This is a genomic window from Aliikangiella coralliicola, from assembly GCF_007004725.1.
Lineage (GTDB): Bacteria > Pseudomonadota > Gammaproteobacteria > Enterobacterales > Kangiellaceae > Aliikangiella > Aliikangiella coralliicola.
The window spans coordinates 57,672-115,342 of sequence record NZ_ML660170.1 but is presented as its reverse complement, the minus strand read 5'-3'; the positions used below and the strand labels follow the sequence as shown (position 1 = coordinate 115,342).

The window sequence follows — 57,671 nt, the reverse complement described above, 5'->3', positions numbered from 1 at the left end:
AGGTAGAACGCCCGCTGGAAAGGTCATCGGACGCGCCAATTCGAGTATAAATGGCATCGAGAATGCCAAGACTTGCGCTCTCTGCAGGAACAAAGCAGCCGCAGTGGCCGAGCAGGGCGATAATGGCCGTCATTCTCATGTAGGTCGATTTACCACCCATATTCGGGCCGGTAATGATTAGCGCTTTTTCCCGTTGTTTGATAACCACATCATTTGGAATAAATGGTTCTGCTTGAAACGCTTCAACCACAGGGTGACGACCGCCTTTAATTTCAATATCGTGGTTCGTGTTCAAGCTGGGTCTGACAAAATTAAGCTGGCAGGCAACTTCAGCATAACTCTGGATAACGTCTAAGGTAGCAATTTGCCCGGCAGTGAATTGCAAATCGTTGATCTGTGGTTCTAAAGATTCGATTAGCTGTTGATAAAGCTGTTTTTCGAGTGCCAGGGCTTTGGCCTGACTGGAAAGCACCTTTTCCTCTAACTCCTTTAATTCGGGCGTAATAAATCGCTCGGCATTTTTAAGGGTTTGCCGCCGAGTATAACTAATGGGGGCCGAGTCAGATTGTGCTTTGGAAATTTCGATGTAAAAACCATGAACTCGATTGTAGCCGACCTTCAGGGTAGAAATGCCAGTCGCTTCTTTTTCGCGCTCTTCCATATCTGCGAGTAAATCGCTCGCGTTGGTGGAAAGATAGCGCAGATCATCGAGTTCTTTACTAAATCCATCTCGAATGACATTGCCGTCGCGCAGCACAACTGGCGGATTATCAAAAATGGCCTGTGTGAGTAAATCATGAATGTCTGAGTGAGCGCATAGTGCTTCGCCTTGTTCACGCAAAAGCGGGGTGTCCTGTTGTTTTAACCAATTGATCAGGTCGGGCATGACTGCCAGGCTTTCGCGTAAACCAGTGAGATCCCTCGGACGACAAGTTTGTAATGCAATTCGAGTGAGAATTCGTTGCATGTCGCGCACGGGGGTAAGGATTTGGCGTAATGTGTCGAGATCGCCGCTAGCGATAAGAGCGTCAGTTTGATCAAATCGCGCTTCAATCAGCTTTGCGTCGATCAGTGGCGCGTGTAACCAGTTACTTAATAAACGGCAACCCATCGCAGTCTTAGTCCGATTAATCACGTTAAACAGCGATTTATCCTGCTCACCGTAAAGATTTTCTGTAATTTCAAGATGTTTACGAGTATGAGAATTCAGGTAGAGTATTTGTTGATTATCAAAGGGCTTGAGCTGGTTTAAGTGATTGAGCAAACTTTGCTGGGTCAATTTGGCGTAGTTCAGCGCGGCACCTGCAGCACAAATTGCCGCATGCAACTTGTCACAACCAAACCCGTCGAGGTTTTTGACCGCAAAATGTTGTAGTAGCGCGGAATAGTTTTGCTGAAAATCAAATTGCCAATCTTCTTGCAACTTAATCGTCATTCCGAGCTTCTCAAGGCTATCGGCATAGGCTTCATCAGTGAGAATTTCTGCTGGCTTTAGACGCGCCAGCTCACTGAACAGTTGTGATTCTTCTGCAAACTGGTTGCAGAAAAACTGACCACCTGCCAAGTCTATCCATGCCAGGCCGTAAGGTTTGTCTTGCTTACTTTTTTTAAAATGATAAATAGCAGCGAGTAAGTTTTCTTTATCAGCCTCAAGTAAACTATCTTCACTCAACGTACCGGGCGTGATGACCCTCACGACTTTTCGTTCTACCGGGCCTTTACTTGTCGCCGGGTCTCCGACCTGTTCGCAAATAGCAACAGATTTTCCCTGTTTAACCAGGCGAGCCAGGTAGTTATCTACGGCATGGAAGGGGACACCGGCCATCGGTATGGGTTCACCGTTGGATTTTCCACGGTGGGTTAGTGTAATGCCTAACCAATCGGCAGCTTTGTGAGCATCGTCAAAGAAGAGCTCATAAAAATCCCCCATTCTATAGAACAATAGAATATCTGGATGTTGTTGTTTTATTTCCAGGTATTGCCGCATCATTGGCGTGTTTTGGCTAGCCTGATTTTTGGCCGGTTGATTATTTTTCAATGATAAATTCGCCTGAGGTTTCATAAGCGTGGATTTTACAAGAAATATGGGCTAAACCAAATAGAATTATCAATGTTAATAACTGACTATCTGTCGAGCAAAATCGTATTGAGATCATTGAGTGATTTCTATTCAGTTATAAGCTGGTTGCGAGCTCAAGTATAAAATCAGGTATAGTTCACACTATTGAAATGGCACGTAAATAAGGCGAGCAAACTCATGCAAAAATTGGTATCACAATTATCTGTCAGGCTGATTTTTAAACAATTAAAAGTGGCGACGGTTGAATCCTGCACCGGCGGCTGGATTGGGAAAATACTTACCGACCAGGCAGGAAGTTCCGAGTGGTTTGCCGGCGGATTAATTACCTACACCAACGAAAGCAAATCACAGCTGGCTGATGTCCCGACTGCCTTGTTAGATAAGTATGGCGCTGTTTCGGTTGAGGTGGCCGAAGCCATGGCAGCTGGCGCGCAAAAGCATTTTCCTGATTGTGTTTCGGTTGCGGTAAGCGGCGTTGCCGGACCAGGGGGAGGGAGCAAGGATAAACCTGTTGGAACTGTTTGCATCGCAACCAGCTTGAACGGTGTTAACAACGCCAGACGTTATCAGTTTGATGGCGATCGAAATCAGGTGAGAAGAGAGACGGTTAAGCAAGCACTGCAAATGGTGTTAGATGCACTTAACTAATTGGAAGTTCTAGTGCTGCAAAGTAACTAATTATTAATTAGGGGAGAAGCTTTATGCAAAGATTACTAATATTCATGGTTGTGCTGGTTTCGCTGGTTTTATCCGGCTGCACAACCATGTCTGGAGATACGCCAGCACAAAAACGTCAGTCGGTTCTTAACATGAAAAACGAAGTGCTTACTGAATTGTTTAAATTAAAGCCGGATACTCGCACCCAGGTCAGTAGCGCACCTGGCTATGCCGTGTTCAGCAATGTAAATGTGAATATTATTTTCGCCAGTTTTGGTGGTGGTTATGGCGTGGCTAAAAATAACGCCACCGGCAAGCAAACCTACATGAAAATGGGAGAAGTTGGTCTTGGTTTGGGCGCCGGCGTTAAAGACTTTAGAGCGGTATTTGTGTTTCACACCAAAGAAGCCTATAACCGATTTATTGAACATGGGTGGTCTTTTGGCGGACAGGCTGATGCAGCCGCGAAGGCCAGTGATAAAGGTGGAGCCGTTGGTGGCGAAGCCGTCATTGATAATGTGACTGTCTACCAATTAACACAAAGTGGATTAGCGCTTCAGGCAACATTAAAAGGGACTAAGTATTGGTTGGACGGTGAGTTAAATTAATTAACTTTATTAGCGTGACGGCGATGGCAGGTATTTTTATCGCTAACAAGCCTCAATAATCTAAGGAAGTTGAGGTTTGTTAGCGACAAAAGAGTGATAATTCAGAGCTTATAATTCGCCGATTAAGACTTCGCGTTAGCAATTCGCTTACGTGCCAGTTCATCAGCAACCACATTAGTAGTTTTGCTTTCTTTTTCCGCAGCTTCAAAAATTTCCAGTAACGTACCGTAAATTTCGTCAACTTTGTCTAAAGCATTTTGTTTGTTATAAGTCGCGCCATTTTGTTCAAAAGATACGTTGATGATACCACCAGCATTTATCACGTAATCTGGCGTGTAGAGAATGCCTTTTTGCTTGAGGATATCGCCGTGACGATCTTCAGCAAGCTGGTTGTTAGCCGCGCCGGCAACAACAGAGCATTGTAGTTGTGGCAGTGTCACGTCGTTGATGGTTGCACCTAATGCACAAGGTGCGTAAACATCTACTTCTTGCGAGTAAATTTCATCTTTATCTACTGCGGTTGCGCCAAGATTACTGACAACCCGGTCAATGGATTCTTTGTTAATGTCGGTGACAAAAAGTTGCGCACCTTCACTTTTTAAGTGCTCACACAGGTAATAACCAACATGGCCAAGACCTTGTACCGCAACTTTTACACCATCAAGGCTATCACGACCCAGACGATGTTTAACCGCTGCTTTCATGCCCTTATAAACACCGTAAGCAGTCACTGGTGAAGGATCACCACTGCGGCCTTCAAGACCTAAAACATAGTCAGTTTTGCGGTGAACAATTGCCATGTCAGCCGGCGTGATACCGACATCTTCGGCAGTGAAATACTGACCATTCAAGTTGTTTACAAAAGTACCAAATGCTTCAAACAAAGCTTCTGATTTTTGTGTTTTTGAATTACCGATAATTACTGACTTACCGCCACCCATCTTCAGGCCGGCAAGGGCGTTTTTGTAGCTCATTCCTCGGGATAGTCGTAAAGCATCAATTAGCGCGCCTTCGTCTGAGTTGTATTCCCACATACGACAACCGCCAACCGCCGGTCCAAGTGCCGTTGAGTGAACACAAATAATAGCACTTAGGCCAGACTCCTTGTCACGACAAAAAACGACCTGTTCATGATCGTCATATGCACGTAGATTAAATACAGCCATACTTTTCTCCTGATGAGATTAAATTGGAACACGCAATCCAATCTGAAAAAATTGGATTGCGTTATATTGGACATTTCCAGAACGGAATTGCTCAAAGGAATTCAATGGGTTATTAACCAATGTTAAAGGTGATTCCCTGAGCCAAAGTTGGGGTGTCACCCCAGAAAATAGTATTGGTTTGACGTCGCATGTAAGCTTTCCAAGAATCAGAACCAGCTTCACGGCCACCACCGGTATCTTTCTCACCGCCAAATGCACCGCCGATTTCTGCACCGGAAGTACCGATGTTAACGTTGGCGATACCGCAGTCACTACCGGCATAGGACAAGAATTTCTCTGCATTACTCAGGTTTTGAGTAAACATAGCAGAAGAAAGTCCCTGACGCACGCCGTTGTTGAGTTCGATGGCTTCTTCAATTGTTTTGAAAGTCATAATGTACAAAATTGGTGCGAATGTTTCATTTTGCACGACTTCCCAGTGATTTTCTGCGCGAATAATGGTTGGCTCAACGTAGTGGCCAGGGCGGCCAATTCGAGAGCCGCCAAACAAAATTTCACCGCCTTGTTCTTTCGCTTTAGCAATCGTGGTTTCAAAGTTGGCAACAGCCGTTTCATCGATTAACGGACCCATTAAGTTATTAGTGTCAAGTGGATCACCAATAGTGACTTGCTTATAAGCGTTAATCAAAACTTCTGTTACTTTATCGACGATAGACTCATGGACAAACAAGCGACGGGTCGTAGTACAGCGCTGACCAGCAGTACCAACTGCGCCGAAAGCAACAGCAGGGATAGCATGTTCCAGGTTAGCGGTTTCATCAATGATAAGAGCGTTGTTACCGGCAAGTTCAAGTAAACATTTACCCATACGCTCTGCCACTTTAACGCCAACCATTTTTCCAACGACTGAAGAGCCGGTGAAAGACATTTTTTTCACTCGCTTATCACCGATGAAGCGTTGTGCAAGTTCATTGCTTTCGCCGTCAACAAACATATAGAAAATCGGCTTATAGCCTGACTCGGCTAATACTTCATTACAGATATTTTGTACTGCAACTGCTGTTAATGGTGTCTTAGGACTTGGTTTCCAGATGGTCACGTTGCCACATATGGCAGCGATAAATGCGTTCCATGACCAAACTGCAACCGGAAAGTTAAATGCCGAGATAACGCCAACCAGACCGAGTGGCTGCCATTGCTCGTACATGCGATGTTGTGGACGCTCTGAGTGCATCATTTTGCCGTAAAGCATACGCGATTGACCAACAGCAAAATCGGCCATATCGATCATTTCTTGTACTTCACCGTCACCTTCGGCTTTGCTTTTTCCCATCTCTAAAGAAACCAGGCTACCTAGTGCATCTTTTTTCGCTCTTAATGCGTCGCCCATTTTACGGACTAGCTCACCGCGAATAGGGGCTGGAATTGTGCGCCATTCGGTGAATGCTTGCTCAGCATTCTCGACGATAGTTTCATAGTCGCTTTCAGAAGCCGCGTAAACCTTGGCGATTTCTTCGCCGTTGGCCGGGCTATAAGAGGTAATTACTTCAGATTGAGATTCAGACCATTGATCAACGCCCCAGCAGGCACCTGGGTTAGTGGGGTTAATTCCTAGTTCGGCTAAAATATTCATTGGATTCCTCTAATTGTGTTCGTTACTCGAAGCATCGTTTAGTGGCGGTGACTTATTCACCAAAGATTTACAGGCCCTGGTTTAGCGAACATATTCCTCAGAAATGATGAATATCAGTCGGATACCAATGTGTAACCAGGGAGCTCGTGTTCGCCATAACGAGTAGCAGCTGGAAAATGTGGCGCAAAGATACCACCGCTCCCCGAGAATAGCCAGTTTTAATCGATACAAATGCCTTGGATATTAACTCAAAAGCCTTCACAATCGGCGCATTTAGAGGCTTTAAGGCACATCCGACCAGTTACGTTGTCGTAAACGTAATGCAAAACACAGGACACCCTGTTTTCTCTGATTTTGATCAAAACCGCATTTTTAATTTATATATCAAAAGGTTACATGCTGATGACTAGTCTGTTTCGGTTAATTTTGTCGACCAGAAACACTTTCTTATCGATTTTACCTTGAACTAATGGAGCAAATATTTTAGGTTATGCCGCAGATTGATGCCGTGTTCTGGAGATTTATAACTGGCATCTGTAGTAACTTACTCTAAGCGAAAGCTTGCTGGTCGATTTTATTGTCGATGGCATTTTCAAGCGGCAGCTTAATAATAGGAAGGTTAAAATATGTCTCAACAAGCCCAAGCAGAGGCGCTATCTCAAGAAGAAGCCGAAGCTAAAATTAAACGCTGGAATCAGGAAGAATTCGTCAAGATCCAAAAGTTTTGCCAATCTCAGGGTGTTCAGATAAAAGGACTCAAACAGAATATGTGCCAATGTTTGCCACCTGTCATAGGGGTTTGGTACATTCAGTCCGCTACTAAAGGGGAAGATTACTGGGTGATTAGTGGCGATTTCCCCACCGATTTAGCGAATGCTTCTGTGGCGAAAAACGCGAGAGAGGCGCTACGTTACTTTTCAATGAGCTGGCAGATTAAAGCAGCAAATCTTGAAGATGCATTAGCAGAAGGAAAGATTCAATTAAACGATAAAGAGACCCAGCAAAAGTTTGCTAAAGATTTGGTTGAAAAGGCTGAGAAACTCTATGTAATTTCTCACGATGAAAAACTATGGGCACAAGTTGGATTGAAGTTAAGCTAGTGACTTTTGCTGATAGGCTGAGGTAACTTGGTAAAAGTTATTTTATTCATAAAAAAACCTGCTTTTAAAAGCAGGTTTTTTTTCGCAGCGACAAAATCTTAAATTGATTTGAGCGCCAAATAATTCGTAGCTAGTATTCCCACCAACAAGTTTGCCACCAACCGATAAACTCTTCGAAATCGATATGTCCATCGTTATTTTCGTCAATAAAAGCAAAGCCTTTTTCCGCTTGTTCCCGGGTGGCTTGAGGAGAAATCACTTTTAATAGTTTTGCGAATTCGTCAATATCGATTTCATTATTATCGTCGCGATCGAAAAAAGCGAAGCTCTCTTTAATTTCTGCCAATTTTTCTTGCGAAATTTCTCGTATTTCTGTCATAACAAAAGCCTTTTTATAATTTAAAATCTGCCAATATTTTTTTTCTAGTTAAGCGTAAATTCTTCAATTCGATAATCGACGTTGCGGTCTTTAAGGTACTTAAGAATATATTGATAAGCTTCTTTTTGCACGCCTAATGTTTCTGGCGCAAAAACGCCCGATTCAGGTTTGTGTTGAAGCAGGTAGTTGGCAATCGCCGTTGCGGTGTAACCGGTAGTGCGTGCCATTGAGGTCGTCTTAGTATTCTCACAGCCTTTATCCAGCAGCCGATAAATATAGCGGCGAGACTTACCATTTTCATCGCCTTCAATACTAATTCGCATCACAGTGAACTCTTCATCAGAATTTTTTAGCCGCCAATTATCGCGCAAAATACGTGCTGTCACGTCTATAGGGCGAAATGCGATACCGTCAACTTCCATCTCGGTTTCTGAGAAAAAACCAGACTTTTGCAACACCTGGACATATTCCGCGTGTCCTGGGTAACGCAAGGTTTTTTCTTTCATATTCGGAATATGATCCATGGTATAAATCAATGTTCGTAAGCCATCGGTATTAAAAGCTTCCAGGGTTCCCACTCGCTGAATGTCCATTAGCTCGCAATCGGAAAGTGCTTCGCGAATAACAACCTCTCCATTTTCGACATAACGGGCAGGGCGTGTATATTCTTCGATCACATCAATGGGTGAAAAGGGTGCTTTGTAGTTAAAAGGCCATTCGCGTTTAGAGGGTAATCCGCCGACTAAACATTCATAATCTTTAACTTCCATTTTGCTGTCGAGATAGCCAAGAATGACATTTGACATTCCCGGTGCGACGCCGCAGTCAGTGATGGCCCATACGTCGTTCTTTTTCGCAAGGTAATCCAGATCAAAACAATTTTCAGGGAAAAAAGAAATATCCACCACATTTTTTTTAGCTTGCAGAATTTTCTTAAGTGTCTCAAAGCCCATAAAACCGGGTACTGCACAAATCACCAGATCATAAGGCGCCAGTAGTTCGGTGAGATCTTCGGTCTCTTTTAAGTCTGCAACGGTGGTTTTTATTTTTTCATTTTGTTTTGACAGGCGCGATAAAGCTCTCTTATCGATATCGATCGCGGTTATATCATGGTCATTTGCCAGATCTAACGCCATCGCATTACCAATCATGCCAGCACCTAAAACAACAAGTTTAGCCATTAGGCTCTCCGTTTTTCTATATATTTAAATTGAAGGCGGTAATCCAAGAGCGTCTGGAGGCTGCTGCTCTTCCATTTCATAAGGCCTTATGATGACCAGCATTCCAATCAACGGGTGGTCAAAATAGTGGAGTTCTCCACTACGCACTCGACGAGATTGCTTCAGCCGATAATTAAACAGTCTTTCTATATACATTTTTTCAGACTCGGCCTCAAGAAAATTATCATCAATTTCCCATGAGAATTGATGATCGTCTGGCTGTGAGAAGTTAAATGGGTCACTTGCATTTGATTCTGATTGTGGATTCGTTGGAAAACCCGCCACATGGTTTTTGCCAGAAGAATCTTCACTTTTAAGAATATCTGAATCGATAAAACCACTGTTTGCAGACTGCGAAGCGTCGCTTATCTCACTACTATTAATGATTGAATTGCCCAATTCAGATTGGCCTAATAATTCTGTCGAATTTTTCAGCGTTGATAATCGATCTAAATCAAATACATCGAGATCGATTGCTTCTATTTCTTCCTTATCAGGACGGCGTAAAAATAAATTGGTTTTAATATGCAGATAACGCCCCAGGTAAATTTTAATATCCCCATCGAGCTCAGGAACCCAGATTGTCGGTACAATCTGATCAATATGGCCCATTTTATTTTGATCATCTGCCGCTGAATCTTCCGACATTTTTTGCTCGTGTAAAACACCCGGCTGATTAATCGCATAGGTTTCTACTTGTTGCGTTGTTGTTGGGGCATTTGGCTGGTAATCGTCACCACTGTTTATCCCTTGAAAGCCGTCTTGCATTCCCGGTTGCGAATCATCTCCAAAATTAGGATTGGTCATGAGCTTGTTACCTTGGTAATCATACTCCAAACCGAAATCCTGACCGGCGGCAATGCGAATGTGGGGGGCTTCTCTCTGACCTAGCACGGGTTGTCGCCACGCCAGATGAGTCAACAGTTTATAGTCAGGGTGACGCTTTAAACTAGCGGCTTCATTTTTCAGTTGAAGAAGCTCATCTGCTAACAACTGAAATGGTTTTTCTTCAGGTTTGGCATCGGCCGTCAATTCAATATCCAGCCCTTGCTGAATGCCATCGACCAAATTGTTAACCAGTGTCGTATCTGTTTCCTGAGGAGTGTTATTGGTTGTTTCCTGAGTGATTTCTTCTTCAACTGGCGGCAGTGCATCATCGGGTAAATTTTGAATATCGCCGGGAATTAATCTGTGGGGTTGTAAGAAGTCGATCAGATTTTCTGATTTGGTTAAATCGACTTTACTGTTCCAGGATTCTTCCAGTAATCCCTGAGTGCTGGTGGGCTTAAACAATATAATCTCTACCTCAAACCAGCGTGGTTCTTCTTCTGTAATACTTGCAAGGTGTTTTTTACTTAAATTTTTCGTCGAACTGGTTTCCGCAGCTAAGTTTAAGCCGCTGTAGCTAATTAGAAAAGCAACAATAAATTGCGATAGTTTTTTAATATAAATCATAATTTTGCGATATCTGTCATTTCAATGTTTCTGTCGGCTGATAGTCGGCGCCATCAATTTTTCAACAGGCTTCTTTTCAAAATACTTCACAGGCGTTTTAATTTTCGCCCTGACGCCTGATTTGGTGCCTATGATAAGTGGTAACAGGGGCGCCGCGCTGTGTCTGTTTTCACCAAAATTATTAATGTGTCGCACAAACCGGTGACATTGGGTCCGATAGTTGGAATACTAACCTTTAGCCGCCCAGCGTTGCAATCAAAGAATCTATCTGTTGCTTACGTTGTTCTACCGATTCGTTTGGACTGCTCACTTTTAACACTGTTCCCTGAATAAGCTTATATTTAGTCGGATTAGTCTGAATAAGCTGGATCAATTTGGCCGTATCAATATTGGGCTCTGCGGTAAATTCCAGGGTTATGCTGGATTGATTCGCGTCTAACTTAGTAATGCCGAGTTTAGACAGTCGTTGTTTCAGTTCGGTGGCGTGGAATAACGCTTTTGTTGCATCAGGCAGCAAGCCAAATCGGTCAATCAACTCAACTTGCAGCTGGCGTAGCGCCTCAGCGTCTTTTGCGCTGGCGATTCGTTTATACAAAGACAGGCGTAAACCAACATCCGGTACGAAAGATTCCGGTAACAATGCCGACTCGCCCAGACTAATTTCTGTCTGGTTGTCCTGCGTCATTTTCAGCGAAGGTTCCAGGCCACTCTTCAAAGCGTTAACCGCGCGGTCGAGTAAATCCATATACAGCGTAAAACCGATGGTTTGCATGTGTCCGCTTTGCTCATCGCCCAGCAATTCGCCGGCGCCACGAATTTCCAGGTCGTGCGTGGCGAGGATAAACCCGGCGCCGAGGTCCTCAAGATTGCCTATTGCTTCCAGACGTTTTTTCGCATCTTTGGTAATGGTTTTCGGATTCGGTGTTAACAAATAAGCATAGGCCTGATGATGTGAACGGCCGACTCGGCCACGCAACTGGTGTAGTTGGGCCAATCCAAGTTTATCGGCGCGATCCATAATAATGGTGTTAGCGGTGGGGACATCAATGCCTGTTTCGATAATGGTTGTACATACCAATACATGGTATTTCTGATGATAAAACTGCTTCATCACTTCTTCCAGATTTCTTTCGCGCATTTGTCCATGGGCGGTGGCAACTTCGATTTCCGGTAATAATTCTTTTATTTCGCGAGCCACGCGTTCGATTGAGTCTACCGAGTTATGTAGAAAATAGACTTGCCCACCACGGCGAATTTCTCGTTGAATCGCTTCTTTAATGAGTGGCAGGTTATGCTGACGTACAAAGGTTTTAATCGCCAGGCGTTTTGCCGGTGGTGTGGCGATAATTGACAGGTCACGCATTCCCGACATCGACATGTTCAGCGTTCGCGGAATAGGGGTCGCGGTGAGAGTGAGAATATCAACTTTGGCACGATACGATTTAAGAATTTCTTTTTGGCGTACACCGAAGCGGTGTTCTTCATCGATTAGCAACAAGCCTAATTCTTTAAATTTAGGCTTTCCGGTCAATAAGCGGTGGGTGCCAATCACAATGTCTATTTTGCCGGACTCTACGTTTGCTAATAACTCTTCCTGTTCTTTTTTGGTTTGGAATCGTGACAACACGCCGATGTTCACCGGCCATTGGGCAAACCGATCTTGAAATGAATTAAAATGTTGTTGCGCGAGCAGGGTGGTGGGCACCAACATGGCTACCTGCATACCACTTTGAATGGCGACAAAGGCGGCTCGCATAGCGACTTCGGTTTTGCCGAACCCAACGTCTCCACAGACTAACCTGTCCATTGGCGTAGAAGCTTGCATGTCTTTGACCACTGCTTCAATCGACTGAGCTTGATCGGGGGTTACTTCAAATTCAAACTCACTGGCGAATTTTTCATAATCACTCAAATCGAGTTTATGGCGAATGCCTTTTTCCGCCGCACGGCGTGCGTAAAGGTCGAGTAACTCTGCGGCTGTGTCTCTGGCTTTTTCAATGGCCTTGCGTTTCGCCTTACTCCACGATTCGCTACCCAGCTTGTGCCATGGAGCCGTTTCAGGATTGCTGCCAGAAAAGCGATGGATCAGATGAAGCGACTGAACTGGTACATAAAGCTTGTCGCCGCCGGAATATTCCAGCGTCAGAAATTCGCTGGTAACACCACCTGCTTCCAATGTTTGTAACCCAAGGTATCGACCGACACCCTGATCAACATGCACGACTGGATCACCCGGTTTAAGCTCTGCCAAACTGTGGATCAGTAAATCGGGCGAAACACCTTTGTCACTGCGACGACGAGATTGTAAAACCTGGCTGCCGAATAAGTCACTTTCACAAATTACCAGAAAATCGTCTGAACCAAATCCTTGTTGGGGGGCAGCGGTGGTTAACGCGACACCATCGGAAATTTCTTTAAATGACTGCCAGCTGGTGACATTTTCCGGTTGAATATCATTCTTTACCAGAAGCTCTCGCAACACTTCCTGCCGGCCGGATGATTCTGCGCAAATTAATATTTTCTGATAGTCATCGAGTACTTCTTTCAGATGGTTGAAAGGGCTGGTTGAACGATGCTCAATTTGCACCGACGGACATTTGGAATAATTGAGAGAAATGGCGTTCTCTGTTTTTTCTTTTGTCGATTTTTGTAGAGAAAGCGATGCAAACTGGTTCAGCTGAGAAAATAGCTCGCTATCATTTAAAAACAGGCTATGTGGTTCAACAATCGGGCGCTCAATATCGTACCGATATTGTTCATACCTTTCATTCAATTCATTCCAAAATGAATTAATCGGTTTAGTCAGATCGCCTCGGCGAACGATGAGTAGTTTATCGTTATCAATAAAGTCAAATATGGTTGAGAGTTGATCAAAAAATAAGGGCAGATAATACTCGATGCCAGCAGGAAAAATACCGTTACTCACATCACGGTAAATTGAAGATTCCTTAATATTGCTATCAAAGGCAGCACGCCAGTTTTGGCGAAATGTCGCTACTGCATTTTCATTGGTTGGATATTCTCTGGCGGGCAACAAGTTTATTTCAGAGACTTTCTCAGTGGTTAGTTGTGATTCAGGCTCAAAGTAACGGAGTGAATCGATTTCATCGTCGAATAATTCGATTCGAATCGGCGATGAGGCGCCCATTGGGAAAAGGTCCAGAATTGATCCTCTTACCGCAAACTCTCCGTGCTCCATCACGTTTGCAACGCAGGTGTAACCATTATTATCGAGTTGAATTCGAAGGGTTTCAAAATTGATGGTCTGGCCGGTTTTAAGTAGCAGGCATTGCTGTTCGATATAATTTCGAGATGGTAGTTTTTGTAACGCGGATGACACAGGTAATAATAAAATGCCTTTGTTTAACCGGGGAAGCTGGTAAAGCGTCTGTAAGCGCTCCGAAATGATATCCTGATGCGGTGAAAAATAATCATAGGGTAAAGTTTCCCAGTCCGGCAACGTCATGACTGGCACTTGGCTATCGCCTAAAAAATATTCAATTTCTCGTTTTAGCGGAAAGGTGCTGGCTGCATCGGGCAGTAACACCATCAACAATCCGTCATATTCAGCCGCAACCTGTGCGATGGTCAAAGCAAATGCGCTTCCATGAACCTGACTAAATCGATTAGTGAACCCTGGTTTGTGGTTCAGGTCCTGGAGCAAATTGTCTGAAGGAATCATGGTCATTTCGATTCTGGCGGTGAATAGTGGGTTAGAGCGAATGAGGCGCGGATTATACCTCAGCCAAATTAAGGGACCAAATAGTTGTTATTAATCTAGCGAACATTTCCAAAAACGGGAGGATATATCAGTTTAAACGAGTTATTCTCGCCATTTGCCCTAAATAAAATTTAAAGGAAGCGGTGAACTGAGTGCTATTATTGATAACTCTGTCATGGTTTAAATGTGAAAATTTCCACTTGAGCGCTAATTACTACAATTAACTGCTGCTGATGCTAGTATGAAAGGTAGATTTTTGGTTTGTCAGGCATTTAATATCGAGAAGTATACGATGTTCCGGTTTTTTACACTAAGTCCAGTCAATGTTTAAAGTTTTCCCCTGGTTATTCAGGCATTTTAACCCAATTCTGCTAGCCACATTCGCAGTTATCTTTGCTGTGCATGTGATTTCTCTGCAGGATTTTACCCGACATCTGACACCACATAGTATTTACTCCCTGACCCTGGACATGAGTTTTGAGCAGGACGATGAATCGATTAATATCGAAACTTATATTCCGCAAGATGCAGAAAGACAGCAAGTTATCAAAGAAAGCGTTGTTGCTAACGGATTAGGTTATCTGGTGCGCGAAGAGGTTAGTGGTAGAGTGGCCCAGTGGAGTGGCGTGGCGACTGCCAATAATGTTCAGTACAAAGCACTGGTCGCCACTCAGGAAGTTGAGTACGAGATTGGTGACGAGTTAATTATTCCTAAAAATTATCCAGAATCGCTGGCACTTTTCTTAAGTGAAACCAATGCGATTCAGATCAGTCATCCAGAAATTAAGTCGTTATGGCAGCTTATTCAGCCTGAAAACACACGCAATGTTAAAGCGGTACTCCGCTCTATTTATAATTACACTTATCAGCAAATTGAGGGAGCACCTTTTAAAGGTTTTACTGACGCTTTAACGGCACTTCGTTTAAAGCAAGCCAGTTGCAATGGGAAAAGCCGGTTATTTGTCGCATTAGCGCGGCTCAATAACATTCCGGCACGGTTGGTTGGCGGTGTAATTTTAAATGAAGGCAGCAAGAAAACTTCGCATCAGTGGGTGGAAGTTTATGTCAGAGGACACTGGATCCCTTTTGGCCCTACGAACGGAAATTTTGCCCGACTACCTGCCAATTATTTAAGTTTATATTTAACCGACCAAGTCTTGTTCAGACATACCGCAGATATAAATTTCGATTATTTATTTAGTATTGATAAAAGACTGGTTGCCTCCAGCTTGTATCAGATTGATCAAGGCCAGCCTAACGACTCGGATAGTCAAAGCGGCCGATCAATTGATAGTGCGGCGATCAATATTTCCCACTTGTTATTGGTCATGGGATTACAGCCGGAAACCATCGGGCTATTTTTGTTATTTCCGTTATGTACTTTACTCATTACTTTTCTACGCAATGTTCTCGGCGTGAAAACTTTTGGCGTATTTATGCCAATGTTAGTCGCTGCCGCCTGTACTTTTACCGGTTTTTATAAAGGTATCATTGCCTTTGTTGTGATCTTATTGATTAGTTATTTAGCCCATGTCATTTTAGATCGTGCTCGATTATTAAAGGTCCCGCGGCTAGCGGCAATTATAACCATTAATACCATGGTTTTTATTGGCGGCTTAAGTTTAATCGGTACTAGCAGTCGTCTTGAGTTTGGTATGCTTTCTCTGTTTCCTGTGGTTATTATCAGTTTTATCGCAGAAAGAATTCATCAAATGTCTAGCGATGAAAACTGGTTAGAATTGATCAAAGTTTCATTAGGAACTTTGCTGACAATCTGGCTGTGTTTTCTCATTCTCGGCTCGTTTATGCTGGAAGCTTTATTTTCGTTTTATCCTGAGTTTTATCTCCTTGTTCTGGTCGCGCAAATTTATATCGGACGCTGGACCGGATTGAGGCTCAGCGAGCTTTATCGGTTTAAAAATATATTGGGTAATAAGGACCATCCGGTATTGGGAATTAATAAAAGAAACCGGCACCTGGTTTATAAACTCAATCAAAAATCACTACTCAAATTGGCGGCAGATAAGCTGCAAAGTAAAGCGGTTTTAAAAGCACATGACATTCCTGTTCCAAAAACTTTGCTGGCCGTTGAAAGCCTGGCAAATCTCAATGATGTTGGTAAGTTACTCGAGCAAGTGAATCAATTTGCGCTCAAGCCTAATCAGGGTTCGCAGGGAAATGGGATTATGATTATCGTGGACAAAAAAGAGGGGGAGTTTATTTCCGCAAGCGGTAAAAAGATTAGTAAGCAAATGATTTCACAACATTGTGCTGAAATTATTGCGGGCAGTTTTTCGCAAACCGGAGACACCGATTGCGCTTACTTCGAACCACTGTTAACACAACACGATAGTTTGCAAAAACTTGCACCTTATGGTTTGAGTGATATTCGAGTAATCGTGAGCAAAGGTAAAGTCATTAGTGCCATGTTAAGAATGCCGACCAAATTGTCTGATGGTAAAGCAAACCTTCACCAGGGTGCAGTTGGTATCGCCATCGATGTAATAAGTGGCAAAACGACTAATGCAAGATTAAAACAAAAAACGGTGTCTCATCACCCTGACAACAATCAGCCGCTGGTTGATGTAGAGTTACCGTTTTGGAAGGAAATTATTGAGATGTCACTCGCTTGTGAAAAAGCGATTGGCTTAGGCTACATTGGCGTTGATATATGTATTGATGAAAAACTTGGGCCGCTGGTATTGGAGGTGAACGGCAGGCCGGGAATTGAAATTCAAAATGTTCAGAATAGAGGGTTTTATGGCCAATTCCAAAACACCTGATATGATCAATGAACAGGGTACAGATGAGTCTGAGTCAAGGGCATCAGTATCAAGTATATCTGCTCCGAAAAAAAACGCTCCGAAAAAAGCCGCTTCGAACAAAACAGCTAACGATTACCCACAACAATATATGGACGAAATTAGTGATGATAGCGGCGATATTACCCCGGTTAAACACCTCGCCAACGCAATTCCTTTGACGGTTTCATTTGTATTTTTAGGTATTGCATTAATATTATTTGAAAGTGCCTTATCCAATCGGGAAGAAGCACCGATTAAAGTTTTAGTCACCACAGAAAGCGATGAACTGGCAGAGGAAAACCCGTTAAACAATGAAACTGAAAATAGCTCGGTTGATTACAGTGCGAAGATCATTGACTTAGCTGATGAAATAGAATCACTCTACGTTGGCGGAACGATTGAAGCCGCTAAAATTATGACTCATCCTCAAGTAGTCGCGTTAAAAAATCAAAACCAGACTTATTCGGTAATCGTTCATATTGTTGAGAGCTTGCTTGCTCGTAAAGACTATACAGCGGCATTGCCGTTGATAACGCCACTTGAAGAATCAATCAGAGACCAATATGGGTTATCTTTCAGTTATGCAAAGTGTTTATCTAACACCGGTGAGATAGCGCAGGCTATCGAACAATACCAGTCATTACTCGCCAAACGGCCGGCTCATCAGCGTGCGTCGATTAATCTGGGGCTGCTACTGTTGCGACAGAATCAATTCCAACAAGCCAAAACATTATTTGCATCGGCGGTGAGCTATACATCTGCCACTCGTAAAGCGAAATCCTACGCGGGTCTGGCTGATGCGGAGGTCGGACTGGGAGAGTTTCAGTCTTCAATTGCCAACTACAAAAAAGCGATTGAATATCGACCTTCTCATCCTTTGACCTGGCGTAAGTTAGCCAGGGCAGAGCAAGCCAATGGAAGTCCGTCAAAGGTGGTCAGGCAGGCCTATGATAAAGCCGTTGGGATCGACCCAAGAAACTTCCGTTTATTGGCTGAATACGCCGATTATCTGTTTTCCAACATGTTGTATTCTGAGGCGATTAGCGTTTTGAGAAAGGCGCTTAAACAGTCGAAAGAATCGGTCAATCCGAGGCTTTTGTTATTGATGAGCTACTTAGAACAGGGTAGACCGTTAAATGCGAGTAAGCAATTAAGGCTGTTACAAAAACACATTTCGAGTAATCAGGAAAAAACGCTGGCGAGCGCATTGGAGCAATATATTTCCAAGCAATACCGGCCAAGTTTAACGACCGCTAAATCCAGTTTGAAAAAAAACAGGGATAACAACCTTGCCTATTATTTAATCGGAAGGGCTTATCTGGCACTGGCAAAACCAAGAAATGCAGAAATTTATTTACGCAAGATAGCGACGGACAGTGTTTACTATTTACCTGGGCGTTACCGATTAGCATTAGCACTCATTGAGCGAGGTGCTAATAATAAGGACAAAAAAGTGAATCAGTCGGCGGAGGAGGCAGAGAAAAAGCCGTCAGATAATGGCGTTGAGATGCTCGCTGAGTTGTTTGAAAGACTACCTGACAACCATAAGATCGCCTATCAAGTTGCGTTACAAACATACGCAAAAAGAAAGTTAAGTATTGCCGAAACCGCGATAGACAGGGCAATTCAGCTACGCCCAAAAGACAAAAAGTACTTATTGCTGAAAGCGCGTATTTTATGGCGAAACGGACTGTCCGAGCAGTCGGTCGAACAGTTGCAGGCGATTCTGGCGGAGAACCCCCGTTATAAAAGGGCTATTTATCGTCTCGCTGACTACCTTGAACAGGACGGCAAGTCAGATCTGGCACTACAGACTTTTGAAAGCTTGACTGAGGTCAGTCGCGAATATAGTAATACGCTGTATCGCATAGCACGCCTGCGCTCCAGCCAAAAACAATCGCAACAGGCGCTGGTGTTGCTGGAGGAGTATTTGCAGCAAAAAGAAGGGGATGTGGCGGCAAGGCTACTATACGCCCGCAGCTTTTGTGAAACTAGTCAATTCAATCTTTGCGATAAACAGATAGAATTGATCCTTAAGCTCGCTCCCAATAACAAAGATGCGCTAGAATTAAGGCGAGTTTTTATTTCTGACGGCACAAATAGTGACCAATAAGCCTAAGATAAATTGAGTTATGCGGTTTATTGAGTTCAGAACAGCCCGTCAGTTTCAGGTGGTTTGAAATTAAATAGTTGCAGTTGAGATAAAAATTGATAAGAAAATACGTCAAACGAGAGTTCGCCAGGCAGGTTGTGAATGTTCGCAAAGGGATGGGCGAGAGCTCTCATAAACAGCTCGTTATTCAGCCAGTTAAACGGCGAATTAAACAGTCTATCAAGCAATCGTTAAATCGAAACATCTTGATTTCCGGTCTGCTAGTTTCTGGCTTATCGTTTTATGCGCCAATGGCGTCTTCGGCTGATTTATACTTAACCGGACTGTACGGGCTGGATGACAATCCGCATAATTTATCCGATGCTCGCGCGCCAAAGCAGGAAGAGTTTGCCTTTGCTGATTTCAAGCTTTCCGCAAATTATGACAGGATGTTTTACGCCAAAGCTTATGCTAAAAAAGCCCATTATTTTAACGATGAAAGGGCAGACTGGTTTAAAGGTGAGCTAGATCTTGCGTTTAAGTCGAAGTTTAAAATTAAGAAATATCGTTTTCGCTACAAGCTATCTGCTGATCATATGGTCAATGATGAAACCTACGTCAGTAAGGTAACTGGTTTGGTGGCGACATTTGGTGGTCAGTCAATTGCCGATCGATATGATGCAGAGACCACCAATTACAATGGCGAGCTGTCTTATAAAACCAAGCAAAATACCACCTTTAAACTGAAACTACAGCAACGTCAAAAAGCCTATGAAGAGTTTACCATTGCCGGTTTAAGTAACCTGGATTATGACCACAACAGGATCGGTTTTGATATTGATTATCGACCATCGGACAGCGGGCGTTTTTTCCTTGATACTGAAGTGACTCAACGTGATTTTGTTGATCGCCGCGCGAAAGACTTGCAAGGGGATGATATTGCTGACTCTCAATTGGAATATAACTACTATGGCGTGAAAATGGGTTATGTCTATCGCCCCGATAGCAGTGTGCGTTGGAGATATTCCTTCAAATATAATAATCGCCGCGATAATTCCAGCGGTTATTGGAATGCTAACGCCAGTTCTATTTCAATTTCTACCAAGTATGTTTTAGCTGATTATCATATTCTCAAGGGACGACTTAAATATTCTAAGTTCACCTATGAGAATCAGCTCGATCAAGACACCACAGGGCTTGATGAGGAAATTAAGGAAAGGCATGGCGTTACCTTGAGTTTTGATTATGAGTGGATTTTAGCGACTTTATACGACACCAAACTGGGCCTGTATTTCGGTATTGAGTCTGGTGCTTTTGTCAGTTCTAATCCTGATTATGAGTATGAAGGAACGAGTGTTTCAGCTGGTATTCGCTGGCGAATTTTTTAGGTGGACTATTTAACCCGAACTTAGATTAATTTAGCTTGATGGCAGCGTTCATTTAAGCGAGAATATCGCCTGGATTTTCCGGGCAGATGATTTTAGAGTCTCGATTTTATAAAGTCTTTATTAATCTTTCTTTTTTGGTCAATCCTGATTTTCTTAATATGCGCTCGTAGCTCACTTGGATAGAGCGGCCCCCTCCTAAGGGGCAGGTAACAGGTTCGACTCCTGTCGAGCGCGCCATTGATTTTAGTTCCTGCCTTTTCAACCAATTTTTATGTTTTGAATCTGCGTGATTTTGAGACTATATTTTATCTAATTATTTTAATACTAGGTTATTGATATGGATGATAAAGGTACAAGTAATACGCATAACATAAGAGAAGTAACTGTTTCATTGACAAAAGGCAACGAACCTACAGTAATAAAACATCAAGGGAAAGAAATTGACCTTTCTCATACCATCAGACAAGCCAAATCTGAACCGGGTAAACATCATGAAGTAAAAATAGATGATAATAGAATGGCGAGAATTTCTTATTCCAATAACAAAGGGAAATTTTCTGTACAAATCAGGCGTTTTGATGGGAGAGAGTTAAGGGCAAAATTGTCGATGCCGATGAATTCTCGCATTCAATCTTTTGTTAAAACGGTCGATAATACTTCGCAGGATTCCGGGCAAATTAATTCGGTAAATACTACCCAAATTCACTCACCAAACAAGGCCAATGTCAGGTCGACGACTATCTCACAGTCGTGTTCACACCAGGGAAAATTTCAGCAGAGTTTTAACAATGATGACCATCGTCGCGGGGGCGCATCGCCGCGTTTAGCTGTTTCGACTGGGGTTAATGTAGGTCGGAAAGGTTAAACCAAAACTAAAACACAAAACTAAAACAGACACCCCAATTTAATTTTCAAGTGCCGAAACGCTAGCAAAAAAGAAAAGATACGTAAAACGCATGATATAACTCGATTCCTTAATTTATTTGTGGGAATGTTCTCAAATAGGATTTAAAGGAGAGTGAATTTAGAGTGGATAAATAAACTTGTGGATCAGTAATTGTTGCTCACGATTGACTGGTCGAAACGTAAAGCAGCTTGGAGAAGCTACTACCCTTAATCCATTTCCGTTTTAATGCGCTAGCCCTTTGTTTGAGTTTTTCGATGGAGCCAATGGCCCGGTTGTTCAATCCCAGTCGATGAATTTGAGTGAGCCAGTTGTCTTGCTGTAGATTAAGTCTGTTAAAGACACTGTCGAGATAGGGAGGTATCGATGCTTTGTCAGGATGGACGATTGCTTTACCTGTCCATTCAACGAGTTGGAGATAATGGTTCAGTTTCATTTGAATCGGGCGCCCGTTGATGTTTCCCGCAACGGGTTGTATGGGAACATCCAATCGTCTTTCTTCATCAATTCTTTTTTTGATTGAGGTATGCAGGGATTTTTCCAGTTCCTGAACTACTCCTGCGCGCACGGGATTAAGATCAACGTAAGCCATGCAAGATAAGACCGCGGTTTCATCGAGAAGTGCAATGGATTGATAGCGAGACTCCCAGAATCGACCTTTGACATTATCCTCAATATTGCTATTTTTGGCCAAAGGCTCGTTGAGTCGCGCCATAAACCAGGACAAGCTCCCGAGTCTTTTTCTATATTTCTTCAGCTTTTTATCGTTCGCCATAATCGCTTGTTTTTTCAACTCTCGAAGATGCCGGTTTTCGAGGTTGTCAAGTTTGCCTGGATAGGCTCGTAACCAACTCTCAGCAACCTTTTCTTTGCTCCAATTGAGGGGCGCTTTTGGATCGAGGTAGAGCACCAGATGGTAGTGATTATCCATGATTGCGTAAGCATAAAGTTGGACGGCAAAAATTTCTGCCAATTCCAACATCCGTTTTTCTAGCCACGCTTTTCGGTGATCACAATTATTACCGGTGAATGGATCGTCACCACACAAAAAAGCGCGTCGAACACATCGAGATATGCAGTGGTAAAAGCCAGGCGTTTCTGAATCAACGAGTTCTTTTCGAGCGATTGCCATATTTCGTCCTTGAAAATAGTATTGGCCGTAGTTTATCCGACCATTCAAAATATTCGAACTGATAATTGATTAAATTGTTGTAAGAAATTGCTGATTGACTTTGTCGGTGTTTGTTTATGATCGGGGTGTCTGGTTTATTTGAGACAACTCAGAAAGGCGAGACGAAACGCGCGCCTTTGAAAGCAGGGGAGTCTAATTTGCTATTCAAAGCGCAAAAAAATACTAGATCATAAAAATCCAGACAGTCACTATAAAGATCTTGGCGAGGCTGAATTTTCTCACATAACTGTTTCACTCATCGAAATCTCGATTATTTTTTCTTTCCAGATTAATATAAAAGTTGCACATTCAGTAAAAGGTAAACAAAACTGTTGGCTTGAAATTTTTACCCGAATTTTTGTAATTTTAGAACAAGAATACTATCCTTTGTACGCGATATCTTGGCGTGCTAATAAGCAGATTGTGTTACTAAAATGGAATCCCTTTAAAGGAATTAGAATGATGGAATCAAGAAAACATCGAATTTACCCAACAAATCCATTAGGCATCATTGCGCTATTTGTGTTTTTTATCGAAGCAATCTCTACTTTTTCTTTAAAGATATTGGCGGATACCCATTCTGAATATGTCAGTGCTTTGGTCTATTTTATTATCTTGTTTCCTTCAGCTATTGCGGTGATGTTTTTTCTGACCTTGTGGTGTAAAAGAGAAGCACTATTTGCTCCAGGCGATTTTAAAGATGAAAGTAATTTTCTTTCTCTTTTTCCCGATAATTCTGACCCGATAGCGCTCGATCTTAATTCCATATTCTCGACAATAGCAGCCCAGAAGGCAAGCACGCCACCAAATACCACCCAGGGAAAAAAGCTGAATAAAGTAGAGCGCTCGTTCGCGCTTAGCGCCGCTACTTTAGGCGTGCAGTCTAACCTGAGCCCTGAAAATTTAGGGCCAATCATAAAAAAGTTGGAATCTTTGCCCTGGAGGAAACCCCTTGACCCGCAAGTCGCTTCTTATCTAACTTTGCTTTACAGGCGAGTTGGTAAAGTAAAAAAGGCGATATCAATATTATCTGAAGTATTGAGTCTCGGCGTACAGTCAGAAAGCTTGTCGAAAAAAGAGCAGGCACATTTTTTATATAATCTTGCCTGTTATAACTCGTTACTTTCCGCCGATTCGGATAAAGATAAATTTACCCAGCGAGCATTAGCGCATTTAAAACGCGCGATTGATATCAATGAAAAATATAAGCGTAAGGCCCAAACTGACCCTGACTTTGATCCAATCAGGAACTCAGGTGAATTTATAGAGGTCATCTCATAAGAACCGAGCTGTTTAATATTTCGTTCGATGTGAGGTAACTTAGGGTCAGCTCCCTGAATTTAGTTTTATAAAAATCAATGAGTTAAAGTGAAGAATTCTAGAAACGGGTGATAGATTTCTGTAGGTATGGGTTAAGAGCTAAACGTACTTGATGAATAGTGGTTTATAGGAAGGTCTTTAATCAGCGTCGGCAAGTAAAATATTGTCTATAATATTTTATATTATTTCTTATTGAGATTTTTTTCGTAATAGTTGGTTCGGCTGTTGACCGTGTTGTTTTCGTGAGCAGTATTATTTGGGCGTTAGATCAGCTTCGTTATCATAGTAGGCTTGGCGCACGGACGTTATTTCTATATTTGATATCCCAGATGTTTATGACAGAGAAATTTTTACGCTAATGAGTGTTCGTCCAGGATTTTCATTGTGAACGCAAAAACGATTTGCGGGTTATTGATCATTCTTTCAGTGAGCGGGGTGACGTGGCAGTCAAATGCGCAACAGAATCCTTCAATCATTGAAAAACGCCTGGAACAGAGCGAGGGTCAAGAAAGGCTCGAGTTGTTGATTGAGTTAACTCACGCCTACCAGGTTAAATTTCCTAACAAGTCCATTTCATACGGTAACGAAGCACTCGCTTTACTAGCAGAGTTTCCAGACGAAACTCTTGAGCTTAAGTTACTCAACGCTTTGCTTCAGGCTAAAATAAAACGCCGTAATTTTGGTGAGGAAATTCTCATTCAGCGCGCTCGTGCGGAAGAATTGGCGCGCAATCACGAGAACTCCGCTTTTCTTGCCAAAGCCATTCAAAACACGGGTGATATTGAACGCCATTATCTGGCGGCTTACGATAGTTCAATTGAGATTTACAAATCATTGGTGAAGTTACAAGAAGAGCGAGGTGATCTGACCGGTCAAGGGAAAGCTTTAAACAAAATGGGAAATGCGTATTGGCGGATGGATAAATATACGCCGGCCCTTGAAGCCTATTTCCAGGCATTTGATCGCTTTACAAAAGCTGATAATGAGGTTGAAGTTGCTAAAGTGCTTAATAATTCTGCTAACGTCTACCATCTGCTGGATCAGAATGAGAAAGCGTTAGAAAACTATCGACAAGCCGTCGCCATTTACCAGAAAAATGGAAATGTAGAAGATATGGCTAAGACCATTAGCAACATGGGGATTATCTTTAGAGAACAAGGTAAGTTTCAAAAAGCGATGGACCAATATCAACGATCCCTGGTGCTAATGCGTGAAGTTGGTAATGAGCGGGGTGTCGCGTCCGGTTTGAGTAATATTGCAGAACTTTATAAAGACATGGGGCAGCTTCAGCAAGCGAAAGAATACACTCTGGAATCTCTCAAGCTTAAAGAAAAACTCGGTGATAAAGTTAACCTTTCCCATGCCTATTTCACGTTGGCAGAAATTTACTCAGAGTTAGGTGACAAAACATCTTCACTAAGTGTTCTTGAGCACACGCTAGAGCTAGCGACTGAAATTAATGAAAGAAGCGATATCAGAGATATTCATTTGCTGCGTTCTCAAATTTATGAATCAATGGGGCGTTTTAAAACGGCATTGGTTGAACATCAGCTTTATGTTGAAATCAAAAATAAAATTACCAATGAAGAAAATAATAAAGCGATTGCGGAAATGCAGACCCGTTTTGATGTTGACAGGAAACAACATGAAATTGAAAAGCTACGTCAACAACAGGCGATGAATGAAGCCAATCTTGAGCGGGAAAAGACGACTAGCCTGGCATTTCAGGGAGGGTTAGTTTTATCCATATTGATAGTTTTTTTACTGATTAATCGAGTTAGGCTAAAAACCAGGGCCAATCGAATTATCGGGGGTAAAAATACTCAACTTGAAAAGGTAAATATTGATCTCAAGAAAGCGAGAGATGTAGCTGATGCAGCGAATCAGGCGAAAAGCGTATTTCTCGCCAATATGAGTCATGAACTACGCACTCCGCTCAATGCGATTCTTGGTTTTTCAGAACTCTCGAAGCGTGTTCCCAGCTTACCGAAGATTTTGCTTAAGTATCAAAATACAATCCATCGTAGTGGTGAACATCTGCTCGATTTAATTAATGATGTATTGGATATGGCGAAAATCGAAGCTGGCCGAACCACCTTTGATCCAAAAAGTTTTGATTTACATCTAATGCTCCACACTATCGAAGATATGTTCAGCCTGCGTGCTCAGGCGAAAGGGATCGCGCTGAACTTCAAAGGGATAAGTCACATTCCTCACTTTATTAAAACTGATGAGAGAAAGTTGCGGCAGATCTTAATAAACCTGTTATCAAATGCGGTGAAGTTTACCGTTAGTGGTGGCGTGACATTGCGAGTTGCTTGCGTCAGGCACTCAGCGCTCAGACTCTGTTTTGAAGTTGAAGACACTGGCTCCGGTATTTCCAAAGAAGAGATTAAATTGCTTTTCAAACCTTTCGGTCAAACAGCGTCTGGCCGTCAGGCAAAGGAGGGAACCGGACTAGGGCTGGCTATTAGTCAAGAATTTGCTCAGTTGCTCGGAGGGAAAATTAACATTGTTAGTAAAGTCGGAAAGGGGACTAATTTTGCATTTGAGATCGACATAGAGGAATCAGACGATCTAGACATCATTCCTTATACAAAAGCGCAAAGGGTAGTGGGGTTGGCTGATGGGCAGAAAGTTTTTCGGATACTGGTGGTTGACGATAGTTCAGATGGGCGAGAGTTGTTGGTGAAGCTAATGGATGAGGCGGGCTTCGATGTCCGCGACGCGGCAAATGGTCTTGAGTCGATTAAAGTATGGGAAGAGTGGCGCCCAGATTTAATTTTGATGGATCTCCAAATGCCAATTCTCGACGGTTATGAAACAATTCGAAGGATTAAGGGGAAACCAGAAGGGCGGGAGACAATTATTATCGCATTAACCGCGAGTGCCTTCGAAGAAGAACGTTCAAAAGTTATGTCGACTGGGTGCGATGATTTTGTGCGCAAACCATTCCGCGCCCAGCATTTGTTTGAAACCATCGCTAAACATTTATCAGTATCTTACCGGTATGAATCTGTTCCGTCATCGCGACCCGAACCAACTAGCGCATTAAGTTCTAAAGATCTTGAAAACTTGCCACACAAACAGTTGGAGATATTACGAGTTGCAGCGGCTGGAGGTGATATCGAAGTTCTGGAGCAACTCAGTAAAAATATCGCAGACAGTAATGAAAGCCTCTCACGAAAGTTAGACAGTATTATCGAGTTATTCGAGTTTGAACAAATTATTGAAGCGATTGATGACACGGGTTTTTCTATTGATAGCGGGCGAGAATAAAAGAGATTCTATCAACGAGCCCATATAGCATTCACTGTTATTTTAGATACATAAGAATTCTTCTCCTTTTCGGCGGACATTTCAGTTCGGTCATTTTGATAAATCGGGCATTTCTCTTTAAAAAATATTGGGCTTGATATTTTATTTTGTAAATATGGGAGACTCTAAAAAACAAGACAACCAGAGAGTGATAAGGAGTGCCCGTGTGAACGCCGTTACTATAAAACTTATGTTATCAATCAAGGGCGGCTTGGACGGTTGAGTTGAGAAAGTCAGTAATCATGTAATCAAGTGTAATGGCATTCATTTGCCAATACATTAATCTCGATTATTATGAGTTAAGATTACGCGAGGTGTGCATGTATTCATTTAAAATATCTTGTGGTAATTGCGATGCGCATATGGGGACGCTCGTATTTAATAACGTGCACATTGAAAGCAATGTTAGTCGCGTTGATATTAATGAGTCTATTGAAGTGCTTTGTGAATTATGTAGCCACAATCCAGAAGAAAGCTTCCGGCATTTAGTTCGTGGTGAAATGAATAAACGAATTCGACTACACAAATACATGACATCAGTATTTAATCAAAGCATTGGACCTGCTGGTGAAAGCAGTAGCGTCATAGCTGGAAGGGCCGGGCATCCATTACTTTTAAAAGCTGGTACTCACAGTGAGTTGCTACTTGGTTTTTCCGAAATTGAAATCAATTATTTGCGACGGGCCGGCAGTGGTATTGTTAACAAAAATCGTAGTGCAATAGAAACTGAACTTCAGTGTGACATGAGTACAGCGTTTATTCGATGGCTGTATTTGGTTCAAGAAATCGAGTGCGGCAAAATGAATACAACTTATGTTCGTCTGGTATTAAGTAGTGCCTTACCGAAACTGCCTGATTTGAACCAGTTAAAGAAAATGAAAGGCCTACGCGGAAGGGGGAAGCGCATTGACTTTCTTAATAGCTACCAAAACAAAATCAAGAAAGTAGGCACTGAGTTGTCAAAAAGATTGACACGATCAAAACAACTACAGCGAACGGATAGAAGCGCTGTCAGGGTGAGTTTAATGGAAGGTGAAGATTCTGACGGGTAGATATTAATCTTTCAGGTTACAGGTTTATATGAAATAATACCCCAATGGTGAGGTATTTGTGTTTCTTATCTTGGGATTAAAGTTTGTATGAATAGCGGTGATAAAGTCATTATTGAAAGAGTTCGTGAAGACGATGCTGCTAGTCTACTTACGTTTGCGAGAGAAACTTTTATCGAAGCTTTTGCGCGATATAATAGCGCTTCAGATATGGAGAGCTATCTGGCTGAAAAATTTACTTTAGAGCAAATAAGAAAGGAGCTTGGCACCGAAGGGGCTGAGTTTTATGCCGCAAAAATAGCAGAGCGTCAGGTTGGGTATCTTAAGGTAAACTGGGAAGCCGCTCAGTCAGAAAATCTTGACGATGCGACATTAGAAATTGAACGCATATATTGCCACTCAGATTTTTATGGCCAAGGTATTGCGCAAATTTTGTTTAATAAAGCCCTGTCACTAGCGAAGGAAGGTAAAGTAGATTATCTTTGGTTAGGCGTTTGGGAGGAAAATCCTCGTGCTATTCGCTTTTATGAAAAATGTGGTTTTGTTCCTTTTGGTAAGCACGACTTTAAGTTAGGTGAGTCGATTCAAACGGATATTATGATGAGGCTCTTGTTAAAGTAAATGCCATTAAGAATCACAAAACTAGCCGTATCAACAGTACTGGTTTTGTAATTCTTATTTTACAGAGTTAGCGAACGACGAGTTAAAAAGAGTAAGAAAGCGCGATAGAATAAACAGTAAAACCATTGTCATAACCAAAGTCTCTCACTAAATTTCCGTCAATAACAGTCACAGCATTGTCTTCATTAAATTTGATGTTATATTTATCCGCAGTTAGCGACAGGTTCACATTGTTATTAAAATGATAGGTCAATCCAACACCCGCAAACACGTCGGTTCCTTTTTCGACAGTCTTCATTTGTAAGCTGTTTAATGTTGCTTCTGAACGCCAGTCGATCATTCCAAGCCTGATAAATCCGCTCCATGGTCCATCTCCAATATCACTATTAAGTATTCCAGCAAAGGTGTAACCGTTAGTTTCCGTGTTCGCGATAAACGCATTTGATATATTCGCGTTAAAAACATCGGTATTAACTCTCGCATCACCTAAATCGATATGTCCCAAGCTCAAAGCGAAACTGTCTGTCATTTGATAGTCATAATTAATCGCGTAGGAGCTTGAAGTATTGGTCGCATGTAGCACACTATTATCGTTTAATGCATGATCCGAATTCCCTAAGCTAAAGGTCAATGAGTGTCGATTAGCCTTTGACTGCTCATCATCGGCGAAACTCTCTGTAGGGATAATAGTTAGCAAGCAGAGGGCAATTAAGTTAGCATTGAATACTGTTTTTTTCATTTTTAAATCCTTGTAAGTTGTCGAGAAGCTAGGATTTTAAATTCGATAACTTAACCGAAACTGAATATTCCATAGGGTATGGCAACAACGATTTTTTTGAGAAAAGGGGTTAACACAGATAGTATTAAAAGTATGGGAAAAGGTTTAAGGCGTTAAAGTTCTATTGAATTACTTTGACTATGTGTTGTAATAGTGGAAATGTATTTTGTAATAATCTCAAAAATGTAAAAAAGCAGGTTGTTAAGGAAACTGTAGCATTTTCTCTAACTGATTTGTAACGAGGTCTTGTCTGTTGAATTATCATCGAACGAAAAACGCTAATAATTTATTAACAAACTTGCAGTTTTTTGGCACTATGTATTCTCTAAACGCAACCAAAGGGGCTGATTATGGACGCTGAAATAATTCCATTAATCGCTGGAGTCATTTTTCTATTATTAGGACTTTATATCGCAATCGATACGTACCGCTTTAGAAAATATGCGGTAGTTACTCAAGGAAAAATTGTAAAGTACGAATCTTATATTTCTAAAGGTAGCGATGGAACCAAAAGGACAATGTACCGGCCATTCTTTGAATTTGAAGTGGATGGTCAGAGTTATCAGGTTAAATCAGATACTTCATCCGCAGGAAAAACTATACCCGTAGGTGGGGCGGTCGAAGTAATGTACCATCAGGATAAAATTGAAAAAGCGAGGATTCGAAGTGGCGGCGCCTATGGGTTAAGTATCCTATTCATTGTATTATCAATTCCAGCCTTTTTGCTTGGGTTATAACAAAATTTGACTTAACTTTACTTAATTTCAAGTCACAGACATAGAGGTTCCCTAAAAACTCAAAATCGTGCCCGAAAATGCCAGTCGTTTTCGGTCATATCATTGCTAACCGCTTGCACGATCGATGTGTCAACCGTATTATCTTTTGGATTGATAAGTCCACAAAGTTTTAGTGCTTTTCTAATTTCTATTGAACGCCCCAGAAACTCATACAGAACCCTCGCGCAGCAAGGTGCTCTTTCGCCACTACCGGATACGCCAAGTTTTAAACCGGTTAAACGTGTAATTCTATTCTTAAATGATGGATAAAGAATTGTCTGTGTCATTTCGTAACCGGTGAGCGATTCATAATCGATTAAAAATAATCGGTCTGTTAGAAAGTGGGCGACACCCTGGTAAACGCCATGAAATACTTTTTTGTGGGGTTGTTCGCTAAGTCTTTCCGTCCGTTGATAGAAAATTCTATTGTCTCTTTTTTCGAAACAAACGAGCGTTCTCAAAATCATTCCGGGATAAGCCATCGAAATATAATATTCAAAATAAAATCCTAAATATTTTTCTAACTCACTTGTTCCTTTATTACTGAGTTCGTTGAGTATCTTCGTGTCCGGCGTATCAGGTTTGGTAGAATCATCGAACCGCCGTTGAACACTTAATAATCGCTCGAACTGATCATGGGGTAATAGAATTTCGAAATCTTCCAGGCCGAAAAAGTCACACATCCGCCTGAGAATGTTTGGCGATGGTTTATGACGGCCGCTCAAGTAGCGGTTAAATTGTGGTCTATTAATATTGATTCGACGACAAACCTCTGCAATCGATTTGTAGTAGCTACACAGCAGCCTCAAATTTTTAGCGAAATCTTCATTCATTAATGTTATCTAGCCTTTGATGATATCCACTTACCATAATACAACTTATCTTGAATAGAAATTGGCAATATGGCGCAAAATGGTGCGTTAATAGTACCAAATAGCGCCAGAATGCAACAGTTCGCCGATTTTCTTCCATTCGCAGATTGGCGTCAATAGCGCGCCAGATCGCGTCATGTAGAGATAGATTGTCAAATTTACTGAACTCCGCGCAATTGGTTTAATAAATGTTAAATCATCAGCGCTTTACGGTTTTTTTCTAATCAAACTATTTCAAAAATTCGATGATCGCTGATGATAATTTTTGATGATTGAACCTATTAATATTTCAAAATTTGCAATTGGGAAACTGAGAAAAATGAATGGAAGATTTTTTAAAAAATCAAAACTGATCATCTTTAAGACCACGTTGATTCATAAATGAAGCGAAAGGTTTTGATTCTGTATACCGGCGGAACCATAGGAATGCAACAGTCCTGTGTTGGTTATGTCGTGGCTAAGGGATTAAAAAGTTTAATTGATAGCCACCTTGATAAAATGAAGGATCATTCTCTGCCTGAATACGATTTGATAGAAATGAATTCTTTGATCGATAGTGCAAATTTACAGCCTGAGCACTGGTATAAAATTGCAACAATACTAGTCAATAATTGGTATGACTACGACGGCTTTGTTGTTCTTCACGGAACCGACACTATGGCATACACTGCGTCGGCTTTGTCGTATATGCTACAAGGGCTTGATAAGTCTGTCATACTAACCGGTTCACAAATCCCAATGATTGAACCTCGAAGTGACGCTATCAATAATTTGTTTAATGCTATCGATATAGCAGGAAATCATTGTGTACCTGAAGTGTGTATTTATTTTAGTGGTCGACTGCTTCGTGGTAATCGCAGCACTAAGTTAACAAGCATAGGGTTGGAGGCATTTGACTCACCAAATTTTCCCTGGCTGGGAGAGTATTCTGTGCCGTTTAAGTTAAATGATAAATTGTTTTTAAAGCGAGGCAGCAATCATTTTATTGTTCCGGAATTTAGCAATCAACAAGTTGTAATGTTACAACTCTATCCGGGTTTTTCAGCTCAGTTAATAGAAGCTGCGATAGAAACAACTAATGTTAAAGGAATTGTTTTACAAAGCTTCGGTATGGGTAATATTTCAGATAAGAATTCTATACTGATTGATATTTTAAAAAAAGCCATCGATAAAGGTATCGTTGTGTTCAATGTCTCTCAGTGCCGATATGGAAGGGTAAAACAAGACGTTTACGGGAGTGGTTCGGTGCTTAATAGAATCGGTGTTGTCTCAGGTCATGATATGACCGTGGAGTCGGCATTAACAAAGTTACATTTTCTGTTGGCTTGCCACTTATCTCCAAAATATGTGTGTCAACAACTCACTCAACCTTTATCGGGAGAAATGACAGTTGAAGTCCCTGTTTACGAGCAGGTGAATTATTTTTGATGAATGATCCGAATTTTATTTTATGATGGAGTGTATTGGTTTCTAGTTTGAAAAAGTTTTTCATTACCTCCCTTTCTGTCCTTTTTTGGGTGGATTTTTAACCGCTCTTTTGAGCGGCTTTTTTTCTGATTAGGCTATTTTTCTTTATCTTTTCATTGTGGGAAAGAGGAGTTTTTCTGCATGTTTGTTTCTTGAAAAATCTTAGGTAATAGTCACTTTTGTAGTGTGATTTTGTTTATAGAAAATGAAAAAAATAAAAATTATTCTGAATTTAGATAAACTTTTTTTGAAAAAAAGTTTGTTGTAAGTTCGGCTGGTAAGTGGCCGGATAGTAACTAAATGTAAAATGAGAAAAAGCTAATGAAGATGAAGAAAATAGCTGTTTGTGCAGCGCTGTTTTGTACGGCGACTAACCTGTTTGCGTTTGACGATCAGGATAGCGTGCCGAAAAACAAAAATACCGAGAGTGCAGTTGTAAAGAGTTTACGGTCTGAAAGTTCGAAACTTGACAGTCGATTGATTAAGCTAATGTCTGGTGATCAGGTTTCAGTGGTTATTGTTAACGGTAAGGTTCAAGTGAGAGCGTTTCCAGCCGGCGATATCGGAGTGCTTGTTTCTGAGTTAAGAGAAGTTGGTGCAACAAAAACTAAAATACGAGGAAAGTATTTAACGAGCTGGGTGCCGGTCTCAAAACTAGGGCATGTGGCAAAAGTTGACTCGCTAAAATATGCTACTGCGATTGATTCTGGAAGTGGAAATGCACAAAGCTGGAAACGATATATTACCTCACAACAACCAACTGGAAAAGTTGTCAGTCAAGGTGATCGTGCAATGTTAGCCGATAATGTGAGAAAGCATCTTGGCTTAACTGGAAAAGGAATAAAAATAGGTATTGTGTCAGACAGCTTTAACAGTCTTGGCAACGCCGAGAAAAGTGTGAAGGATGGAGACTTACCTGGTTTAAATAATCCAAATGGTTACACGCTGCCAGTCAATGTTTTAAAAGAAGGTCCAAGTAATAATAATGACGAAGGTCGAGCAATGGCGGAGATAATTCATGACGTTGCTCCCGACGCTGAGATTTATTTTTATTCGGCACGATATGGTCTGGAAGACTTTGCTGATGGCATCAGGCAGTTAGCCGCAGCAGGGTGTGACATTATTGTTGACGATTGGTTTTATTTTGCCGAGCCAGCATTTCAAGATGGAATCATCAATCAGGCAATCGATGAAGTAACTGAGAATGGCGTTCTCTATTTTACGGCCGCGGGTAATTTTGGCAACAACGCTTACGATAGCCCGTTCGTTGATTCTGGTGTTGATATGGGCGGAGAGTTTGGAAGAATGCATGACTTTCAAAATGGTCATCAAGAAACCGTGACTTTATTTGATGGTTCTGAGCACACGATTAGTAGTATTCCTATCGTATTACAGCCAGGCGACACCACTGGCCTTTATTTATATTGGGATGATCCTTCAATTTTAGCGAACGCCAATGGAGATTTTCCTGATGGTGATATGAGTATCATTTTAATCGGTGATAGAAACGGAAAAAGAATGCCTGTTTCCTGGAGCGTGATTGACAATACGAGAAGTGGTGTTCCGGCTGAAAGCAACTCATATCAAAACCAGACCAATCAACCTTTGAATTTGAGTATTGCAATCGGCTTGGTGAGAGGGAATGCGCCGAGAGGAATTAAGTTTATCAATTTTGCGAAAAACTTTGGCTTTGCTCCTTTCTCTGGCGCACTTGTTGGTCACGCAAATGCTGAAGGTGCGTTTACAATTGGTTCTGTCAACTATTGGAACACGCCGCAATTTGGTAACCAGCTGCGCGCGGCCGGTTATTCCTCTGTTGGTGGAGCAACACCAATTTTACTTGATCCGACAGGCAATCCCACTGCACCGATATTTCGAAACAAGCCTGATTTAATGGGGCCAGATTTCGCGAATACTTCATTTTTCGGCAATGGGGATGCGGACAATGATGGTTTCCCGAATTTCGACGGAACTTCTGCGGCAGCGCCGCACGTTGCTGCAGCCGCGGCGTTAATTTTGGAAAAATATGGGCCGCTGTCAAGAGAAACGGTGTGGAATGCATTAACTACTACTGCGCTTGATATGGGAAGTGATGGATTTGATTTTTCCACCGGTCATGGGTTTGTCCAAATTGACGCCGCGGTTGCGAGTCTGGATGACAAGCCATCAGTTTATCGTCTTGAATTATTTGATCAAACTTCTGGTAACTTAATACAAACTTTATTTGATGGTGATGATATTGATTTAACCAGTCAATCAAAGGATATTAATGTTAATGTGAGAGCTCTGGTCAATAACGGGAAAAATAACGACAGTGTTAACGGCGTAAGGTTGGGGATTTCCGGCTCAGAATATTTTTATCGATTTGATAGCTCTCCAACCTATACACTATTTGAAGATTCTGATGAGGTAGGTTTGCTGTCAGGGAACTATTTCTTAACTTCGAAACTTTCTGTTCCTGGTGTTTACACTCCTTTCGATTTTTACTCCTTTTCATTTGTCAAAAATGAAAAATAAAAAAACAAATCCAAAACCGAAGCAGGGCTGACGACTGATAATGGATTGGAATTCAAAATTGGTAAACGATTGGTCCGTATTTGGTAAGGATGTTTTATCACGCAGGCAACAACTGATTTAAACTTGGTTTAGCGGTTGTTGTCTTGTTGGGTAGTGCACTTATAGAAATACTCGCGCTATCGAGTAAAGACACGGCTCTTTTAGAATTAACAACGAGATTAACAACTGAGTTAACAAGCTTATTAAACACCAGCCAAAACCGATTTAATTTAGCCTGTTCGGTTTAATCCAATGTAAAAGTCACGATCAAGTGAAGTCATGTTTCTATTTTTCTAATGTTATTTAATATTACGCCATACTTTTAATTTATACCGTCTTAATCATCAATTATTTTGATTTCAAAAATTTTTTATGAGTCAATTTTTACATCTCTTATTTGCGATAATAAATAAGAAATACGTATAAATATGACATAAATTGCAGTTTATATTGTATACAAACTAAAAGTATATTGTGCACAAAGTATGCTCTATGTTATTTATTAGACAGCCTGATTGTGTCTTACAGGCGGACCAAAAATAGGTGCTGTTACATACCTACAATAACTAATATAAATAGAGGTACATTAAAATGAAACTCAAGAGTGCTCTAGGAGGAGTTTTTGCGACAGTGATCGGGGTTGGTATCACATGCGCAACCACACCATTATTTGCAGAAAAACTTAAATCCCCGCCAAAGGCAGTGAAACAAGAATCTGCGCCCACAATGCCATTGCAAAAACAGGAACATGGCGTTCCGATTATACGAAAAAGTCAATTTGAACAACCGCGACTAACACCACCGACACTTCATTCACACAAGCATCCGTTACCCAAGCAAAACACTTTGCATGATTCAACTCAGTCAAAGCTCAAAGCGGCTGCGCCGGATTACGCAGAATGTAATTTTGATCAGTTTGGATTCGAAAGTGGTAGTACGCTGGTTAATCATATTAAGTCTGTTGATCCTGTTTGTACCTATGGTTTTTTTGGGCAGACGACCACCAGTAAGAATGCGTTATCGCCGGCAAATATGACGACGGTATTAAATGCAGCGAGAAGTGCGGCTGTTAATTATAAAGGCACTAATGAAGAGGGTATGGAGCAATTATTTTTGTATATCCGTGCCGGATATTATCACGTGTCGACTAATTATTTACCAGAATATAGCGCCGCGCACCAAAGTCTGGTTAAGGCGTTAATCAGCGACTTTTCCAGAAACTCCCACATGTATGATTCGTCGGATCAACATGGAGAATCATTGTACGAGTTTATGATCTTAATCCAGAATGTTAAGGAGACAGCGCTTGGCTTGCCGATCGCAAAACGCCTGATTGATAACTACAATCAAACGCGATCGGAAAGTTACGAGCAAACAGCAGCGGTTAACGGCGGTTTGGGCGTTTTATATTTTGGTTCATTTAACGATGAATATAAAGCGGCGGTCACTGCAGATAACTCGATCATCGATTCTTTATTTTCGTTTATTCGTGATAAAAAATGGATCCTGGATACGAACAGAGCCTGGTTGTATAACAATTCTGGTTCTGAATTTGGTCGTTTTCTTGGCATTGCAGGAACAAAGTCGCGGGCGAAGTTTTTGATCAAACAACTGTTACCGCAACTCGATTTATATTCTCCGGTCTGGTTGAACATCGCGGCACAAATTGATTATCACACCAGTAGCGAGTGTGGTGAGTATAGTAATGTATGCGGATATAAAGAAGCGGCGATTAATCAGATTTTACCAATCACCAATTCTTGTGGTTCAACTTTGAAAATGCGCGTACAGGAAATGACTGCTGCACAAATGAGTGGGATCTGTTCCACATTGGCAACGCAAGAAACTTATTTTCATAATCGGTTGAACACTGGAAATAATCCAGTTGCGGGCGACTTAAATGAAGATTTGTTAATGATTATTTTTAATTCTGATCAGGATTATAAAAATTACGGTGGTCCTTTGTATGGAATTCCAACAAACAACGGCGGTTATTACCTTGAGGGGGATCCTTCTGATCCCGATAATCAGGCGACTTTTTATGCGGAAGAGGCTGATTGGTTGTTGCCTGAATTTAAAGTGTGGAATTTAGAACATGAATATGTCCACTACCTGGACGGTCGTTTTAATATGTTCGGCAGCTTTAGTGCGCCGACGGTGAAAGTTGTTTGGTGGAGCGAAGGTCTCGCAGAATATATTTCGCTTAAAGATGATAACCAGGCGGCGATTGATACCATTAAAGACGGTTCCACTTATACCTTAGGTCAAGTGCTCGACACCACTTATGATGGCTTTGTGGTTGATCGCATTTATCGTTGGGGTTATCTGGCTGTTCGATTTATGTTTGAAAAGCATCCTGCCGAAGTGACTAAGTATTTGAATGCTGCAAGAGCGGGTAACTGGAATACAATCCAAACCTTGTACGATCAATGGAAAAGCAATTATAGCAGTGAGTTTACCCAATGGACTGAAGCGTTAGCTGCCGGCGGCGGGGGAGATAACAAACCACCGGTTGCGGTTACTGATGGTCCTTACACTGGAAACGTCGGCCAAGGTATTGCGATGAGTAGTAACAGCTCGTCAGATCCTGATGGCACTATCACCAGTAGAAATTGGAATTTTGGTGACGGTACCAGCAGCACTTCGAGTAATCCTAATCATACTTATTCTGCAGCGGGAACCTACACTGTTACATTGACTGTCACCGACAATGATGGGGCGACAGGTACCACAACGACAACTGCTACGATTACCAATGGCGGTACTCCAGATTATTGCGCGGCAACTGGAGGCGGAAGTTATGAGTGGATAGCGAATGTAATGGTCGGCAATTTGAATAATAGCTCAGGCGCGGCCGAATATTCAGACTTTACTGGCCAGACAGCTAATCTGATAGTTGGAAACAACAGTGCAACACTCACACCCGGATTCCAGAGCAGTGCTTACACGGAATATTGGTCGGTATGGATCGACTTTAATCAAGATGGTGACTTTAGTGGTGCCGGCGAACAACTTATCAATGGACAAAGTAGTAACGCTGCAATCAATGCCACTTTAAATATTCCTGCGTCGGCTTCGGGAGTTACTACGCGCATGCGAATTGCAATGAAATATAACGCCGCGGCAAATTCTTCTTGCGGTGATATCGGCGATGGGGAAGTTGAAGATTACACCGTTTCTATCGCGGGAGGTTCTAACCAGGCGCCAATTTCTCAGGCCAATGGCCCATATTCTGGCGCCGTTAACTCCGCAATCAGTTTTAATAGTAACGGTTCATCAGACAGTGATGGTCAAATCACCAGTTACCATTGGGATTTTGGCGACGGCTCATCGAGTAGTTCCGCCAACCCAAATCATATCTACACAAGTGCTGGAAGTTACACGGCAACTCTCACGGTAACCGATGATGATGGTGAAACGGGAACCGATACTGGGGCTGTTACTGTAACCGATAGTGGAGGCGGGTCTAACGTCCCCGATGCTTGCGCTAATGAAAACCCGGTTACCGGTGGACGATTGGTTGCCGGTGATGCCGCATGTTTGGCAAGTCAGTCTGTTATCTGGTTGAGTATTCCCGGCGTGAGAGACCATAACAGTATTGCGATTACAACCGGCAACGGCACGGGCAATCTCGATATAGAGTACAGTAACCAGGGATGGCCGAACGGCTCAAATAATGATGGCAGTTCTTCCAATGCAGGTAACGGAGAATGTATTTATTTAACCGGCGGCTCACAATATTGGGGTTACATTAAAGTATCCAATTCAACCGGTGGTGCTTCTATCGTTGTTGATTTTGATAGCGCTGCATGTCGTTAATTTAATCTAATTGAAAAGGTAAAATTAATTCTCCCTCCCTATGGGAGGGAGCTAGAGGGAGGGAAACTTTCTGTACAAACCGGAGACATCGTTTACACGTCCTAATTAAGACGATATTGCAACTCTCGAAATTTTTTAATTACCGGCAGTGCGCCATCATCACTATTTCGAATACCCAGGTTTTGATAAATTTCTGATACAATTAATTTTTGCTCTCTCGCTTCTCTTGCCGAGTTTTTTGCTTCCAGTTTTAACTGCCTGTTTTGGTTTTCCAATTCTTCTATTCGTCGGTTAGCTGCCACCAACAGTTCATGGTTTTTTCTCATCATTTTCGGGGATAACATATTAATTGACCTCCAGAATATTGAGACAATCATCAATGGCTTCGACACCAGTAATAATGAGTCCGGGTTGGTAGTTTGCGTTACATCGTCGGTGGACATACTGCATGCCATTTTTCGTATTTTGATACATTGCATCTGCATCACTAAGAATATGAAAACAAGATTTGCAAACTAACACTTTTTGATATTCTTTATGCATGACTAGCTCCTGCCGGCAATACAACAACTTTGCCAGCGTATTTCGTTACATTCTTTAGAAAGCAGGAAAACTGAAGAGTTCAACTAAGAAATGTTGACTACTTCGCAATTTGCCAATTAAAAAAATCTGTGTTTTATAGAAAGGTTGTGGGACATAAAATTAACTGAATAGTTATTGATAACTATTCAGTCATCGCTAACATCGCTAGCGAACACCAATAATTGATCCCATAAGCGAGCGCAGTATCGTTAAAATCATAAAACGGATTGTGTAATGGTTTTGAGTAGTGCTCGCCAGTATCTCCGTTGCCCATCAGAATATAGGCGCCGGGTTTTTGTTTTAACATTTTTGCAAAATCTTCCGAAAAGCTTACGCGACCATAATTGCCGTCGATTGTCGCATCGGGTAAATTTCCCGCAGCCTTAACGCATATCTCGGATTGTTCTGCGTGATTGACTAAGGGTTCAAAAGAGGTTGAATAATTGAAACAAAACTTCGCACCAAATGCGGCACAGGTGTGACTGATGATTTGTTCCATTTTTGTTTTTATCAAAACTGAGGTCGCTTTATCAAAACCTCGACAATCACCGCTGATAGTAACATTGCTAGCGAGTATATTACGCGCGCCGTCGGTTTGAAAATCGGTTATCGAAACGACTGCATGATCACTTGCCGGAACAAATCGCGATACAATTGATTGCAAATTCATCACAATGCTCGCACCGATAACAATTGGGTCGATGACTTTATCCGGCATTGAAGAATGCCCACCGCGTCCTTGAATAGTAATCTCGAAATTATCTTCAAATGAACAAAAAGGACCAGACTGAATGGCAAAATGCCCAACGGGCAGACCAGGTAAATTATGTAAGCCATATACTGCGTCCATTGGAAATTTTTCGAATAAGCCATCGTTAATCATTGCATCTGCACCAGTACCATTTTCTTCATCGGGCTGAAAAATAAAATGAATGGTTCCTTCAAAATCTGAGTCGTCTATCAACTGTAAAGCAGCGCCAAGCAGCATGGTTGAGTGACCGTCATGACCGCAACCATGAAATTTACCTTGTGCCGTTGAGCGATGACTAAATTGATTTGCTTCGGTAATCGGTAAGGCATCCATATCTGCTCGAAAACCAACAGCTCTGTTATTGCTCTTTGTTGATTTTGAGCCTTGCGACAATGTCGCCACCAATCCTGTTTTACCGATATTTCTGGTAACGGTCAGGCCGGCGGCTTCAAGTCGATCAGCAATTATGGTGCTGGTTCGATTAACATCAAATGCTAACTCCGGGTTTTGATGCAAGTCTTTGCGAAAGCCGATCAGTTCGTTAATTAATTTGTTTGATGGCGTCGACTCTTTCATGATTCTGGCTCCAGAAAATGATTAATGACATTTGTCTTACAGACTTGCCTTAATTGATAAACTAGTTAAAGATTATAGGAGAATGGACCAGTCGACAAATATTCCAAACAATCTGCAGGGAAATTGGTTTGGTTCAATTGAACAAGTCTGATTTTTCTGAGATTGCTACAGGTTTAACGAGGAACACGCTGTGAAGAATGAACAGGTAAAAGAAACATCAAGGCAAAGTCATTTTTTTGCCTATATCAGTAAAATACGTTGGATTATTCGTTGGGGTTTAAAGCGTAACGCGATTCCTGAAAATGTGATGGAGCACAGTTGGGAAGTATCGACAATTGCTCATGCGATGGCGTTGATAAGCAACAAACGATTTGGCGGTCAATATGACGCTAACCTGGTGGCAACCACCGCTTTGTATCACGACGTTTCAGAAGTGATAACAGGGGACATGCCGACACCGATTAAATATCATTCTGCGGGAATGCAAAAAGCGTTCAAAGACGTTGAGATTCAAGCAGAACGAGAATTGATCGGATTACTACCGGATGATTTAAAAGAAGATTTTACCAGCTTAGTTGTAACATCAGAAATTTCGCCCGATATTCTACGTATTATTAAAGGCGCGGATACGGTCGCAGCCTTTTTAAAATGTCAGGAAGAATTAAAAGCTGGGAACAGCGAGTTTTCAAAAGCCGCAGAGGATATCGCCGCGAGACTTTCAGGTTTTAATATGCCGGAGGTAAATGCTTTTCTGGAAATTTTTGCACCCAGTTATAAGCTAACGCTGGATGAATTGCTTAATGGCGGCGAAAAAGTCAGAACGTTGCCTTTGCATCAATCGCGGTAAAGGTTTGTCAACGAAGGTTATGTTTATCTGAACGATTCCTTGAACTGTTGGGTTAGTCTCAGACTAACCCAACAAATTAAATTTCTAATAATTCCTAATTCCTAATTCCTAATTCCTAACTTAGACTCAAGACCGTGTTTCACTCGCAGTAGTCAATACCGAATGACCGGCTTGTACGTCAGGCTGAGTTTCTTGCGAGGGAGTAAAAAACAGTCCTTTCACCACTTGCCAGCTTACCGCTAAGGCACCGATGATAAAAACCACATCGCCGATGGTACGTATCCAACGAAGCGTTCGTAACAAATCCGTCTGCATGAAGCTTTCGCTGCGAGCATACCACAAGCCTTCTGAAGCGCTCGCGACAAATTGAATGATACCGATTGGCAATAAACTGGTGAACAACATTAGTACCAAGCCTGCGTTCAACCATTGAAACCCGGTTTTCATCAGTTTTTCATCGAACACCATTTGCGGACGAATGTAGCGTAACACCAATAAGGTGAACCCAAGGGCCAGGAATCCATAAACGCCGAACAGGGCACCGTGAGCATGAGTCGCCGTGGTGTTTAAGCCTTGAATGTAGTAGAGAGAAATTGGTGGGTTAATCAAAAAGCCAAGTACGCCTGCACCCAACATGTTCCAGAAAGCAACTGCAACAAAAAAGAGCAACGGCCACTTCACATTTTCCATCCAGGGGGCGCGATCTTTTAGACGCCAATGTTCCCAGGCTTCGTAACCGAGAACAATTAAAGGAACGACTTCTAGCGCGCTAAAAGTTGCGCCAACCGCCATTACCGGTGTGGTTGTTCCTGAAAAATAGAGATGGTGGAAAGTTCCCGGCACGCCGCCCAGCATAAACAATGATGCAGAAGCTAACGAAGCGGCTGTTGCGACACGTTTGGAAACTAGTCCCATGTTGCAGAAAATAAATGCTAACGCAACGGTGGCAAAAACTTCAAAGAATCCCTCAACCCATAAATGTACAATCCACCAACGCCAGTACTCCATAATTGAAATATGGGTGCGTTCTCCGTAGAAGAAACCAGCGCCGTAAAATAGACCGATAGCAATAACAGATAAGGTGAGTAGGGCCAATAGATTTTTGTCACCGGGTTGACGCAGTGCCGGGACAACACCACGCAACATTAACCCTAACCAAAGTACGACGCCGACAAACTTTCCAATTTGCCAGACTCGACCCAGGTCGACATATTCGTATCCCTGATGTCCAAACCAGAAACTGAGTTCGGCTGGCATTATCTGGGCGATCGCAAGATAGTTGCCGATAAAAGAGCCAGCAACCACCACTAACAGAGCATAGAACAAAATATTGACGCCAAGCTTTTGGTATTTTGGATCTTTACCGCCATTAATAATCGGTGCCAGAAAAAGACCTGCCGCTAAAAAGCCGGTAGCAATCCAGAATAGCGCAGCTTGAATATGCCAGGTTCTTACCAGACTGTAAGGAAGCCATTCGGAAGTCTGAATCCCGTAAAATCCCTGACCCTCGACTGTATAATGGGCAACAAAACCGCCGAGAAAAACCTGCAGTGTAAAAAGTGCAACGACAATAAATAAATATTTACCTAGCGCTTTTTGAGAAGGGGTTAATGAGAAACTGGTGAGCGGATCTTTCGCTGGTGCTTCAGGTTCTTCTTCGTCCTGTTTTTGCAAGAAAGACCAGCCCCAAACCAGGCCGCCAATTCCTGCGATTAATAGCACGACGCTGATGACTGACCAGACAATATTTTCTGCGGTAGGCTGATTGTTAATAAGCGGTTCATGCGGCCAGTTATTGGTATAAGTGGCACCGTCAGGCGTTCGCTCGGTTGCCGCCGCCCATGAGGTCCAGAAGAAAAACTCGGTTAGCCTCGCTCTTCTCTCGTCATCGGGTAAAGTGACTTCTTTCATCGCATAACTTCGGCGAGTTGTTTGCAGCTCTTTGGCGCCGCCAAACAGGCGATTGTAATAATCGGCAGTGAGTTTGATAGCCTCGATACGCCGTTCGGAAAGTATCAGCGTATCGGAATCCGAATTGTAACTGTTGTTGCGGTATGCCTGAGTAAGCTGGTATTGCAGTGTGTTTTGTTGTTCACCGCTGAGTTGCTCGTAGGGCTTATTGAAACCAGCTTGTGCCGCTAAATCCAACCAGGTGATTAGCTCACGGTGCAGCCAATCTGCGGTCCAGTCCGGCGCTTGATACGCGCCATGTCCCCAAATGGAGCCGAGTTGCATACCACCAACTGACTGCCAGGCTGTCTGGCCGTCGAGAATCGATTCTTTAGTCATCAGCACCTGACCTGTTTCGGATACCACTTTGGCTGGAATAGGCGGAGCTTCTCGGTAAATTTCCTGGCCGAAATAACCCAGGATCCCAAAGGTAATCGCCAGGGTGCAAATTAGTGTCCACCATAACCGACGGTAATTGGTTATCTGGCTGCTAGTGGCAAGATCTTTGGTCATAAAACACCTCCGTAGTTTTCTAAAACAGTGGTTACAAGGGTTGTTTTGGCATCACAACTTGCTGCTTGGTGCTGGTGTAACACCGCCAGCGACGAAGAAATTCTGTCGATTTGCCGACTGAGTGTTAACTCGACAGTGTTCATGGTTGACTCCAATGATTGAGAGTTATTGCTCGGTTGTTATCAGTGAGATTTTTAAAGATGTATTTTGCATGCATCTTTAAAAGATGTATAATAGATGAATCTTTTAAAAGGATCAATCATTCTGGCGATAAAATCTTAGGAATTAGGAATTAGGAATTAGGAGTTAGGAGTTAGGAGTTAGGCGTTAGGCGTTAGGAGTTAGGAGTTAGGCGTTAGGAGTTAGGCGTTAGGAGTTAGGAGTTAGGCGTACTCTTGAATTCCTGATAAAAAGTTTTAAATCGTTGAAAAATACCAATGATGGACAGTAGAGAATAAATTATATGCATATTACTCGTTACACCGATTACTCGCTGCGTGTGCTGATGTATCTCGCGGCAAAAGGCGACACACTATCAACGATTAAAGAAATCGCAGATAGTTATCAGATATCTAAAAACCATCTGATGAAAATAGTGCAGGAGTTAAATACCAAAGGTTATGTGATTGCTGTACGCGGTAAAAATGGTGGCCTGAAGCTGAAAAACGAACCCAGTGAAATCAACATTGGCGATTTAGTGCGTGATATTGAACAAGATTTGTCTTTGGTGGAGTGTTTTAAAGATGGTGCCAATTGCATAATTACTCCGGGCTGTCAGTTAAAAGTCATCTTTGATCAAGCGTTAACTGCTTTTCTCGAAAAGCTGGATGAGTACACTCTGGCAGATTTAATTCCAGATAATAAACGCGCTCAAATTAGCCAGTTACTTAACATTGCAGGTTGAAAAGAGGTTTATTGAATCATGTTAACGAATAACGCAACAGCGAATCAAAAACAACCGCCGCCGATTCTGGCATTAGCGTTTCGTCCTTTCTTTTTATTGGGTGCCTCATTCAGTATTCTTGCGCTATTAATCTGGATTGCCGTTCTGTCTGGTCGATTAGATTTTCAACCTTATGGTAATGGTTTCTGGTGGCATTCCCATGAAATGCTATTTGGATTTGTTGCTGCGATTGTCGTTGGTTTTCTATTAACCGCAGTGCAAAACTGGACCGGTATCCCTGGCGTAAAAGGTTGGCGGTTATTTTATCTGGTCGCATTGTGGCTTACCGGCCGCGCGATATTGTTAGTTAATCCAGATCTGTCTCCGTGGATTGTTGCAGCGATTGATTTCGCTTTTATTCCGAGTGCAGCTTATTTCCTGGCGATGCCTATTTTGGCAAAGAAAATGTACCGCAACCTGATTTTTATTCCGTTATTAATTGCGATGAGTTTGTCTAATTTTGTGATGCACTGGGGATTAATCAATCAAGATATGTTGCTTGCCGCTAAAAGCAGCTATGCGATGATTATGTTGGTGACATTGTTGATGTGCATTATGGCGGGCAGGGTGATTCCAATGTTCACCGCCAATGGCACCGGTACTCAAAAAGTTAACCCTAATCTGTGGATTGAACGGTTATCGATAGGCTCCATGATTTTGGTCGCACTGATTTTTATTTCGGGTGTCAGTTTGCCATCGGAATTAATGGCATTGGTGACGTTGCTGGCCGGCATTATTCATTTAGTTCGATTTATTCGCTGGCGTTTTTGGGTGACAACGAAAGTTCCTTTGGTGTGGTCTCTTCATATTAGCTACTTCTGTATTCCGTTAGGAATGATATTGTTATCTTCCCATTATCTGTTTAATCAGATTACTTTTTCTGCAGGACTCCATGTTTTGACGGTAGGGGCGATGGGGACGATGATCTTGGCAATGATCTCACGAGTTTCTTTAGGTCATACTGGCCGTATGATTGTGGTCGGCAAAGTCATGGCGGCGGCATTTTTGGCGGTTACTTTTGCTTTTATTGTGCGCGTATTTGGCACCAGTTTAAGTGATGACTACATTTTCATTTTGACCCTGTCAGCGGCCTTGTGGAGTGTTGCTTACGGATTGTTTGTAATCCGATATTTTATGATGCTAATTCGCAAAAGAGCTGATGGGCGTCCTGGCTAGTTTCTAATGGGGAGCGCGCAATAAAGTGAATGCGCACCAAATGATTAAAACTGGTAGCTTAAGTTGAGTGAGATGCTTCTCGGTTCTTTACGAACGTCATAATAACTATCCGGCGCATAGGTGGGATTATAGTGTTGTTTATCTAAGACGTTTTTGATCCCAAGCTCCAATTGAAAAGAAGAATGCCACAAGTTTTTAAATTGAATGTTTGCATCTAAAATCCAATAGCTTTGTTTGTTATTTTGTGCGCGAACTTCGGGAATAGTGACACGCGTATGGTAAAGGTCACTCGCATTCCGTTTGTCTAAATAGTTAATACCTAGATAGAGGGATTTATTGTTGTCTTGAGCAAATAGAATTAAATTGGCGTTGTTTTTGGCGACTGATGCCTCAGTGGTATTGACTCGCGTAAAATTAAAACTGAGCCCCAATTCATGAAAGTTTTCCCAGTGTTTTTTCACTTTACCATTAAATTCTAATTCGAATCCCGGAACCTGCATTGTCTTGTCAATGTTCTCATAGGCGGCTCCGCCAATCGTTTGAATAAAATTATTTAAATGACTTTCGAAGTAACGAATACTTAGATTATTTTTCAGATCAAAATGATAAACAAACTCGGTTTCCCAGGTTTCAATGAGTTCAGGCGTTACCGATGGATTGCCGGGAGAATTTCCATCGCTGCGAATTTCATATTGTTGCAGAAACGTCGGTGGCCGAAAAGCTTCGCCCCAGATGAGTTTTGCAGACCATTGATCATTTTGCTGATAGGTGAGAGCGACTCTGGGACTGGTTTCATTGTCGAATTCTTCAAAGTGATCAATTCGAGCGCCCAAAGTCAATGCTAACGCGTTATCAAGAAATAACGATTCTGTTTGAGCATAAAGTGCATAATTATCTGCCTCAGGTGTTCGGTCTCCCTGGCGCAAAATAATCGATTGTAATTCCAATGTAGACAAACTATTACGAACGGTGATCGTTTCATGATACTCGTCAACTGCACGACGCTCGTAAACAGCACCAAATACCCCTTGGTGTTGCTGATTAAAGGCATAAGTCAACTGACTACGAATTCCCGTGAGTTGCGTATCTAACTGTGAAAAAGACGCGAAGTTAAGACTTTCATCAGCGTTTCTGATAGTTCTGTCAAAAAAACGTTTTACCTGGTAACGATAGAGCTGATTTTCCAGATAAACCTGGCGCCACTCATGATTGTTTTTCAGATAAAAACTGTTGGTTCTATATTGCTGAGATTTATATTGTGGAGAAGAATAGAGTGGATATTCAGTGGTGTAGTCATCATAAATGTAAGCGATTTGCCAGTTTTCATTCAGTAGTTTGGCGGTAAAACTGGTCGCTTCCACATTATTATCATGGGTGGAGAGGTTTCCCCGTCTGTCTCTTTGCTGTTGATAACCTTCCTGGTCCATTGCTCTTGCAGAAAATAAAAACTTTGCCTGTTCAAATTCATGGCCGGTGCTGATCTTTGCCTGTTGGCCGTCGAAGCTGGAAACACCAACCGTTACATTTGTCTTTTGCGGCACTTTTTCTTTTGTGTAGATGGAGATCAATCCAGAATAAGCATCGCCTCCATAAAGTGCAGAACCCGGGCCGCGAATCACTTCTATTCTGGCAATATTATTAATTTGAACCTGCTCGTCAGGTGACCAGCCGCCAAAAATAACTTCACGCTGGGGAACACCGTCGATGAGCAACATGATTTTTGTGTTACGGCCGCTGGGAATACCGCGAATCCAAACCATATCTCGCCCGTTGCGACGGTTGAGCAGTTGAATGCCCGGCGCCATTTTTAAGACATCGGATAGTGTTCTTGCTCCCATGGCTTTAATTTGAGACTCGGTAATAACTGCAATAATACTGGGTGCCATGTTAATTTCTGTATTCAATTGAGAAGGGCTTTTTACTTTGACATCGAGTAGATCTTCCAAGGGCAAATCGAATAGTTGTTCAACCTCCATCACTCTACTATCGGCTATGACGGGATTTGAATTGATAACGATTAGAAAGGACAGTGAAATAAAACTGGCAAAGGCAAATCTCGTGCAGAGAACCGTGTAAGCATCTTTCACAGAATTTATGTACCTTTAATTTGAGGGCCTTTAAACAGGATTATTATCTGAATCGAAATGAAACTAAAAACCCAAAGTAAGATTTACGATAAAGTTTAGTACAAAAATCTTAATTTGCAGTTAAGCATTTTTGTAACACAAATTATTAACTTCGAGTAACCTCGTTTTAAATTTAATTAATATTGAGTGTGGTGAATTTGACTTGGCATTATTGCTAACCAACTTGCGTAAAACTACGTAGACAAAAAGTATTATTCAGTAAAATTACGTAGACAGAAAACTGACATTGTCAATTGCCCTTTTATCAGTGGTGCTCGAAAAATTATGTGAAACACATTGCACTGTTTGTAAGCCATTGGAAGTTCTGTTTAATAACAGGATAGAGATTGCTGCACAGACAATATTCGGCTTTGGTCTGTTAAGCGTCTCTGAAGCTCCCGGCTAACTTGTTGATTTTGTATGTTCTTTCGATTAGGCTGCAATCAACAAAATAATAATTTACAGCGCTAAACCAGAACCGTTAGCTGGTTGCCTGATAATGAGAACACGTTGATGTCTGAGTTTGAATACGTTGCGGTACTGGTTTCTTTAGTTTTAGGTTTAGGTATTGCGAACATTCTCACCGGAATTGGTCGTATGATTAATCGCCGAAGTGAGTTTTCGTTGGATCTGGTCCACATTATGTGGAGCCTCGCGCTTTTCGTGGTTTTAGTGCTAAATTGGTGGGTGTTCTTTCAGCTCAATACCTTTACTGAGTGGAGCTTTGAGTTTTTTCTGGTGGTTGTGATTTGGGCCGTTTTTTTCTATTTAATGAGTGTTGTTTTATACCCAATAGAGAAAAATACTGTTCAGGACTACGGTTTAATATTTGAGAAAAACAGACCCTGGTTTTTAGGTCTGTTTATTGCCTCAAACCTGAGCGATATAGCGTTAACAGCATTGCGCGGTCAATTGCTCAACCCGCCATTTTACTTACCTTTTGTTTTACATTTTGTCGTACTAGGCATTATAGGTTTGCTAACAAACTCAAGAAGATACCACACTTTCCTGGCAAGTTATGTTTTCGGAATTAGTCTGACCTGGGCATTCTGGGTGAGATTGCTTTTGGGTAATTAAGTTGGTTCTCTTTTAGTTTTTTCGTGGCCAGGAATAGATGATCTAAAATAGCTGACTGGGAGTCCTTATGGAAAAAAATGTCCTATTTTTACGCGGTATCAACGTCGGTGGTAAAAATATTTTGCCGATGAACGAACTGACTTTGATACTTGAAAACCTGGGCCTTAAAAATGTTAAGACCTATATTCAAAGTGGTAACGTGGTTTTCGAGGGAAAAGGATTATCCTTTGAAAAGTTATCGAGTGAAATAGGTGCTGCTATTAATGAAAGATATGCTTTCACGCCCAGCATCCTGTTAATAAGCGGCGCTGACTATATTCAAGCGATTCAGAATAATCCCTTTGACGCCACAAATGGGAAGTTGCTTCATTGCTTTTTCACAGAGACGCGACCGGACAATCCCAATCTCGATAGTTTGAAAAAAATTCAATCAACGACAGAACAATTTAAGCTGGTTGACAGATTTTTCTACTTATACGCCCCAGACGGAATAGGCCGCTCCAAGTTGGCATCCAAAGTTGAAAAAGCCATCGGCGTTCCAGTAACCGCGAGAAACTGGAATACTGTCAGCAAAGTCTTGTCAATGTTGGATTAAAATTTAACCATCCTGTAAACCCGTCTTCGCCTCCCGCTGACAGTGGGAGTTTCTGCTTGTTTTTTGCTCAATGCGAAATAGGCATATTGAGCTATACTCTAATCTAATCATTATTTGAGTTTCCATTTATGACAGTGAAAGAAATTCGGCCGGATATTCTGGTAGTCGATGATATGAGAATGAATCTCGTGGTTCTAAGAAGTTTGCTGGAGAGTTTTTCGGCGAATATTGTTGAAGCAACCTCTGGAGCAGAAGCGCTACATAAAGCAGTGGGATTAAAGAATCTCGCATTAATATTACTTGATGTTCAAATGCCTGAAATGGATGGCTACGAGGTTGCTGAGTTATTGAAAGACGAAGAAGAAACTGAAAGTATTCCGATAATCTTTGTGACTGCAATTCATCGTGACGAAACTCAAATCCTCAAGGGCTACTCATATGGAGCCGCGGACTATTTAACTAAACCGATAGTACCTGAGATATTGTTATCTAAGGTTGGGGTGTTTCTCGATCTCTGGCGTCTCAGATCTGTTTTGGAACAAGAAGTCAAAATGCGTACTGAGGCAGAAATCAGATTACAGCATTTGGCTCATCATGATGAACTGACGGGTTTGCCGAACAGACGCGAGTTAATGGATGCCTTCGCCAAAGAAATTAACCGTTCTGTTCGATTCGAAAAAAGAATGGTTGTTTTGATGATCGACCTCGATGGATTTAAGCAAGTTAACGATGATTTAGGCCACGAAGCTGGAGATTTTACACTGGTTAAAGTCGCTGCAAGAGTTAGTAAAATAATCAGGCAGTATGACACTTTCGCAAGAATCGGTGGAGATGAATTCGTTATATTGATGAGCGATATCGAAGGCGTTATCGACATTAAAAATAAAGTCGAAGAAATTATTACTGAAATTTCAAAACCAATTTTATTTGATTCGAAGCCGATCAATATCGGCGCGAGTATTGGCATTGCGTCGTTTCCTGAGGATGGTACTTCGATTGATGAAATTCTCAGTCATGCAGACGATGCGATGTATGCAGCCAAAAAAGCTGGCGGGAATAGATTAACTTATTATAAATGATTGAGATAGGGAAGTGATTAATTCATGCGTCTTAACACTAAAAGTAATTTTCGGCCATCAATTCTCATTGTTGATGACATAGCAGCTAACCGCTTCGCGTTAAAAAATTTGTTGAAATCGATTGACGCAGAACTGATTGATGTTGAGTCTGGAGAGGAAGCGTTAAGCAAGGCTATCGAACTCAACAATCTTGGGTTGATTTTGTTAGATGTACAAATGCCTGTTATGGATGGGTATGAAACTGCAGAATTATTAAGAGAAGAAGAGCAAACACAAAATATCCCCATTATATTTATTACAGCTGTGCATCGTGATGAACAACACGTATTAAGAGGATACTCTTCCGGTGCTATTGACTATATTACAAAGCCTGTTCAACCCGATATATTATCGGCGAAAATATCCTTGTTCATGGAGTTATGGCGTTTAAAATTTGGCCTTGAACAAGAGATCAGAACAAGAAATGAACTAGAGGATAAAAATAAATTTCTCGCCGATCACGATCTTCTAACCGGGTTGCCAAATCGTCGCCGGTTATTTCTTGAAATTGAGAGAGCAACAGCCAGATCGCAAAGAGATGGAACCCAGTTTGCGATGTTGTTTATTGATTTAGATGGATTCAAATCTGTTAACGATAGCCTGGGACATAAAATTGGCGACGCAGTGCTAATCAAAATTGCAGATCGTTTTACCAAGCTTGTCAGAAAAACAGATACCGTAGCCCGTTTTGGCGGCGATGAATTTGTCATTTTATTTGCCGACGTTGAAGATTCACAAAACCTGATTGGTAGGATTCGCCAAGTTTTACATGCATCAAAGAAGTGCATGTTAATCGAAAACGAAGAAATCGTATTAAGCGCGAGTATCGGCGTATGCGTCTATCCTGAGCAAATTGATGATCCTTCAAAATTGGTGGATTACGCTGATATTGCTATGTATAAATCGAAGCAAATTGGTAAAAATACATTTAGCTTTTTCTCTGAGGAAATGGATGCGGCGGCTCATAAGCGAGTTAAAGTTGAAAAGTTACTTCGACACGCTATAGAAAGAGACGAATTTGACGTTTATTATCAACCGGTGGTCGATGCGCAACAGGAAAAAATAGTTGGTGTTGAAGCATTGCTACGCTGGAATAATCCTGAGTTGGGCAATGTTTCTCCCGAGTACTTTATTCCCATCGCTGAATCTACCGGGCTCATTCATAATATAGGCGCCTGGGTATTTGAACGATCTGTTGACGTTATTTCAGAGTTATCCTCAGTATTGCCACTAACGCTTAAGGTTGCGGTCAACGCATCAACATTACAGTTCAGGAATTCAATTTGGTACAAAACTGTCCTTAAGGCGATAAAAACCAGGAAGATCAAGCCAGAAAACTTAGAGATTGAAATTACTGAAAGGTTGCTGTTAGACGATTCACGAGAAGTCAGTGAGCAATTAAAAGCGATTAACGATTTAGGAATTGAGTTTTCAGTTGATGATTTTGGCACCGGCTATTCTGCCTTGAGTTATTTGAAACGCTGCCCAATCAGCACAGTAAAAATAGACAAAAGTTTTGTTACTGGCATTCCTGACGTTAAAGAAGACATGGTACTTATTCGAGCCATCATTGCGATGGCTCATGGCCTTGAACTAAAAGTTATTGCCGAAGGGATCGAGACAGCGGCGCAGTTAGAATACTTGAAACAAGAAGGTTGTGACTTTGCACAGGGATACTATTTTAGCAAACCGCTACCTATTAACGAACTACGGATCTGGTTAGAAAACTATGTTAGCCAGTCTGAAAGACTCCCCAATGGTTTAGATGACTAATACATTTGTCGATAGGGTAAACAGGGTTGTTTTCAATGAGCGAAACCGAAAAAATAAAAAGTAAAAAAAGTTTAGGGAGACGGCTACTCATCAATATGGTCTCAATGGCCATCTTTCCACTATTGATGCTATCAGGAATCGGCTATCGTTATGTTAGCAATGAGGTTGAAACTGCGGCGATTGAAAACTTAAAAGCGCTAGCGTTGCTTCAATCAAAATCTATCAGCTTATATTTCGAGATAATGATAAAAGATTTATATGCTGAATCTGATCGCTATTCAAACGTCGAGTTTCTTAAGCTTCTGGAAAGTGCTTTTAAAGAAAGTGATAAAACGATCGCAACTTTTGTTAAAGGTTATCAATGGAATTCAATTATCGATAAGCTTGGGGGAGACTTAGAGGTTTTTGGGAAAACATATGGCTACTCCGATGTGAAGCTAGTCGATAGTCAAGGGAATATACTATTCACATTGAAAAAAAGTTCAGATTTAGGTACCAACCTTTTCTCCGAAAAGTTATCAACAACAAGGTTATCAAAAAGCGTTAAGTTGTCATTGAAAAGCGAAGACGCTTTTTTTTCGGACCTTGAATATTTTGAAGCGGATGACGAAGTTTATGGTTTCTTTACCAAAGCACTGATTGATGATGAGGGGAATGTCAGCGGAGTATTAGTTCTGGAAATTACCGATAATACAATGAATACACTGGTTTCCGAGCAAGCTTCGACAATTCAGTCGCAAAAAGAGGAAATTTTTCTGGTAGGGATAGATCATGTGTTTAGGACCAGTGTCGCTCGCTCTACAGGAAAGGCACCATTGTCAACTCGATTTGAATCGAAAGAGATTGATAGCTGGTTTAACCATCACATTAAAGACAATGAAATAGTCGATGCAAATCAAGAGGATGTTACCTATAGAGAACCCGAGGGGAGAGAGTTACTTGCCGTCATTCAACCAATTCAAATTGCGAATGTCGTATGGGGCGTTGTTGCACAGGTTGAAACACAACATGTTTATTCGACAACTCAAACATTATTAAAGATTTTTCTCATACTAACTTCTTTGAGTATATTGATTATCCTGTGTATTGCGATACCAATTGCTCAAAAAATTGTTAAGCCGATTTTAAAATTAACCGGGGGCGTCCGTGAAGCGAGTTTGGGGAATCTGGACATAGAGGTCAACATAGAAGATCAGACTGAAATTGGGGAACTTGCCAGTGGTTACAATAAAATGCTTTCCAATATCAAACGAAATAGAAGAGAAATAAGTGAAAGGGAATGGTACGAAAGTGGTATTCGAGAATTAAACAACTTGATGCGTGGTGCACAGGATAAGTCGGAATTAGCACAAAGTTTACTTAGTCAACTCGTTCGATATTTACAGGCGCAACACGGCGCTTTTTATTGGGCAGAGGATTCCGAACTACGATTAAGAGGCTCATTTGGTTTAGATACCAGTCAAAATCAGAGAACTAGAATCAAGCTAGGTGATGGGTTAATCGGCCAGGCTGCAAAAGAAGGGAAACCTTTGTTAGTAGAAAATGTCCCGGAAAACTACGTGGTCATTCAGTCTGGAATAGGAGAGAGCCCGCCAAAGTCAATTTTGATTTTTCCGTTTGTATACAATGGAGATACAATCGCTGTTGTTGAGCTTGCATGGCTAGATGACGTGACGTCCAAAGCAAAGTTACTGCTCGAAAAGAGTTCAGAAAACATAGCAGTAACTTTAATTACACTTAATCAAAGAGATCACGTGTTAGAAATGCTCAAGGAAAGCCAGAGTCAATCTGAAGAGCTTCAGGCCCAGCAAGAAGAACTTCGTGTCACTAACGAAGCCTTGTCAGAGAAAAGCCGAGACTTGAGACGCCAACAAGAAAACTTAAAGAAAGCACACAAGGATAGCGAAGAAAAAGCGAAAGCGATTGAGGAGGCGAGTAAGTATAAGTCGGAATTTCTGGCAAACATGTCCCATGAGTTACGTACGCCGCTTAACAGTTTATTAATTCTTGCACGTTCATTGGCTGAAAATGATGAAGGCCATTTGTCGAATGATGAAGTTGAGTCAGCAAAGATTATTCAGGAAAGCGGTCATAATTTATTAGAGCTAATTAATGAAATTCTTGATTTGTCTAAAGTAGAAGCGGGTCAGATGAAGCTGATTGCTGAGGATGTGAGAATCAGTGATTTTATGATTGTTTTGAATGGTCGCTTTAAGCATATGGCGGAAGACAAGAAAATTGATTTTGAAATTCGTTGTGCTAAAGACGTTCCTGAATTTGTCGTGACCGACGGTAAAAAATTGGGGCAAATACTTACTAATCTGATCAGTAATGCGATTAAATTTACTGCGGATGGGAGAGTTTTATTAGATGTTACAGTGAAACACAGTGAAGGTATTCTTGTCGATCAAAACCAAGTGCTTAGTTTTAGTGTGATAGATACGGGTATTGGTATTGCAGAAGACAAGCAAGAAGCTGTATTCGAGGCATTTCAGCAGGCAGATGGAACAACCAGTAGAACTCACGGTGGAACCGGTTTAGGTCTTTCTATCGCATTAAGTTTTGCCAGGTTGCTTGGTGGTGATATTAAGTTAAAAAGCGTGCCTGGAAGCGGTTCTACTTTCAGTTTATTTTTACCATTAGAACACAAACAAGTCATGTTGTCAGAGCCTTCCACTTTTACTTCAGACGACTCTCCAGTAACTCCTGTCGCAATTAATAAAATCAACCCGACGCCACCGCCTTTCACCGATGATAGAGATCGATTAGATAATAGTAAAAAGTTGGTCCTGGTTATCGAAGATGATGTTAAATTTTTGAAAATCCTGGTAGATGTTTGTCATAAGCAAAATTGCCAGGCTGTTGTTGCCACAGACGGAGAGTCCGGACTGGCATTAGCTGAGAAATACCCGGTTAGCGGCGTTATTTTAGATTATATGTTACCGGGATTAGATGGCGGCGAAATTCTTGGACAAATGCGTAAAACACCTTCACTCGAAAATATTCCCGTTCATATGATTAGTGCGCTTGATAATCTTCAAAATGTCAATGAACTTGAGTTGAGTGGTTTCGCGACGAAACCCGTTAGCAATCAAAAACTTGCTCAAATAATTCAATCTCTCAATAAGGAAAACAAACGAGTCGAAATTCTCGCAGTTGAAAATGATCAGGCGACCCTATATGCACTAAAAAAATTGTTTGAAAAAGAGAATGTCAACATCCGAGGCATCGATAATGGTTATCAAGCACTTGAAGAGCTAAAAAACACTTCTTATGATGCGATGATACTCGATCTCAATTTGCCAGATATTTCGGGATTTGAATTGCTTGAAAAAACATCACAGGAAAAAATTGAGTTGCCCACGGTGTTTATCTATACAGGCAAAGATATTTCTGATACTGAACTTGAAAGGCTAGAGCCTTTTACCGGTAACATCATTACTAAATCGATACGCTCTCCAGAGCGGTTACTCGACGAAGTTCATTTGTTTGCTAATCAGCTATCGAGTCAGACTGAAGGTGATTCACTAGTTGAAAGAAACGATGAGAAAATACAGTTAGATGTCACAGATAATGACTTTGAGGGACGGACTATTTTATTAGTCGATGATGATATGCGAAATACATTTGCGTTAGCGAAGGTGCTAAGGAAAAACAAACTCACGGTTCGCTTAGCTTCCAGCGGTCAACAATGCATTGACTTGTTGAATGAGCAAAATGATATTGAACTAATTTTAATGGACATCATGATGCCTGAAATGGACGGCTATGAAACAATGCGAAGAATAAGAAAACAGGCAGAATATAAAGAGTTAGCGATGATAGCTGTAACAGCGAATGCGATGCCTGGTGATAAAGAAAAATGTATACAGGCGGGTGCCAATGACTACTTAACTAAACCGGTAGATATCGATCAATTGCTTACAATGATTAAGTTATGGCTGTAAGCTCTATGGAGCGATGTGTTGATATGAATTCAAAGGTCGATATTGAAACAAGAGAAGTTAACTTATTAGTTGAGGCGATCAAAGTTTTCTCCGGTTACGATCTCTCAGGGTATGCCAAGTCTTCATTAAAGCGCAGAGTTAAGGCTTATATTGACTCTGTCGGACTCAAATCAATTTCAGAATTAATTCCGCTACTGGCTCACAACGAAAACTACCGTCAAAAATTAATCAACGATTTGACGGTTAATGTTTCCGATTTATTCCGTCATCCTCACTCTTACTTAAAAATGAATGAGTTGGTGTTTCCTTATCTTTCGAGTTTTCCCCGGATTAATATTTGGGTAGCTGGTTGTGCTAGTGGAGAAGAAGTTTATTCGATTGCGATCATTCTCAAGGAATTTGGACTACTGAATAGAGCAAAAATTTACGCAACGGATATTAATACCGAAACATTAGAGCAAGCCAAGTCGGGAGTATTGCGGAAAAACCTGCAAAGAGAAGACGCTATGCGTTATCAAATGAGTGGAGGGGCTGATAGTTTGAGTCGATACTTCTCGACCGGTTATGGAAAACAAAAACTGTCACAGAGTTTATTAGATCATATTCATTTTACTAGTCATAATTTAGTACAGGATAGCGTATTTTGTTCTTGCGAGTTGGTTTTGTGCCGTAATGTGATGATTTATTTCGACTTCGATTTGCAGAATAGAGTACTTGATTTATTATTCGATTCCGTTGTTAAT

At 41.6% G+C, this 57,671-nt stretch carries 40 protein-coding genes and 1 tRNA gene (2 of these 41 cut by a window edge); 25 read left to right on the top strand and 16 right to left on the bottom strand.

The annotated features are described in order from the left end of the window. On the bottom strand, positions 1-2,038 hold the 5' portion of the coding sequence (mutS, locus tag FLL46_RS22575) for a DNA mismatch repair protein MutS (RefSeq protein WP_342779817.1). 587 nt of this gene lie to the left of the window's left edge; 2,038 of the gene's 2,625 nt are visible here — the first part of the coding sequence; its start codon is at positions 2,036-2,038; the stop codon falls past the left edge of the window. Between the two features lie 219 nt (positions 2,039-2,257). Between mutS and FLL46_RS22570 the strand changes: the two genes are divergently transcribed. Beyond that, a complete protein-coding gene (locus FLL46_RS22570) occupies positions 2,258-2,728 on the top strand; it encodes a CinA family protein (RefSeq protein WP_142934001.1) in 471 nt (156 codons plus the stop codon). Positions 2,729-2,781: 53 nt separating this feature from the next. Next, the gene (locus FLL46_RS22565) at positions 2,782-3,345 is read left to right on the top strand and encodes a lipid-binding SYLF domain-containing protein (protein WP_142933999.1); all 564 of its coding nucleotides are present in this window, start codon (positions 2,782-2,784) and stop codon (positions 3,343-3,345) included. Positions 3,346-3,467: 122 nt separating this feature from the next. Here the strand turns inward: FLL46_RS22565 and FLL46_RS22560 are convergent, their stop codons facing one another. Further along, positions 3,468-4,511: a Leu/Phe/Val dehydrogenase gene (locus FLL46_RS22560; RefSeq protein WP_142933998.1), complete on the bottom strand. Its 1,044-nt coding sequence runs from the start codon at positions 4,509-4,511 to the stop codon at positions 3,468-3,470. Positions 4,512-4,623: 112 nt separating this feature from the next. Beyond that, complete coding sequence (gene amaB, locus FLL46_RS22555; protein ID WP_142933996.1) at positions 4,624-6,144, bottom strand: L-piperidine-6-carboxylate dehydrogenase; 1,521 nt, start codon at positions 6,142-6,144, stop codon at positions 4,624-4,626. A 626-nt stretch (positions 6,145-6,770) separates the two neighbouring features. Here amaB and FLL46_RS22550 point away from each other — a divergent pair. Further along, the gene (locus FLL46_RS22550) at positions 6,771-7,244 is read left to right on the top strand and encodes a DUF4826 family protein (RefSeq protein WP_142933994.1); all 474 of its coding nucleotides are present in this window, start codon (positions 6,771-6,773) and stop codon (positions 7,242-7,244) included. Positions 7,245-7,374: 130 nt separating this feature from the next. Here the strand turns inward: FLL46_RS22550 and FLL46_RS22545 are convergent, their stop codons facing one another. The 4 genes from FLL46_RS22545 to mfd form a co-directional block, all read right to left on the bottom strand. Beyond that, positions 7,375-7,623, bottom strand: coding sequence for an EF-hand domain-containing protein (locus FLL46_RS22545; protein ID WP_142933992.1), 249 nt, complete (start codon positions 7,621-7,623; stop codon positions 7,375-7,377). A 44-nt stretch (positions 7,624-7,667) separates the two neighbouring features. Next, entirely contained in the window at positions 7,668-8,804 is a 1,137-nt protein-coding gene (locus FLL46_RS22540) for a saccharopine dehydrogenase family protein (RefSeq protein WP_142933990.1), read from the bottom strand. 24 nt (positions 8,805-8,828) lie between these two features. Beyond that, positions 8,829-10,298, bottom strand: a complete 1,470-nt coding sequence (locus FLL46_RS22535) for a CsiV family protein (protein ID WP_142933988.1) — start codon at positions 10,296-10,298, stop codon at positions 8,829-8,831. 235 nt (positions 10,299-10,533) lie between these two features. Beyond that, a complete protein-coding gene (mfd, locus tag FLL46_RS22530; protein WP_246119385.1) occupies positions 10,534-13,986 on the bottom strand; it encodes a transcription-repair coupling factor in 3,453 nt (1,150 codons plus the stop codon). A 356-nt stretch (positions 13,987-14,342) separates the two neighbouring features. On the opposite strand from mfd, the gene FLL46_RS22525 reads away from it, so the two are divergent. The 5 genes from FLL46_RS22525 to FLL46_RS22505 all read left to right on the top strand — a co-directional run bounded on the left by FLL46_RS22525 (position 14,343) and on the right by FLL46_RS22505 (position 21,168). Next, complete coding sequence (locus tag FLL46_RS22525; RefSeq protein ID WP_142933985.1) at positions 14,343-16,802, top strand: sugar-transfer associated ATP-grasp domain-containing protein; 2,460 nt, start codon at positions 14,343-14,345, stop codon at positions 16,800-16,802. Then, positions 16,780-18,936: a tetratricopeptide repeat protein gene (locus FLL46_RS22520; RefSeq protein WP_168204291.1), complete on the top strand. Its 2,157-nt coding sequence runs from the start codon at positions 16,780-16,782 to the stop codon at positions 18,934-18,936. Before FLL46_RS22525 ends, FLL46_RS22520 begins: the two co-directional genes overlap by 23 nt. A 95-nt stretch (positions 18,937-19,031) precedes the next feature. Next, the gene (locus FLL46_RS22515; RefSeq protein ID WP_142933981.1) at positions 19,032-20,303 is read left to right on the top strand and encodes a TonB-dependent receptor; all 1,272 of its coding nucleotides are present in this window, start codon (positions 19,032-19,034) and stop codon (positions 20,301-20,303) included. A gap of 160 nt (positions 20,304-20,463) precedes the next feature. Continuing rightward, a tRNA-Arg gene (locus FLL46_RS22510) sits at positions 20,464-20,540 on the top strand. A 100-nt stretch (positions 20,541-20,640) separates the two neighbouring features. Next, positions 20,641-21,168 carry a hypothetical protein gene (locus tag FLL46_RS22505; protein WP_142933979.1) on the top strand — a complete coding sequence of 176 codons (528 nt, stop codon included), beginning with the start codon at positions 20,641-20,643 and terminating at the stop codon, positions 21,166-21,168. A gap of 199 nt (positions 21,169-21,367) precedes the next feature. Here FLL46_RS22505 and FLL46_RS22500 read toward each other — a convergent pair whose 3' ends face one another. After that, entirely contained in the window at positions 21,368-22,339 is a 972-nt protein-coding gene (locus FLL46_RS22500) for a transposase (RefSeq protein WP_142933978.1), read from the bottom strand. Between the two features lie 498 nt (positions 22,340-22,837). Between FLL46_RS22500 and FLL46_RS22495 the strand changes: the two genes are divergently transcribed. The 4 genes from FLL46_RS22495 (at position 22,838) to FLL46_RS22480 (ending at position 28,686) form a co-directional block, all read left to right on the top strand. Continuing rightward, complete coding sequence (locus tag FLL46_RS22495) at positions 22,838-23,659, top strand: tetratricopeptide repeat protein (protein WP_142933976.1); 822 nt, start codon at positions 22,838-22,840, stop codon at positions 23,657-23,659. 423 nt (positions 23,660-24,082) lie between these two features. Next, a complete protein-coding gene (locus FLL46_RS22490; protein WP_142933974.1) occupies positions 24,083-26,977 on the top strand; it encodes a tetratricopeptide repeat-containing hybrid sensor histidine kinase/response regulator in 2,895 nt (964 codons plus the stop codon). 359 nt (positions 26,978-27,336) lie between these two features. Then, on the top strand, positions 27,337-28,068 hold the full coding sequence (locus tag FLL46_RS22485; protein WP_142933972.1) for a hypothetical protein: 732 nt from the start codon (positions 27,337-27,339) through the stop codon (positions 28,066-28,068). An 87-nt stretch (positions 28,069-28,155) separates the two neighbouring features. After that, the gene (locus FLL46_RS22480) at positions 28,156-28,686 is read left to right on the top strand and encodes a GNAT family N-acetyltransferase (protein ID WP_142933971.1); all 531 of its coding nucleotides are present in this window, start codon (positions 28,156-28,158) and stop codon (positions 28,684-28,686) included. A gap of 82 nt (positions 28,687-28,768) precedes the next feature. Here FLL46_RS22480 and FLL46_RS22475 read toward each other — a convergent pair whose 3' ends face one another. After that, positions 28,769-29,425, bottom strand: coding sequence for an outer membrane beta-barrel protein (locus FLL46_RS22475; protein WP_142933969.1), 657 nt, complete (start codon positions 29,423-29,425; stop codon positions 28,769-28,771). A gap of 389 nt (positions 29,426-29,814) precedes the next feature. Between FLL46_RS22475 and FLL46_RS22470 the strand changes: the two genes are divergently transcribed. Further along, positions 29,815-30,201 (top strand): DUF3592 domain-containing protein, encoded by a 387-nt coding sequence (locus FLL46_RS22470; protein ID WP_142933967.1) that lies wholly within the window; start codon positions 29,815-29,817, stop codon positions 30,199-30,201. A 59-nt stretch (positions 30,202-30,260) separates the two neighbouring features. Here the strand turns inward: FLL46_RS22470 and FLL46_RS22465 are convergent, their stop codons facing one another. Then, positions 30,261-31,073: a helix-turn-helix domain-containing protein gene (locus tag FLL46_RS22465; RefSeq protein WP_142933965.1), complete on the bottom strand. Its 813-nt coding sequence runs from the start codon at positions 31,071-31,073 to the stop codon at positions 30,261-30,263. A gap of 420 nt (positions 31,074-31,493) precedes the next feature. Here FLL46_RS22465 and FLL46_RS22460 point away from each other — a divergent pair, with 420 nt between their 5' ends. The 3 genes from FLL46_RS22460 (at position 31,494) to FLL46_RS22450 (ending at position 38,954) form a co-directional block, all read left to right on the top strand. Continuing rightward, complete coding sequence (locus tag FLL46_RS22460) at positions 31,494-32,540, top strand: type I asparaginase (RefSeq protein WP_142933963.1); 1,047 nt, start codon at positions 31,494-31,496, stop codon at positions 32,538-32,540. 366 nt (positions 32,541-32,906) lie between these two features. Continuing rightward, positions 32,907-35,096 (top strand): S8 family peptidase, encoded by a 2,190-nt coding sequence (locus tag FLL46_RS22455; RefSeq protein WP_168204290.1) that lies wholly within the window; start codon positions 32,907-32,909, stop codon positions 35,094-35,096. Between the two features lie 630 nt (positions 35,097-35,726). Next, positions 35,727-38,954 (top strand): collagenase, encoded by a 3,228-nt coding sequence (locus FLL46_RS22450; protein ID WP_142933959.1) that lies wholly within the window; start codon positions 35,727-35,729, stop codon positions 38,952-38,954. Positions 38,955-39,055: 101 nt separating this feature from the next. On the opposite strand, the gene FLL46_RS22445 is transcribed toward FLL46_RS22450, so the two are convergent. From FLL46_RS22445 to FLL46_RS22435, 3 genes are all read right to left on the bottom strand, one after another. Further along, the gene (locus FLL46_RS22445) at positions 39,056-39,298 is read right to left on the bottom strand and encodes a hypothetical protein (RefSeq protein WP_142933957.1); all 243 of its coding nucleotides are present in this window, start codon (positions 39,296-39,298) and stop codon (positions 39,056-39,058) included. Between the two features lies 1 nt (position 39,299). Then, entirely contained in the window at positions 39,300-39,497 is a 198-nt protein-coding gene (locus FLL46_RS22440; protein ID WP_142933955.1) for a hypothetical protein, read from the bottom strand. Between the two features lie 181 nt (positions 39,498-39,678). Next, a complete protein-coding gene (locus FLL46_RS22435) occupies positions 39,679-40,863 on the bottom strand; it encodes an amidohydrolase (RefSeq protein WP_142933953.1) in 1,185 nt (394 codons plus the stop codon). A 190-nt stretch (positions 40,864-41,053) separates the two neighbouring features. Here FLL46_RS22435 and yfbR point away from each other — a divergent pair, with 190 nt between their 5' ends. Continuing rightward, entirely contained in the window at positions 41,054-41,710 is a 657-nt protein-coding gene (gene yfbR, locus FLL46_RS22430) for a 5'-deoxynucleotidase (RefSeq protein ID WP_142933951.1), read from the top strand. A 126-nt stretch (positions 41,711-41,836) separates the two neighbouring features. Here the strand turns inward: yfbR and FLL46_RS22425 are convergent, their stop codons facing one another. Together FLL46_RS22425 and FLL46_RS27210 are read right to left on the bottom strand one after the other, a co-directional pair. Then, a complete protein-coding gene (locus FLL46_RS22425; protein ID WP_246119384.1) occupies positions 41,837-44,173 on the bottom strand; it encodes a nitric-oxide reductase large subunit in 2,337 nt (778 codons plus the stop codon). Next, entirely contained in the window at positions 44,170-44,316 is a 147-nt protein-coding gene (locus tag FLL46_RS27210) for a hypothetical protein (RefSeq protein ID WP_168204289.1), read from the bottom strand. The genes FLL46_RS22425 and FLL46_RS27210 overlap by 4 nt, the downstream gene beginning before the upstream one ends. A gap of 320 nt (positions 44,317-44,636) precedes the next feature. On the opposite strand from FLL46_RS27210, the gene FLL46_RS22420 reads away from it, so the two are divergent. Beyond that, a complete protein-coding gene (locus FLL46_RS22420; RefSeq protein ID WP_142933949.1) occupies positions 44,637-45,077 on the top strand; it encodes an RrF2 family transcriptional regulator in 441 nt (146 codons plus the stop codon). Between the two features lie 18 nt (positions 45,078-45,095). Continuing rightward, complete coding sequence (locus FLL46_RS22415; RefSeq protein WP_142933947.1) at positions 45,096-46,292, top strand: NnrS family protein; 1,197 nt, start codon at positions 45,096-45,098, stop codon at positions 46,290-46,292. Positions 46,293-46,336: 44 nt separating this feature from the next. On the opposite strand, the gene FLL46_RS22410 is transcribed toward FLL46_RS22415, so the two are convergent. Continuing rightward, positions 46,337-48,379: a TonB-dependent receptor plug domain-containing protein gene (locus FLL46_RS22410; RefSeq protein ID WP_142933945.1), complete on the bottom strand. Its 2,043-nt coding sequence runs from the start codon at positions 48,377-48,379 to the stop codon at positions 46,337-46,339. Between the two features lie 552 nt (positions 48,380-48,931). Here FLL46_RS22410 and FLL46_RS22405 point away from each other — a divergent pair. The 6 genes from FLL46_RS22405 to FLL46_RS22380 form a co-directional block, all read left to right on the top strand. Continuing rightward, positions 48,932-49,495: a hypothetical protein gene (locus FLL46_RS22405; RefSeq protein WP_142933943.1), complete on the top strand. Its 564-nt coding sequence runs from the start codon at positions 48,932-48,934 to the stop codon at positions 49,493-49,495. A gap of 67 nt (positions 49,496-49,562) precedes the next feature. Beyond that, positions 49,563-50,090 carry a DUF1697 domain-containing protein gene (locus tag FLL46_RS22400; protein WP_142933941.1) on the top strand — a complete coding sequence of 176 codons (528 nt, stop codon included), beginning with the start codon at positions 49,563-49,565 and terminating at the stop codon, positions 50,088-50,090. A 128-nt stretch (positions 50,091-50,218) separates the two neighbouring features. Further along, positions 50,219-51,169, top strand: coding sequence for a diguanylate cyclase domain-containing protein (locus FLL46_RS22395; RefSeq protein ID WP_142933939.1), 951 nt, complete (start codon positions 50,219-50,221; stop codon positions 51,167-51,169). A 24-nt stretch (positions 51,170-51,193) separates the two neighbouring features. Further along, on the top strand, positions 51,194-52,981 hold the full coding sequence (locus tag FLL46_RS22390) for a putative bifunctional diguanylate cyclase/phosphodiesterase (RefSeq protein ID WP_142933937.1): 1,788 nt from the start codon (positions 51,194-51,196) through the stop codon (positions 52,979-52,981). A gap of 35 nt (positions 52,982-53,016) precedes the next feature. Further along, complete coding sequence (locus FLL46_RS22385) at positions 53,017-56,928, top strand: hybrid sensor histidine kinase/response regulator (RefSeq protein WP_142933935.1); 3,912 nt, start codon at positions 53,017-53,019, stop codon at positions 56,926-56,928. Positions 56,929-56,951: 23 nt separating this feature from the next. Next, a protein-coding gene (locus FLL46_RS22380) for a CheR family methyltransferase (protein ID WP_168204288.1) crosses the window boundary here: on the top strand, positions 56,952-57,671 show its 5' portion. Its footprint extends 111 nt past the window's final position; only the first 720 of its 831 coding nucleotides appear in the window; the start codon lies at positions 56,952-56,954; the stop codon falls past the right edge of the window.

What these genes read in the sequence shown, in the direction of transcription:
- FLL46_RS22570 (WP_142934001.1), top strand. Translation starts at nt 2,258, where the DNA reads ATGCAAAAATTGGTATCACAATTATCTGTCAGGCTGATTTTTAAACAA.
- FLL46_RS22565 (WP_142933999.1), top strand. Translation starts at nt 2,782, where the DNA reads ATGCAAAGATTACTAATATTCATGGTTGTGCTGGTTTCGCTGGTTTTA.
- FLL46_RS22560 (WP_142933998.1), bottom strand. Translation starts at nt 4,511, where the DNA reads ATGGCTGTATTTAATCTACGTGCATATGACGATCATGAACAGGTCGTT.
- amaB (WP_142933996.1), bottom strand. Translation starts at nt 6,144, where the DNA reads ATGAATATTTTAGCCGAACTAGGAATTAACCCCACTAACCCAGGTGCC.
- FLL46_RS22550 (WP_142933994.1), top strand. Translation starts at nt 6,771, where the DNA reads ATGTCTCAACAAGCCCAAGCAGAGGCGCTATCTCAAGAAGAAGCCGAA.
- FLL46_RS22545 (WP_142933992.1), bottom strand. Translation starts at nt 7,623, where the DNA reads ATGACAGAAATACGAGAAATTTCGCAAGAAAAATTGGCAGAAATTAAA.
- FLL46_RS22540 (WP_142933990.1), bottom strand. Translation starts at nt 8,804, where the DNA reads ATGGCTAAACTTGTTGTTTTAGGTGCTGGCATGATTGGTAATGCGATG.
- FLL46_RS22535 (WP_142933988.1), bottom strand. Translation starts at nt 10,298, where the DNA reads ATGATTTATATTAAAAAACTATCGCAATTTATTGTTGCTTTTCTAATT.
- mfd (WP_246119385.1), bottom strand. Translation starts at nt 13,986, where the DNA reads ATGACCATGATTCCTTCAGACAATTTGCTCCAGGACCTGAACCACAAA.
- FLL46_RS22525 (WP_142933985.1), top strand. Translation starts at nt 14,343, where the DNA reads ATGTTTAAAGTTTTCCCCTGGTTATTCAGGCATTTTAACCCAATTCTG.
- FLL46_RS22520 (WP_168204291.1), top strand. Translation starts at nt 16,780, where the DNA reads ATGGCCAATTCCAAAACACCTGATATGATCAATGAACAGGGTACAGAT.
- FLL46_RS22505 (WP_142933979.1), top strand. Translation starts at nt 20,641, where the DNA reads ATGGATGATAAAGGTACAAGTAATACGCATAACATAAGAGAAGTAACT.
- FLL46_RS22500 (WP_142933978.1), bottom strand. Translation starts at nt 22,339, where the DNA reads ATGGCAATCGCTCGAAAAGAACTCGTTGATTCAGAAACGCCTGGCTTT.
- FLL46_RS22495 (WP_142933976.1), top strand. Translation starts at nt 22,838, where the DNA reads ATGATGGAATCAAGAAAACATCGAATTTACCCAACAAATCCATTAGGC.
- FLL46_RS22485 (WP_142933972.1), top strand. Translation starts at nt 27,337, where the DNA reads ATGTATTCATTTAAAATATCTTGTGGTAATTGCGATGCGCATATGGGG.
- FLL46_RS22480 (WP_142933971.1), top strand. Translation starts at nt 28,156, where the DNA reads ATGAATAGCGGTGATAAAGTCATTATTGAAAGAGTTCGTGAAGACGAT.
- FLL46_RS22475 (WP_142933969.1), bottom strand. Translation starts at nt 29,425, where the DNA reads ATGAAAAAAACAGTATTCAATGCTAACTTAATTGCCCTCTGCTTGCTA.
- FLL46_RS22470 (WP_142933967.1), top strand. Translation starts at nt 29,815, where the DNA reads ATGGACGCTGAAATAATTCCATTAATCGCTGGAGTCATTTTTCTATTA.
- FLL46_RS22465 (WP_142933965.1), bottom strand. Translation starts at nt 31,073, where the DNA reads ATGAATGAAGATTTCGCTAAAAATTTGAGGCTGCTGTGTAGCTACTAC.
- FLL46_RS22460 (WP_142933963.1), top strand. Translation starts at nt 31,494, where the DNA reads ATGAAGCGAAAGGTTTTGATTCTGTATACCGGCGGAACCATAGGAATG.
- FLL46_RS22455 (WP_168204290.1), top strand. Translation starts at nt 32,907, where the DNA reads ATGAAGAAAATAGCTGTTTGTGCAGCGCTGTTTTGTACGGCGACTAAC.
- FLL46_RS22450 (WP_142933959.1), top strand. Translation starts at nt 35,727, where the DNA reads ATGAAACTCAAGAGTGCTCTAGGAGGAGTTTTTGCGACAGTGATCGGG.
- FLL46_RS22445 (WP_142933957.1), bottom strand. Translation starts at nt 39,298, where the DNA reads ATGTTATCCCCGAAAATGATGAGAAAAAACCATGAACTGTTGGTGGCA.
- FLL46_RS22440 (WP_142933955.1), bottom strand. Translation starts at nt 39,497, where the DNA reads ATGCATAAAGAATATCAAAAAGTGTTAGTTTGCAAATCTTGTTTTCAT.
- FLL46_RS22435 (WP_142933953.1), bottom strand. Translation starts at nt 40,863, where the DNA reads ATGAAAGAGTCGACGCCATCAAACAAATTAATTAACGAACTGATCGGC.
- FLL46_RS22425 (WP_246119384.1), bottom strand. Translation starts at nt 44,173, where the DNA reads ATGACCAAAGATCTTGCCACTAGCAGCCAGATAACCAATTACCGTCGG.
- FLL46_RS27210 (WP_168204289.1), bottom strand. Translation starts at nt 44,316, where the DNA reads ATGAACACTGTCGAGTTAACACTCAGTCGGCAAATCGACAGAATTTCT.
- FLL46_RS22420 (WP_142933949.1), top strand. Translation starts at nt 44,637, where the DNA reads ATGCATATTACTCGTTACACCGATTACTCGCTGCGTGTGCTGATGTAT.
- FLL46_RS22415 (WP_142933947.1), top strand. Translation starts at nt 45,096, where the DNA reads ATGTTAACGAATAACGCAACAGCGAATCAAAAACAACCGCCGCCGATT.
- FLL46_RS22405 (WP_142933943.1), top strand. Translation starts at nt 48,932, where the DNA reads ATGTCTGAGTTTGAATACGTTGCGGTACTGGTTTCTTTAGTTTTAGGT.
- FLL46_RS22400 (WP_142933941.1), top strand. Translation starts at nt 49,563, where the DNA reads ATGGAAAAAAATGTCCTATTTTTACGCGGTATCAACGTCGGTGGTAAA.
- FLL46_RS22395 (WP_142933939.1), top strand. Translation starts at nt 50,219, where the DNA reads ATGACAGTGAAAGAAATTCGGCCGGATATTCTGGTAGTCGATGATATG.
- FLL46_RS22390 (WP_142933937.1), top strand. Translation starts at nt 51,194, where the DNA reads ATGCGTCTTAACACTAAAAGTAATTTTCGGCCATCAATTCTCATTGTT.
- FLL46_RS22385 (WP_142933935.1), top strand. Translation starts at nt 53,017, where the DNA reads ATGAGCGAAACCGAAAAAATAAAAAGTAAAAAAAGTTTAGGGAGACGG.